The sequence below is a fragment of the Bacillus sp. FSL R5-0820 genome (genome assembly GCF_038593385.1).
Lineage (GTDB): Bacteria > Bacillota > Bacilli > Bacillales > Bacillaceae > Bacillus > Bacillus altitudinis.
Genome location: NZ_CP151991.1, coordinates 2662407 through 2719498, shown reverse-complemented (window position 1 = coordinate 2719498; position 57092 = coordinate 2662407). Strand labels below are relative to the sequence as shown.

Below are 57092 nucleotides of genomic sequence, written 5' to 3'. Positions count from 1 at the left end.
ATGAGATAGACAATGGCAAAAAGGATGAAAAGTGTACCGATAGATCCTGATGATGTGACGACTTCAGAGGTTTTGAGCATTCGATAAATCACCCATGGCTGACGGCCTGTACAGGCAAAGATCCAGCCAAATTCAATCGCCAAGAGACTAAGAGGCCCGCCAAATAAATAAAGGACAAGCAGCCATTTTGGATAATGTTCGCGTTTTAAAATTTTGCGGTAAAACAGTGCTAACACAGCAAAGAAAATGAGCAATGAGCCGATAATGACCATTCCGTTAAATAGTGTGTGAATAAATAAAGGCGGCCACTCGTCTCTAGGAAAATCATTTAACCCTTTAACCACAGTATCAAAGCTATTTCCTGCAAGAAAACTAAGCGCCCAAGGGATTTCGATTGCTCCTTTGATTTCTTGCGTATTGGCATCAGTAAAACCGCCAATGGCCAGAGGCGCATGCGATTGCGTTTCAAATAAACCTTCAGCACCCGCTAATTTTTCAGGCTGATATTCATACAGAAGCTGAGCTGATTCGTGACCGTTTAAGGCTGTGAGAAAAGAGAAAAGTCCGCCTACAATCAGTCCAAGAAAAAGGGCTTTTCGATGAAAGGTATAGAGCTTTTCGTTTTTTCTTGTTTTCAACATTTTAAATGCAGCGACAGAAGCAATGACAAAAGCGCCTGTTGTAAAAGCAGACAGTACTACATGTGTAGCAGTGACAACAAAACTTGGATTGAAAAAGGCCTTCCAAGGTTCGATATTCGTTATTTCTCCATTGACCATTTGAAAGCCAGCGGGTGTTCCTTCAAAAGCATGTACGTTTGTAATGAGAATCGCTGAAGCTGCTGCACCAATGACAACGAAAATAACGGTAATGATGCGCATGGCTGGTGATAAACGATCTGCTGCGTACACATAAATAGACATAAATAGTGCTTCAATAAAGAAAGCATAAATTTCTATTTGAAATGGCAGTGACATGACCTTTCCGATGACCTCCATAAAACCAGGCCATAGAAGGGCAAGCTGCGTACCAGCAATGGTACCGGTTGGAATGGCGACCCCTAACAGAACAGCCTGCGCTTTTGTCCATCGTTTGGCCATGATGGCATAATGCGGGTCCTTCGTTTTTTGAAAGATGAGTTCAGCTAACAAAATCATTAGCGGGATGCCTACGCCAAGCGAGGCATAAATAATATGGAAGCCCATTGTTGTGCCGAACAGACTTCTAGCTAAAACGAGATCAGTCAATTTTTTCTCCGCCTTTCTTATCGCATCTCTTTTTATGGTGTTTATTATTCTCCACCATTTTTAGATTATTCTTCCTGACTAAGAAAGCTTGTTTTTTGACAAGTTGTAAAAGAGGGAGTAGAATATAATTATAAAACGTAATCGTTACGTTTTAATGATGAAGGGAGTTTTGACATTGAAAAGAGATATTCATCCAACCTCACATGAAGTTGTATTTATGGACGTAAACAGCGGTTACCGCTTCTTAAGTAGATCAACAAAGACATCACATGAGACCGTAGAGTGGGAGGATGGGAAGACTTATCCTGTCATTAAAGTAGAGACAAGCTCTGATACGCATCCATTTTATACAGGACGCCAGAAATTCGGAGAAAAAGGCGGCAGAGCGGAGCAGTTTAAGAAAAAATATCAAATGTAAACAAAGAAACACACCTGATCATGGTGTGTTTTTTTGTGCAGTAAAAAACCCCGGCTGATCGCTCGAGGTTCATGAATTCATTCAACATTTAAAGCTGTTTTTAATGTGTTTAAATTTTGTTTCATTAAGCTGACATAGCTTTCGCCATTTTTAGCATCATCTTCTGTAATGGATTCTAGATTTTTCAGTGTAAGGCTTTTTGCCCCAATTTCACTGCGAATCGTATCTGATACTTTACTGCTGACGTTATTTTCAAAAATGACATACTTGATGTGATGCTTTTCTGCCTGTTGTACGATATTTTCAAGCTGTTTTTGGGAAGGCTCTTCAGAAGCAGAGAGTCCTAGTACACTGATTTGCTCAATGCCATAGCGCTTTTCCCAGTAGCCGTATGCTGCGTGAGAAACAAGAATTTCTTTATGTTTTGCTTTAGATAACGTTGTTTTGAATTCCTGATCTAACGATTGTAATTCTTTTTTTAGTGATTCATAGTTTTTTGTGTATTCGTCTTTATGATCTGGATCTAGTGAAACAAGTGTGTCTTTAATGTTTTTTGCCATTTGCTGTGCATAAACAGGATCTAGCCATGCATGGGGATCTTTATCTCCGTGGTCGTGTCCATCATGGTCATGATCTTCACCTTCATGATCGTGATCATGGTCCTCACCTTCTTCATGAGCATGTTCTTCTTGTGTTGATAATAGCTTGATGCCTTCGGCTGCTTTCACTGTTTTCACGCCTTGGTCTTTTAATGTAGAAGCCGTTTTATCAGCAAATGCTTCAGCGCCTGTTCCGCTGTAAATAAAGGCATCTCCTTCAGCCATTTCAACCATCGTTTTTGAACTTGGTTCAAAGCTGTGTGCATCTGCATTGGCAGGGTACACACTTTGAGCGTTCACGTGAGAGCCGCCAATTTTTTCAGTGAAATCTTGAATAGGGAAGATCGTCGTGTAAATGGTTAATTTCCCGTCTGCTTTTCCTTTTGAAGCATTTGTCCCCGCACTGCTTGAGCAAGCGGCAAGACCGACCGCTAATAAAGCAGCTGTTAAAATAAAAAAGATTTTTTTCATCTAAGAATGTCTCCTCTCAACCTATTAGATAGAAATGATTACGATTTAATGTCCTGAGTTATTGTATCGTAATAATTACGATTTGAAAAGAGGAAAATAAAAAATTTTCATCAGAAGATGTTTCCTCTAAAAAAATAGACGTCAAAACGTGACGAAATTTAAAACATTGTGCTATATTTATTTTTAAAAAAAGAAAAAGGAATGGACAAACTTATGAAACTTTTAGACGAAATCATCGAGTACAATCAACAATTTTGCGAAGAGAAGCGATATGAAGAGTTTACAACAACGAAGTTTCCACAGAAAAAAGCTGTCATTCTATCATGTATGGATACAAGACTTGTTGAACTGCTTCCGCGCGCCATGAACATGAAAAATGGCGATATTAAAATTGTCAAAAGTGCTGGCGCTCTCGTTTCTCACCCATTTGGAAGTATTATGCGAAGCATTTTAGTGGCTGTTTATGAATTGAATGCTGACGAAGTTTATGTGATCGGGCACCACGATTGCGGGATGAGTAAAATAGACAGCCAAACCCTATTAAATAAAGCCGTTGAGCGCGGTATTCCCGAAAAACGAATTGAAGTACTGGAATACTCAGGGATCGATTTTCAACAGTGGCTCAAAAGCTTTAGCTCAGTTGAAGATAGCGTGAAGGACAGTGTGTCTGTCGTTAAAAATCATCCGCTTCTTCCATCTGATGTGCCTGTGCATGGTCTAGTGATTGATCCTGGGACAGGTAAGCTTGACTTAGTTGTCAACGGTTATGAAGAAAAGTAAGTTATTTTTCCTTTTTAGGTGGGACGGGATCCATGCCTCCAGGATGCAGCGGGTGACATTTTAAAATTCGCTTGATTGTGAGCCAGCCGCCTTTTAAAGCGCCATGCGTTTTGATCGCCTCTAGCCCATAGTTTGAACAGGTGGGATAAAACCTGCAGCTCGGCGGTGTCAGAGGGGAAATGCATTTTTGATAAAAGCGAATGATGCCGATAAAAATTTGTTTCATAGAGGTTCCTCCTTGTCTGTCTTTTCACAGTATAAGAAAAAAGGACAAGGAAGGGAAGTTTTATAAACTAAACTGGTCGGAGCAATATGTTATAATATAGGAAATTGCAATTATAGGAGTGGTGATTAATGCCTTCAGTTGAAAGCTTTGAACTTGACCATAATGCTGTAAAAGCACCTTACGTTCGTCATTGCGGCGTTCATAAAGTGGGATCAGATGGGGAAGTGAACAAATTTGATATCCGTTTTTGTCAGCCGAACAAGCAGGCAATGAAACCTGATACGATTCATACATTAGAGCATTTACTTGCGTTTAATATTAGAACACACTCAGAGAAATACGATCATTTTGATATCATTGATATTTCTCCAATGGGTTGCCAGACTGGCTACTATTTAGTTGTCAGCGGTGCACCGACACCAAGAGAGATCGTTGAACTGCTTGATGCAACATTCAAAGATGCAGTGGAGGTAACAGAAATTCCTGCTGCAAATGAAGAGCAGTGCGGTCAAGCGAAGCTTCATGATCTTGAAGGAGCAAAACGTTTAATGCGTTTCTGGCTGTCTCAGGACCAAGAAGAGCTATTAAAAGTATTTGGATAATTAGCAAGATGATGATGAACCGGACATATTGAATGTCCGGTTTTTTACATGAAATGAAACGGGAGCTGTTAAAATAGGGGATATTTGTTAAAATGGACATGTCAGTAAAAAAGGGGGATACACGAATGCGGAAAATGGTAGGAATCATTTTGATGCTCGCATTACTTAGTGCATGTGGAAACTCGGCAGCGAGCAATGACAAGGGAGAAGTGCCTGAGTTATTAGAAGTCAAACTAACAGGGCCGGAGCAAGTGGAGAAAAATGAAAACGTTATCGTAAAAGCAGCTGTCACATATGGTGATACGCCTGTTGATGATGCAGATGATGTTGAATTTGAAGTGTGGAAAGATGGCGACAAGGATAACAGCAAGATGATTCAGCCAAAGAAAAAGGAGAAAGGTGTATATGAATTGCATACAGCCTTCAAAAAAGATGGCCTTTATATCATACAAGTCCATGTGACAGCTAAACAGCAGCATAATATGCCGAAGACAAACATCCATGTAGGTGATGTGAAAAAAGAGAGTTCATCTACTGAAGAAGAAGATACCTCACATCATTGAAAGCGGTTTTATTTTGGGTTAGGACGTTGGTTTGGTTCAGCATCCTGTGGTGAATCGACTTTATGCTTGTAATCATAAGCCTTTGATGTCGTCCACAGTGATAAAAAGACAACGATTGAGATAATGATAAAGCTGATAATCCCAAGTAACAGCATCTAACTCCCTCCTTATTTCCATATTAACATATATTTCATGCGGTCAAAATAGAAGAAAATGATGGCAGGTTTCAGTATAATAAAAAAAGGGTAATCCCATACTAAACGCAACTACATAAGGAGGAATCAACATGTCTGAAAAATTATTAAACGTCGTCAATAAACAAGTAGCAGATTGGACTGTGCTTTACGTAAAATTACATAACTATCACTGGTATGTAAAGGGAAAAGACTTCTTTACACTCCATGAAAAATTCGAGGAATTATATACAGAAACAGCCACTTATATCGATGATTTGGCTGAACGTATGCTCGCATTAAATGGACAACCTGTTGCGACAATGAAAGAGTGCTTAGAAATTTCTAGCATTCAAGAAGCGGAAGGCAATGAATCAGCCGAGCAAATGGTGAAAAATCTGTATGATGATTTCTCTAATATTGCAGAAGAACTTAAGCAAGGCATGGAGCTGGCTGCAGAAGTTGGCGATGAAACAACAGGTGATATGCTGCTTGCGATTCATCAATCCATTGAAAAACACAACTGGATGCTCAAAGCATACTTAGGATAAGCGAATGTGAAAGGAATGTCGATCATCAAACAGATCGGCATTCTTTTTTTGTGGATTTGTGACAGACAGCCCATTGAATTGATGGGGCTTTTAGCCGAAGAGAAAAGGGAAGGGAGGGGAGAAGATGTCCTCAATTGCAGGAATGATGAGTCAGCAAGTGGCGAGTATTCAAAAAACACTCAATATCAGTTTATTGAATTCACAGCTTGCCACGAACACAGCCCAAGCTATGGTGATGCTCGATCAAGTGCAGCAGCAGCCTCAAGCTGTTCAGCCCAAAGATTCAGACGCTACGTTTATTGATGTCAGAGTTTAACCAAGAAAGCCGCCGTCACAGGCGGCTCTTTTTATGCGCTTCACGAATTTTTTGAACAGCTAACCATGCCTTTATTTTTTGTCGTCCAAGCTATTCATCAAATGCGGCATATACTATTGAGGTAAGAAGTTCCACTATGAAAGGATGTTGATGCCAAGTGAGCAAGGATTTAGGCATCTTTTCGTTGTTTACAGTCAGTTTGTCGGCAATGGGCTTTCTGTTTGGTGGAGCAGGATATTTACTCATGATATTAGTGACACTAATGGCTATTGAATTAATTTGTTCAAGCCTAAGAGAATCTGTGACTGGACAACTTACGATGAAGCGTTTTTTGACCCGGCTTGTTCGAAAGGTTGTGACGATTTCTTTAATATCCATGGCACACTTCTTCGATGTCATGCTGAAGACTGGGGGGACAATTAAGGATTTAGCGCTCATCTTTTATATTATTTATGAATCGTACCAGATTGTCTCAACAGCCAAAGCTCTCGGAATTCCCATTCCACAGTTGTTTATTGATGTGTTAGACATGATGAAAAATAAATTGCGCAAAAAGCCGTAATTTCTTCATATCTGGTCATACTAAAGGAAAAAGGATGAATCAGATGGCGAGACACACATACTATGTATCCGTTCAAGACGGATCGATCTCACAGCACAGAGATGCGGCTGCTTGGCAATTTCAGATAGAAGCAGATGATGACCAAATCTTGCAGTTAAGAGAGTATTTTGATGAACAGTATATGACAGATTGGAAAGGTTTCTTTCGGGCGCATGTTCCATTTCTTGAATATCATTATGATAGTCCAAATGACGAAATGGATAGGAAAAGAAAAGAGATTTACTCGATGATTCATGATCTCGGTAACGAAGAGACAAAGAACTTTATTGAGACCAATGGACTGATGAATTGAAAAAGCATGTAGAGACATTCTACATGCTCAGCGTGTAGACAAACCCTCGCATTCTTTGTCAGTCCTGCGTGCCGGTGCTCACGAATGTCAAATTCGCTCCGCGCCAGTACTCGTCCTTCCTAAACTGCAAAGGTTTTCTATCACGCTGAAAAGAAGACAAAAGGCTAAAAGAAAGTTCATTTTAGCCTTTTGTCAACTATCTGAAAGCATGTAGAGACATTCTACATGCTTTTATTTTCGAGGCTGTAAGATACCCCCGATTAGATCACTGATTCCGCCTCTATTTTCCTGCTGTGAGTTGGTGATTTCGTGTGAGGTACTCTGACTCTGGGGTTTGTACCGGTTATCATCTATCCCGACCCGCATTCCAGATGTTCGTTCAGATGGCTGGATAATCACAATTTGGTCCTGTTCATGAAATTCAAACAAGTAGGATTCGCCCGATGTTTGTCCAATGAACGTTTTCCAGTTCACATCTAATTTGACTTTCGGTGCTTTGCCCGTCCAAGCGACAATAGCGTCAGGATCTACACGGCAAGGTGCTTTTAAAATCAGCGGGTTTCCATTTGTTTTGATGGCAACCTGCGCCCCGTGACCTTGATACGAGAGCTTTGAAGTAAATAGCCCTTTCTGTGATAAGATCCCAACGCCTACTGGTGTCACGCCATAGTGACATTCTTCAGTAAAGGCAAGTAAATCTTCACTTTCCACGCTAACATGTTGCCAAGGACCGTTCGGCTCAAGATTGATGACGGTCACATGCTCGCTAGAATCAGCCAAGTAGCAAGTGCCTTGTCCACTCACTTCCATCATCTCAAGGTTTTCACCTGTTAATTTTCTGCTAATATGATTAAATACTTGGCTGACCATATTTCCTTTATTCGTCCCAAGTAATCGTTTACGGTATTGAAATGTACCTTGATCGGCAATCATAGCGCCTTTTTTAGCAAAAAAGATCCCGTTGCCTTCTGCTTGTAAGGTCAGTTCTTCGATCGTGTTGAAATGAAATCCCATTTGTGCCAGCTCCTTTCCTTTGTCAAGATGTGAATCCGTAGATGCGGCATAGGTCGTTTAAATCAAGGGTCGTACCTTGTCCGGTAGCGGTGATTTTCCATTCGTTCTCAACTCTCGTTAGTTCAGCACAAATGATGGATGTACAAAATGAATAATCTTCTGTTAACTGAAAGGTACAAATCTCCTGTTGTGTGATTTGATCTGAAAGGCGCAAGTAGGCATTGGTCACCTGTCCAAAATGATGTGTCCGCTCGTGTGCATCATGTATCGTGGCTGTTACGACGATTTTCTGAATATCGGGTGAGACTCTGCTCAGTTGCATAATGATGATCTCATTGTCCCGATGGCCTCCGCCGACCTGATGATCACCTAGATGGCGAACAGCTCCATCTAAGCTTTGCTGCTGATGATAATAGATCAGGTGTTTTGGAGACAGAAGCTTGTCCTCTTCATTTAAGAGAAACACTTGCGTATCTAAATCAATTGGCTGACCAGATAAGTCCCAGCCAAGTCCGATATGAATTTGATCTATATTTGGATTGTCTTTTGTTAAATCTAACTTTTGTCCTTTCATGAGGTGTTTCTTCACTGCCTCAAGAGAAGCGTCTTCTTTCTCATGTTGCCTCATTGGCCATGCTTTGTTATTTTCTTGTTTTGATCCATTTGTGATGCTCATGCTGGTTTCCTCCTCGTCTGTGTAGGACAAACACTTATTGATTTACGTCGTCATGGGCAAAAGGTTTCATGATTAAAATGGGATGAGGATGGAGATGATAAAAAGGTTTTAGCAAGAATACTTATTTTACATACAGACGAGATAGAAGCACTCGTTTGTTTCACTTTTCATAAAAATTCTTCAGAGAAATGTGATCTGTGGTATGATGTTTTACAAGAAGCAAGGACAGGATATGAGGGATTTCACATGCATGTATTTAAAGACTATTATCATAATACGGTCAAGCTCTCTTTTGAAGAGCAGCCTTTTTCAAGTCATCCTAAGCATGTTTGGGCTATTTGCCGCTATCAAGGAAAATGGCTACTTACTGAACATGAGGATCGAGGCTACGAGTTTCCAGGAGGGAAAGTAGAGCCAAATGAAGAAGCAGATCAAGCCGCTATACGAGAGATTCACGAAGAGACGGGTGCTGTTGTTCGTGAATTAACGTATATTGGTCAATATCAGGTGCTTGGCAGAGAGAAAGTCATTGTCAAAAATATTTATTTCGCCGATATTGAAAGGCTCGTCAAGCAGGACACGTATTTTGAAACGAAAGGACCCGTTCTTTTCGCAGACTTACCAAGATCCATCGCAAAAAATAAAAATTTCAGTTTTATTATGAAAGATGATGTCTTGAGACAAAGTCTTGCTTATTTAGAAAAGAACGGTTTGATTCGTTAAAAAAAGCGCAGGGAAATGACCCTGTGCTTTTTATTTTTGCAGAAAACGGCGCTCCAGCCATTCAACAAGCTGATACATGATGGTGGCGAAGACGGCGATAATGAAAAGACTTAAGAACACGAGTGTAAAGTTGAAGACTTGAAAGCCATAGATGATCATATAGCCGAGTCCTTTTGAGGATACAAGGAATTCTCCCACAATGACCCCAACCCAAGAAAGACCAACATTGACCTTAATGGCAGAGATCATCGTTGGAATACTTGCTGGCAAAATGACCTCACGGAAGACCGTTCTTTTTTTTGCGCCAAAGGTTTTCATGACTTTTAAATAATTCTCATCGACTTCTTGAAAGGCTGTATAAATGACGATGGTGGTAATGATCACACTGATAATGGCACCCATCGCGACAATGCTGATCATGCCTGGTCCAAGGGCAACAATTAAAATGGGGGCGAGAGCGACTTTCGGCATCGCATTTAAAATAACCAAATAAGGATCAAGGACATTTGCAAGACGGGTGGACCACCATAAGGCGGCGGCTAATAAAATGCCGCAAAAAGTACCAAGTAGAAAGCCGAGCACTGTTTCAAATAGCGTAATGCTCATATGATTGATTAATGAACCATCTGATAATTTTTGTAAAAACAATTGGCAGACAGCAGATGGTGAACTGAAAATGAGCGGGTCAATCAGTCTGAAATGGCTCGCAAGCTCCCAAAGCGAAAAGAAACTGGCGAAAATGATCAACTGGTAGACTCGCGTCATGCGTTTTTCCATTCGAATTTTTTTTCGATAGGCTTCATGTAAAAGATCACTGTGTTTCAACTGTCTTCAGCTCCTTCCAAATCGTTTGAAAGAGCTCTTGGAAACTTGCTGTCTGTCTCGCTTCAAAAGGAGAGAGCGTCCTCAGATCATCTGGAACGGTAAACATTCGCTGGATAGAGCCTGGATGCTTTGAGAATAAGAAAATGCGATCACTCATCGCAATGGCTTCGCCGATGTCATGTGTGACAAGAACAGCCGTTTTTTGATAGTTTTTTAAAGTGTGAAAGACGAGGTCTTCTAATGTCAGTTTCGTCTGGTAATCTAGTGCTGAAAATGGCTCATCAAGCAGAAGCAGGCCGGGATCAACTGCAAGCGTTCGGGCGAGAGCCGCACGCTGCCTCATCCCGCCTGACAGCTCCTTCGGGTATTTTTCTTCGACATCATTGAGTCCAAGCTTTGGCAGTAAGCTAAGGGCAGCTGAGGTGGCTTCATGTGAATCTTGTTTTGCAATTTTTAACCCGAGAATGACATTTTCCTTGATCGTTTTCCATGGGAACAAATAATCTTGCTGGAGCATATAACCGATTTGATGCTCCTGTTGATTCGGTTCTTTTCCTTCGATTAAAATTCGACCTTCAGAGGGTGGCGTAATGCCTGCGATGATGGACAGCAAGGTTGTTTTCCCGCAGCCGCTGGGACCAATAAATGAGATGAATTCACCTTGAGTGATCTCCATATTGATGTGCTTGATGGCCGTGGTTTTTTCTTTTAAAGAGAAGTACGTGTGGGTCACATGGTCAATTTGAAGGAAAGACATGTGCTACCTCCTGTTCTATTTGTGATCTGTGACCTTCCTTGCAATGGATGAATCGACAAGTTGTTTGTACGGGATAAATTCCGGCAGTTCACCACTTGCCTTCATGATTTCCTGTAATTTGTTCCATTCCTCTTCATTTAGAAGGGGATCTGTTGCGTAGGAGTTCTGCTGCTTGTAGCGTTTAATGGCTGTTGATAAGACATCAAGGTCTGTATCAGGAAATTGAGATTGGATTGTCTTGGCAATCTCCTCTGGGCTCTTTGCTTTGACCCATTTTTGCGCTTTGTAAATGGCACGAGTAAAGGCTTCAGCTGTCTCTTTGTTTTCCTCTAAGTAACTCTTCTTTGCCATAAAGGTGGTATAAGGCACCTTGCCGGAAGCCTCACCAAAGGAGGCGGTAATGTACCCTTTGCCTTCTTTTTCAATTAAGGAAGCTGTCGGTTCGAATAACTGCACAAAATCGCCAGTTCCAGAGGAAAAAGCACCTGAAATGTTGGCAAAATCAATATTTTGAATCATGCGAAGATCCTGTTTCAAATCAATGCCTTCTTTTTTCAGGACATATTCACCGACCATTTGCGGCATGCCGCCTTTCCGTTGTCCGAGAAAGTCCTTTCCTTTCAATTGATCCCAAGAGAATTGATTGATTTTTTCCCTTGAAACAAGAAATGTACCGTCTGTTTGTGTCAGCTGTGCAAAGTTCATGACAGAGTCTTTCGTGTCTTGTGCTTCCACATAAATAGAAGATTCAGATCCGGTCAGAGCGATATCAGCGCCGCCGGATAAGAGAGCTGTCATTGTTTTATCGCCGCCCCAAGTGGTTTTTAATTCAACCTCTAAGCCTTCATCTTTGAAAAATCCTTCGGATAGGGCGACATAAAGCGGTGCATAAAAGACCGAATGGGTCACCTCGGCTACTTGTACGGTCTGCTCTTGGTCTTTTTTACAGGCGACAAATGGAATAAAGAGCAGGACAACGAATATGAATGCCAGTCTGACTTTAATGGAACGATTCAAGAGTAATTCGCCTCCTTTGTTCTAGATCACTAATTAAAGTATGTCAAAAGGGATTTTTGGTGAGTGCCTAGATGAAATAAGAAGCGCATTGTTTATTTATAGAACGTGTCTTTTTTTCTATACTAGAAGCATGAATGCTTTCTTGAATTTGGTAGAAATAAAGGAGCGGTTTCGTGTATAGATTGAGTTGGGTATTTGTTGGTTGGTATGTAGTGGGTCTTATTTTAATGGTCTTTTTTGAAGTGCCGGCATGGCTTCAGTTTGCGAATGGTATCTTTCTTGTGCTTTACGCCTGCTGCGTCATTGAGATTGGCCGAAATATTTACGGGGCATGGAGCTTTGTGATCGTAAGAGCAGCCATTGTGGGTGTGTTGACGTTTACGGTTGAATGGGTGGGGATCACAACTGATTTTCCATTTGGGGCCTATGATTATTATCCGACGCTTGGATTTCTTGTGGCGGGAGTGCCTTTGACGATCGCTTTTGCATGGGTTGGTGTGTTTTTAAATAGTCTTTTTTTATCAAGACAACAATCGAAGTGGAAACGAGCCGTCGAAACGGGTATATGGATTGTGCTGCTTGATCTCATATTAGATCCGGTAGCGGCTGAACGAAAGTTTTGGGTGTGGTATGACGGCGGAGGTTTCTTTGGTATCCCTTTTGAGAATTTTGTCAGCTGGGGTATCATTGGAGCAGGACTTTCATTTCTGTTCCCGCTCGTCTCCATTGATCAGCAGGCATTGCGCTGGAATGGGCGTATTTATCAGGCCATGGTGTTCTTCTTTGGTCTTTTAGCATTAAAGGGCGGGCTGGATGTCATTTTTTATTTAGCACTGATCATTGTCATCTTGTGTGAAGGAAGGGTTCGATTTGAAAGAAAGCGACAAAAACCGATCGTTTAGACGACTCTTTTATTTTTATCTTGAACGATATTTACTGAACAAACATTTTCGCTGTGTCATGATGAAAGGTATGGTTGATCCAAAGGAGAAGCATCCTGTTCTTTATCTTGCCAATCACAGTTCATGGTGGGATGGACTGATCATTTTTCTTTTAATAGAACAAATGTCTGAGCTGGATCATGCCATGATGATGGAAGAGAAGCAGTTGAAGCAATATGCTTTTTTTCAAAAACTTGGTGCATTTCCAGTTCATAAAGAGAAGCTGAAAAGTGTCAAGCAGGCATTAATGACTGCAAAGGAGAAGATGGAGGCTGGCGGGGGTGTGTGGCTCTTCCCGCAGGGGAAAATTATGCACCAAGACATAAGGCCGCTTGAACTGGAAGGCGGAGCTTCTTTTTTAGTCAGGCAATTTGAGCAGGTCGTCATCAAACCTGTGACGCTGCATTATACATTTAATCAATTTCAAAAACCGACGGTATCGGTTGAGTTTGGAGAAGATGTCCTAGTAGCTGGCGAATCACTTCGCAGTAAGGAAGTAACAAGTTTACTCGGAGACCTGCTTGAAACACAGTTAAACACACATCAAGCACAGGTTATTGCTGATCCAGATTTTTCAACAAACGAACAATTTAGGCAGGTGACAAGGACAAGCCGGTCAACTAGTGATGCGTTTGATTCCTTTAAAAAGTGGGTGAAAACATGGCGGTCTTCTTAATTGTCATCAGCGTTTTGCTGATCTGCCAATTGATGTTTACGATTTGGAATATGAAGCAATTTCCTGTACTCAAGCCGGCATCTCTTTCACCTGATGAACCCATTTCATTATCGATCCTCATTCCAGCGAGAAATGAAGAAAAACGGCTGGAAGCCTGCCTTCAGTCGATTGTTGATCAGCGTCTCCATCCGAAAGAGTTGATCGTGCTGGATGATCACTCGACAGATCAGACGAGAATGATTGCAGAGGGCTTCGCAGAGACATATCCATGGATTCGTGTGCAGTCAGGTCAAGTATTGAAGCGCGGCTGGCTTGGAAAATCATATGCTTGTTCCCAGCTTGCTGAGGCAGCATCTTCTGATTGGCTGTTATTTTTAGATGCAGATGTCCGCTTAAAACAAGGAGCTATTGAAGCGGTGTACAAGCAGTTATGCATACAAAAAACGGGCATGCTCTCAGGTTTCCCAGAGCAAAAAACGGGAACGCCTTTTGAGCATCTTGTCGTTCCTATGATGATGTTTACGATTGGCTGTCATCTGCCAGTGAAGTGGGTCAGAACATCTCAACATCCTGCTTTTGCCGCAGCACATGGCGGTTTTATTGCCATTGAAAAGAACTGTTATCAAGAAATAGGTGGTCATGAAGCGATCAAGGATTCTCTTGTGGATGATATGGCTTTGGCTAAACGAGTGAAAGCGAAGGGCTTTCCGTTCACACTGGCAAGTATTCATTCTTTTGTCTACATGAGAATGTATGAGAGTGGACAGGAAGTATGGGAAGGATATCGGAAAAATTTGTTCCCGGGAGTGAATCGAAACATTGCTTTGTTAAGCAGTGTCTTTTGTTTATACTCCGTCCTTTATGTAGTTCCTGTTATTTGCTTTATGATCGCACTGATTCATTTTGATGTGGTCAATCTCTGTTTAGCCCTTCTTTGCTACGGGCTGGGTGTATCCATTAAAGCGGTCATTGATATCGAAAATGGAAGAACATCTACGATGGCCTTTTTATTGCCTGTCAGTATCATAAGCCTGATGGCCATTGGTTTTGCTTCTATGAAAATTGGGCTGAAAAAAGAAGGCTATGAATGGAAAGGAAGAAGGTACGAATGAGAAAAGTGATCATTATTGGCGGCGGACTTGGCGGGTTATCGGCTGCGATTCGCTTACAGTCACGCGGTTTCCAGGTCACCATTTTAGAAAAAGAAGCTTCTTTAGGCGGGAAATTACAACGCCATCAAGCGTCTGGCTACTCTTTTGATTTAGGACCGAGTACCATTACAATGAAGGCGTATTTTGAAGAAGTATTTACCTCCTGTCATAGACGAATGGAGGATTATGTGACGTTTTATCCGATTTTCCCGCTTACTAAAAACGTTTTTTCAGATGGACATACGGTCGAGTTTACGCCAGATATTGAGCAAATGGAATCACAAATTGCAGTTTTTAGTCCAGAGGATGCAAAGCGATACCGGGCATTTTTACAGGAATCGAAGAAGCTTTTTCAAATGGCAGAGGATCAGTTTTTAAATCGTTTATTATTGACTTGGAAGGATAAAGCGGATGTCAAGCTAATGAAAGCCCTTCTTGCTGTCAAACCTTTTACATCCGTTCAGCGCTTGCTACGTCAATATTTTCGTCATCCTCATACATTGGCGATGTTTGGCCGGTATGCGACTTACATTGGCTCTTCGCCATACGAGGCACCTGCTATTTTTAATATGATGGCTTATTTAGAAGGAGAAAAAGGCATTTATGGTATTAAGGGCGGTACGTATCGTTTAGTTGAGGCATTTGAGACACTGGCAAAGGAATTGGGTGTCCAAATTCATCTCAATGAATCAGTCAAAAAGATTCATGTAAAGAATAAGCGAATCCAAGGAGTTGAAACGGATCAACAGTTATATGAGGCAGATCAAGTCATTGCGGGGGCAGATGCACTGACTATTTATCGCCAATTAATTGATGAAGAAGACCGCCCGAGCTTTGGAAATCAAAAGCTGGCAAACATTGAGCCATCGTTATCAGGTTTTGTTCTTTTGTTGGGCGTCCCTAAAGTCTATGAAAAACTGTCTCATCACAACGTGTTTTTTCCAGAGAATTACGAACAAGAATTCAAGGATATTTTTCAGAAAAAACAGCTTCCTCATGATCCGACGCTTTACATCTGTTATTCAGGTCATTCAGAGCCAGCTTTAAGCGGAGGACCAGGAAGAAGTAACTTGTTTGTATTAGCCAATGCGCCATATGTGACAAAAGAGCAAAATTGGGACATGCTAAAGGAGACATATGGTCAGCATATGAAAACAAAACTAAAGGAAAAGGGTCTCTTTGATCTTGACCAGCTTGTAGAATTTGAAGCGGTACAAACCCCGCTTGATTTGCAGCAAAAAACGGGAGCGTATCATGGGGCCATTTATGGCATGTCGTCAAACTCATTCAAGCAGGCGTTTTTTCGAATCAATAATCAATCAAAGGATATTGAAGGGCTTTGGTTTGTTGGCGGCACAAGTCATCCAGGCGGTGGCACTCCGATGGTGACAAAATCAGGACAGCTCGTCGCAGAGGCCATTATCAAGCATTTGACGTAACACCGAATGAAAAGGAGAGAATTCAAGTGATTGTGGAAAAGAGAAGGTTCCCGTCGCCACATCCGCATATTCACTTATATACAGTGACATATGAGGCCGATGGACTTCGAATGAAGGGGCTGCTCGCTGAACCGGCCGGAGAAGGTCTCTATGACGGTTTTTTATATTTACGCGGCGGCATTAAAAATGTGGGAATGGTTAGACCTGGCCGAATTGTGCAATTTGCTGCGCAAGGGTTTGTCGTCTTTGCGCCCTTCTACCGAGGGAATCAAGGAGGCGAAGGGAACGAGGATTTTGCCGGAGAAGATCGGAAAGATGCATTTGCTGCATTTCAGCTGTTGAAACATCATCAAAAGGTGAAGCAGGAGCGCATTCATATCTTTGGTTTTTCCCGCGGCGGAATTATGGGCATATGGACCGCTGTTGAAATGAAGCATGAGGCCGCTTCCTTTGTGACATGGGGAGGCGTAAGTGATATGAAGCTCACCTATCAAGAACGTGTGGATATGAGAAGAATGATGAAGCGTGTGATAGGAGGTCCTCCGCATAAGGTACCAGAAGCATATGAGGCTAGAACGCCTTTGAATGATGTGCACCAAATTGAAGCACCTGTCTTAATCATTCATGGGGAGCTGGATGAGAATGTATCCATTGAGCATGCGTATTTATTAGAAGATGCACTGCGTCAGCATGGCAAGTCTGTGGAAACATGGTATTTTCACGGATATCATCATTATTTCCCGCCACAGCATAACCGGGAGATTGTCAGACGGCTGACGACATGGATGCACAGCCGAAAAGGCGGAAATGTGGTAAAATAAACGGTAGAAAGAAATATAGAAAGTAGGGGGATTTTCATTATGGGAATGCCTGTTGAATTTAATACAATGATTGTCACAAAAGGAAAAGAGACAAGAATTGAAGAAAATGTGTTTGAGCTCATGAAGGAAGGGTACCGCATTTATCCATTAAATATTCCGCTTGAGGTGCGTAAAACGAAAGACGGAGAAAAAACAGGAACAGCACATGTTGAAAAGCTGGAGCTCACAGACAATATCACGAAGGTGACGTATCGTCTTGTGTCATTGCATTCAACGAACTAAAAAAGCTGAGGGATTCATTCCCTCAGCTTTTTCCTTTTGATTAGACGAGTGGTCCGCCTTTTGCTTCAATATCACTTGCTGCATGGCTGAATTTTTTGAAGTTCTTTTTAAATTCATTTGCAAGGAAGTGTGCTTTTTCTTTGTAAGCCTCTTGATCGTCCCATGTTTTAGCAGGCTGAAGCACTTCATCTGGCACTCCTGGAATATGAAGCGGGATGTGTAATCCGAAGATGTCGTCAGTGATCATTTCAGCGTTGTCAAGATCTCCTTCGATCGCTGCCTGCACCATTGCTCTTGTATGAGCAAGATTCATTCGTTTGCCCGTACCGTAGCCGCCGCCAGTCCAGCCTGTATTCACAAGGAATACTTTTGCGCCGTGCTCATCGATTTTTTTGCCAAGCATTTCAGCATAGACATGAGCAGGAAGTGGCAAGAATGGTGAACCAAAGCAAGTAGAGAACGTTGTTTCTGGTGACGTTACACCACGCTCAGTTCCAGCTAATTTACTTGTGTAACCACTCAAGAAGTGGTACATCGCCTGTTCTTTCGTTAAACGGCTGATTGGAGGTAAAACGCCGAATGCATCAGCTGTTAAAAAGACGATGGCAGATGGGTGACCTGCAATACTTGGTTTCACGATGTTATCAATCATTTCGATCGGGTAAGCCGCACGTGTATTTTCAGTAAAGAATGTGTCATCATAATCTGCTTCACGTGTTTCTTCATCAAGTACTACATTTTCAAGCACTGATCCGAAGCTGATGGCTTTGTAAATTTGTGGTTCTTTTTCTTCACTTAAGTTTACGCATTTTGCATAGCATCCGCCTTCAATATTGAAGACACCTGTGTTAGACCAACCGTGCTCATCGTCTCCAATCAGCTTGCGGCTTGCACTTGCAGAAAGCGTCGTTTTTCCAGTACCTGAAAGGCCGAAAAATAAAGCAACATCGCCTTCTTGACCGACGTTAGCAGAGCAGTGCATTGATAAAATATCTTGTTCAGGAAGCAGGTAGTTCATAACAGAGAAAATGGATTTTTTCATCTCTCCTGCATATTCTGTTCCACCGATCAGAATCGTCCGTTTTTCAAAAGAAACGATAATAAACGTTTCAGAGTTTGTGCCATCTGTTTCAGGATCTGCTTTAAAGTGAGGTGCAGATAAGATGGTGAAAGGTTTTTCGTTTGATGATGGTGTTGATCCATCAGGTCTGATGAATAGCTGCTTTGCAAAGAGATTGTGCCAAGCGAATTCATTTACAACTGTAATTGGCATACGGTATTTTTCGTCAGCACCGGCAAAACCATCAAAGACAAATAGTTCATCACGTTCTTTTAAGTATGACACAACCTTTGTATATAAACGATCAAATGCCTCTTTCGAGATCGGCTGATTGACTTGACCCCAATCAATTTTATGTTCAGAGTTTTCTTCTTTTACGATGAATTTATCTTTAGGCGAACGTCCAGTGTAGGCACCCGTTGTGGCGCGGACAGCACCAGTTGAAGTTAAAACGCCTTCATTACGTGCCAGAATCTTTTCAACAAGTTTCGGAACAGATAAATTTTGGTGCGTATTTTCTAATGAGAGCAATGACTGCAAATCTTCTTTTAAATCCACTGAGTTCATAAAAAAACCCTTCCTTTACCGTTGAATTTGTTTGTTTTGATTAGTATAACACATTGATAATAATAGTCTATACTATTTAAATATTTTTGTGTGTGTTTTTTCATTTCTGCTATGAAAATATGCTTTTTGGTGATGCTAATGATGAGGTGAAAAAAAGGGGAGATAATTCCTATGAACCATTGACATGACGCAAGGGTTTAAGATAAGATATCTTATTGAACGGATACTCTTATCCCGAGTTGGTGGAGGGACAGGCCCGATGAAGCCCAGCAACCGGTTTCTTATGAAAAAGGCATGAACATGCTGAGAAACCAAGGTGCTAACCTGATGCAAGGTACAAGAACACCTTGAGCGATAAGAGTGAAAGGCATGCGATCTCAGACCCTTTCCTCGCAATGAAGGAAATGGTTTTTTTATTTTTGGGATATCATATGAACAAATTGCCAATAACATCTCTAATATAAACATGTTGAAATATAAGAGGGAACGAGTTCCGTATCATATTGGAGGCCTCATCTTGGGATGATGTGGTCTTGTACAGGAGGAAATAGCCATTATGAGTCAAAATCGTCGTTTATTTACTTCAGAATCAGTGACCGAAGGACATCCAGATAAAATCTGTGATCAAATTTCAGACAGCATTTTGGATGAAATTTTAAAGAAAGATCCAAATGCACGTGTTGCCTGTGAAACTTCTGTAACAACCGGTCTCGTATTAGTAAGCGGTGAGATTACAACGTCTACTTATGTCGACATTCCAAAGACGGTGCGTGACACGATTAAGGAAATTGGCTACACACGTGCGAAATATGGTTTTGATGCGGAAACATGTGCGGTTCTTACATCAATTGATGAACAGTCTGCTGATATTGCGCAAGGTGTAGACAAAGCGCTTGAAGCACGTGAAGGAACAATGACTGAAGAAGAAATTGATGCGATCGGTGCAGGTGACCAAGGTCTTATGTTTGGTTTTGCAAACAACGAAACTGAAGAGCTTATGCCACTGCCGATTTCTCTTGCACATAAATTATCTCGCCGTTTAACAGAAGTACGCAAGAATGAAACACTTGCATACCTTCGTCCAGACGGAAAAACTCAAGTAACAGTTGAATATGATGAACAAAACAAACCAGTTCGTATTGATACGGTGGTTATTTCTACACAACATGCACCAGAAGTGACGCTTGAACAAATTCAAAGCGACTTAAAAGAGCATGTCATCCGCCCTGTCGTTCCAAGTGAACTGATCGATGAAGAAACAAAATACTTCATCAACCCAACAGGCCGCTTTGTCATCGGTGGACCTCAAGGGGATGCTGGTTTAACTGGACGTAAAATCATCGTTGACACTTATGGCGGGTATGCTCGTCACGGTGGCGGTGCTTTCTCTGGTAAGGATGCAACGAAGGTTGACCGTTCTGCAGCATATGCGGCTCGCTATGTAGCGAAAAACATCGTAGCAGCTGGTCTTGCAGATTCATGTGAAGTACAGCTTGCTTATGCAATTGGTGTTGCACAGCCTGTCTCCATTTCAATTGATACATTTGGAACAGGAAAAGCCTCTGAAGAGAAATTAATTGAAGTGGTACGTGCAAACTTTGATCTTCGTCCAGCCGGCATTATTAAAATGCTTGACTTACGTCGTCCGATCTATAAACAAACCGCTGCATACGGACACTTTGGCCGTCATGACTTGGATCTTCCATGGGAAAAAACGGATAAAGCCGACACGCTTCGCAAGGAAGCATTAGGACAATAACAACATACAAAACCGCTTATTTTAAGCGGTTTTCCTTTTGATTAAAAAAAATTCTACAAAAAGCGTAAAAATGTGAAACAAAATTGGACAAAATACTGTCTAATTATAGGTCTACTTTTAAGAAATAACATAACGTGGAGGCAATAATATGTGTGGGTTTGTTGGTGTATTTAATCACCGTCCATTGTCCGAAACTACTGAGCAGGAAGAGTTAATTAAGCAAATGAATCGTCTCATCGTTCATCGAGGTCCGGATGATGAGGGGTACTTTCATGATGAGCATGTAGGATTTGGATTTAGACGTTTAAGTATTATAGATGTTGAACACGGAAAGCAGCCGCTTTCTTATGAAGATGAAAAATATTGGATTATTTTTAACGGAGAAATTTATAACTATGTGGAGCTGAAAGAAGAGCTTGTGAAAAAAGGCTATACGTTCAGCACAGATTCTGATACGGAAGTCCTTCTTGCCACATATCGCCACTATAAAGAAGAAGCGGCATCGAAGCTTCGCGGCATGTTTGCCTTTTTAATTTGGGATAAAGAAGCGCAGTTATTATATGGCGCAAGAGATCCTTTCGGGATTAAACCGCTCTATTTTACACAAATGGATGACCAAGTGTACTTTGCTTCTGAACGCAAAAGCTTAATGGCTGTGAATGAGAACATCTTATTTGATGAGACTGCTTTGCAGCAGTACATGTCTTTTCAGTTCGTTCCTGAGCCAAATACACTTGATCAAAAAGTGCACAAAGTTGAGCCAGGTCATCAGTTTACACTGCGTCCAGGCCAAGACATTGCATTTAAGACTTACTGGAAAGTTCAATTCAAACCTGAGCAAACACAAGAGCAGAAATTAATAGAAGAAGTACGTGATGCTATCTATGATTCTGTAAAAGTCCACATGAGAAGTGATGTGCCTGTTGGTTCATTCTTATCAGGCGGGATCGATTCTTCTTTCATCGTGTCGGTCGCAAAGGAATTTCACCCTGAACTGAAGACATTCTCTGTTGGTTTCCAGCAGGATGGATTCAGTGAAGTGGATGTAGCAAAAGAAACAGCTGATAAGCTGGGATTGCAAAACTTTAGTGCTGTGATTTCTCCTGAGGAATATATGAATGAGCTTCCGAAGATCGTCTGGCATTTAGATGATCCTTTGGCTGATCCAGCGGCGATTCCATTGTATTTCGTGGCAAAAGAAGCGAAAAAACAAGTCACAGTTGTTCTTTCAGGTGAGGGAGCAGACGAGCTGTTCGGTGGATATAATATTTACCGTGAGCCGCTGTCTCTAAAGCCTTTTGAATCTGTACCATCCATGCTGAAAAAGCTTCTTCTTCGTCTGGCTCGTTTAATGCCAGAAGGAATGAAAGGGAAGAGCTTTATCGTTCGCGGCTGTACGCCATTAGAGGAACGTTATATCGGCAATGCAAAAATCTTTGAAGAGCCAGTGAAGAAAAACCTCTTAAAGCAGTATGATCCGAACATCACGTATCGTGACGTGACGAAAACATACTTCGAGGAAAGCGCAGGCTACAGTGATATTAACAAAATGCAATATGTTGATATCCATACGTGGATGCGCGGGGATATCCTGCTTAAAGCAGATAAGATGACAATGGCGAATTCTCTTGAGCTTCGTGTTCCATTCCTTGATAAGGTCGTATTTGAAGCAGCTTCTAAAATTCCAGAAGAGCTGAAAACGAAAGACGGCACAACGAAATATTTATTGCGTAAAGCAGCAGAAGGCATTGTGCCGGACCATGTGTTAAACCGTAAAAAACTAGGTTTCCCTGTTCCAATTCGTCATTGGCTGAAAAATGAGATGAACGCTTGGGCGAAAGATATCATTAAAAACAGTCAAACAGATGAATACATTAACAAGGCATATGTTCTTGATTTATTAAATGATCATTGTGCTGGAAAAGCAGATCATAGCCGTAAGATTTGGACTGTCCTGATCTTTATGATCTGGCATAGCATCTATGTAGAGCGCAGCATTGATCCAGAGCAGTTGAATCACCAGCCGAAAGAAGTTATTTTTAGCTAATGAAAAAGGTTTTCAGCACAAAGCTGAAAACCTTTTTTGTCATGATAGAAAGTGGTGGAAAAGGGTAAAATAACAAGCGGTACACAGTTATTGCTTAATATCCTGAAAAAAACATGATAAAGTGAAGATACATGTATGATGTTAACGCGATAAAAGGGAACGATAGTATTGTCCTTTTTCTACATATTCTCTGCGGATACGATCCATGTCTTGGATATCTTCATCTGTTAACTGGCGAACGACTTTGGCTGGACGGCCAAAAGCGAGTGAACCTTTTGGGATGACTTTTCCTTGCGGGACAAGGCTGCCTGCACCAATAAAGGCTCCTTCGCCAATTTCCGCACCATCGAGAATGATGGATCCCATGCCAATGAGGGCATTTTTTCGAATGATAGAGCTATGTAATGTGACTTGGTGTCCAATGGTAGCACCATCTTCAATAAGAAGTGTTTTTCCAGGACTTTGATGCAGACAGGATAAGTCTTGAATGTTGACGTTTTTTCCAATTCTTACAGGAGCTACATCGCCTCTAATGACCGTTTGGAACCAAACGCTTGAATATTCTCCAATTGTGACATCACCTGTAATGGTGGCGTTTTCTGCAACAAAGACCGATTCATGAATCTCAGGTGTAAACTGATGATATGGATAAATCACTTTTTCGACTTCCTTTCTTAATACAACATTTGTGAGGTGTTTACTTTGTGGACTTGGCATGCTGAAAGACCGGTTGGTACAATTGTCATTGTACATGGTGCTAGTGAATATCATGGCCGATATAAATGGCTGATCGAAATGTGGCGAAATGCAGGCTATCACGTCGTCATGGGTGACCTGCCTGGGCAAGGGACATCGACACGTGCGAGAGGCCACATTCGTTCTTTTCAAGAATACATTGATACAGTCGATGAATGGATTGAACATGCGAAGTCGTTCAGACTTCCGACATTTTTACTTGGACATAGTATGGGGGGACTGATTTCGATTGAATGGTTCAAGCAGTATACCCATACGAAGATTGATGGCCTTATTTTATCATCACCTTGTTTAGGTCTGCAATTTAAACCGAAGAAGCTGATGGATTTTGCGTCAAAAGGGCTAAATGTGCTGGCACCGTCTTTTAAAGTCGAATCTGGGCTGTCGATCGAACTTGCCACACGGAATCAAGATGTGATTGAGGCAGATTCGAATGATTCGCTTTATGTGACGAAGGTGTCGGTTCGCTGGTATCGAGAACTGGTCAAAAATATCGATGCGGCGATGCAGCCTACGAATGTTTTTCGGTCGATTCCACTCCTGCTCATGCAGGCAGGTGATGACAAGATTGTAGATAAAACAAGAGTGATGAAATGGTTCAATGGCATTGAATCAACCAATAAATCATACCGTGAATGGGAAGGGCTTTATCATGAAATTTTTAATGAGCCCGAGCGAGAAGATGTGTTTAAGGCGGCAAGAGCCTTTACTGATCAATATATTTGATTGTGAGCTTAAGTTGGGGGTGGATTGATTTGTCAGTACCAGAACGTCCTTTTGCACTGATGACGAAGGTGTATAAAGATATTTTTCCGCTAGTTCATCAGGAGCTAAAAAAGTGGCGGGCTCATGCAGAAATGATTGAAAATGAAGAACTGAGAACGCAGGCACTAGCGAGCATATCCAGTAAAACCTTTCACTGTGAAGGCGGGGGAATTTTATCTCTTCTTGCAGGTGAAGCGAAGGAAACGTGTATTGAATTCATTGTGGCGTACCAAACGATTAGCGATTACTTAGATAACTTGTGTGACCGCAGTACATCACTTGATCCAAAGGATTTTCATATGCTGCATCAAGCGATGAGAGATGCACTCGATATTCATGCGGAGCTTAAGCCGTACTATCAATTCCGTGATGATCAAGAGGATCATGGATATCTGCATGCGCTTGTTAGGACATGCCAAAATGTGTTATCACGTCTAGCGCATTATCCGATCATTCAGCCCTATTTACATACGCTGTGTGATTATTATAGTGATTTACAAGTACATAAGCATGTGGTTCCTCATGAGCGTGAACCTCGATTAGAGTCATGGTTCCGCCAGTATGAAAAGGATTTACCGAAGATGGAGTGGTATGAGTTTTCCGCATGTGCAGGATCAACGCTGGGCATTTTCTGTCTTGTGGCTTATGCACTGCAGCCTGATTTTACAGAGAAGCAGGCGAAGCAAATTTACGAAAGTTATTTCCCTTATATCCAAGGTCTGCACATCTTACTGGACTATTTAATCGACCAAGAAGAGGACAGGCTGGAAGGCGATTTGAATTTTTGCTCGTACTACAACTCTCATCATGAGATGATGGATAGACTACAGCATTTTATTGAAAAAGCGGATGAACAGCTGAAAGGCATTCCACACGAGAACTTTCACAAACTAATCAATAGAGGGTTACTTGCGGTCTATTTGTCTGATGAAAAAGTGACAGCCCAAAAAGAGATGAACAAGCTGGCAAAGCGGTTGATCAAATCAAGCGGGAAAACATCGTTCTTTTTCTATATCAATGGCAGAGCCTATCGCACCTATCAGAAAATGCCTTGGATGAAATCTTCATAAAGGATAAAGTAAGCTCATCAGCTTGTAGAAAACAAAATGGTTTTCTACAAGCTTTTTTGTTTTGAACGGTTTTGCTTGGGCGATGTACCCTTTTTAAGGCGAACCATGATCAGACGTATCCTCTTTTTTCATTACAATCCTCTTATTTGCTGCCGATAATATTCTTAGTGTACGAAAAATAGGAGAAAAGTATGGATTGAATGAATCGTATCTACTCCTTATGACGTATATTTGTTGAAAAACTTAAAAAAGGGGAAGGTCGAATATGTCATTTTTTAAAAAGTTTGCAGCAAGTGTAGGAATCGGTGCAGCAAAAGTGGATACAATTTTGGAGAAAGATGCGTATGAACCGGGAGAAGAAGTAAAGGGAACAGTCCATGTGAAGGGCGGAAAAGTGCCTCAAGATATCCGCTATATTGATTTAAAGTTGAAAACATGGTACACCATTGTAAAAGATGATGAAGAGCAACGAAAACACACAACCATCCATTCTGTCCGAGTGACTGAATCATTCACGATTCAGCCTGGGGAAGCTCAGCAGTTTACATTCTCGTTTCACCTTCCTCTTGATACACCAATGACTGTAGGTAAAGTAGAGCTTGCTGTTGTGACAGACCTTGATATTCAAGGTGGTATTGATAAATTTGATCATGACCGCATTTTTGTAAACGCACACCCTTGGGTGAATCGTGTGCTTGAAGCTGTTGGAAACTTAGGCTTTCACCTTCATGAAGCAGACTGCGAAGAAGCACCTTATTTTAGGCGCCGCCTTCCCTTTGTTCAAGAATTTGAGTTCATACCGACTTCCGACTATTATCGTCAAATGCTTGATGAGTTAGAGGTGATTTTCTTCATTGATGAAGAGGGGTTAGATATCATTTTTGAAGTCGACCGTAGAGCAAGAGGGCTGCGTGGCTGGCTGGAAGAAATGTATAATGACGGAGAACAGCTTGTACGTGTCCGCTTTACTCAATCAGAGCTTGCAGATGTAGAAGAGCTGGAAGTAGTACTTGAAGAAATCATTGACCAATACGCTTATTAAATAAAAAAACTCAAATCCATTAAGAGGATTTGAGTTTTTTTTCGATGGCTACCACGAAGGGCGGATCGTTTTGAATATTCATGTATTGATAAGAGATCACCTGTACTTCTTCCTGATGGAGTGTTTTGCAATAATCAAGAAGGATGTCCTTCTCTTTTTTTCCTTCGGGATGACCGTGGTAAATCACAAGAACGATCAGACCTCCAGGCTTAAGCCAATCAATGAGCTGTTTGATCGCTTCAATGGTTGTATGGGCCTGAGTTGTGACGGTTTTATCGCCTCCTGGTAAGTACCCAAGATTGAACACTGCACCAGATATGTGACCATAAGCTTCGGCTGGCAGATGCTCAGCAAGTTGTTCATGTCCGTCATGGATAAGGTGAACGTAAGGGTAGTGCTCACCAAGTCTTTTGCTTGTTTGCTCGATGGCTTCCTTCTGTACATCGAATGCGAAAACTTGTCCATCCTTCCCGACAAGGTCAGCTAAATAGCGTGTATCATGGCCATTTCCCATCGTTGCATCAATGACAATATCGCCTTTTTGGCAAGCACGTTCTAACAGCTCTTTACTAAAAGGGAGCATCCGTTTTAAAATCATTTTGCCGCTTCTTCCAATCTGACGAAGCGTTTGCCTTGGTAGCTGTTACGTCTTTCAAGCTCAGCATTTATGGCATTGAGCACTTCCCATTTATTCACACTCCACATTGGACCTACCATTAATTCAATGGGACCATCGCCTGTAATACGATGAATAATCATTTCTGGCGGCAGGATCTCTAGCTGGTCACAGACAAGCTGAACATATTCCTCTTGGCTGAGAAATTCTAGTTTGCCTTTCTCATATTGCTTCACCATCGGTGTTCCTTTTAACAGGTGAAGCAGATGAATTTTAATTCCTTGTACATCTAAATCAGCGACAGCTTTTGCTGTTTCCATCATCATATCTCGGTTTTCAAGAGGAAGACCGTTGATGATATGTGAACAGACTCGAATGCCATGTTTTCGCAGTTTTTCTACACCTTCTACGTAGCATTCATAATCATGAGCACGGTTGATGAGCATCGCTGTCCGCTCATGTACAGTTTGTAGACCAAGTTCAACCCATAGATACGTCCGTTCGTTTAACTCAGCTAAATATTCCACCACGTCATCTGGCAGACAATCAGGTCTTGTGGCAATCGATAAACCAACCACTCCATCCAGATTCATAACGGTTTCGTATTTTTCTTTTAAAACAGGCAGCGGCGCATGTGTATTTGTGTAAGCTTGGAAATACGCCATGTATTTTCCATCTTTCCATTTTGTATGCATCCGGTCCTTGATTTCATTAAATTGAGTGATGAGATCATCCGCCCGGTTTCCTGCAAAATCACCAGATCCTGCTGCGCTGCAAAATGTGCAGCCTCCATGTGCGACAGTACCATCACGGTTTGGACAATCAAAGCCGCCGTCTAATGCGACTTTAAATACTTTATGACCAAAGTGCTCACGCAAATGATAATTCCATGTGTGATAACGTTTTTCGCTGTTTGAATATAAAAAAGGGTTATGCTGATCCAAGTCAGTAACCTCCTTGCATAATAATAGGCATCCTTAAAGTTTAACAAAAATCACGAAAGAGGACAATTGAATCTGTCCAACATTTTCTTTAGTGAAAAAGCTTTACGTGGGCAAAATAGGCGAGAACGATGATGAAATGGAGGAATGGCAAGATGGCAACAAGAAAATCAATCGATGAATTTGTCCAAAAAAGCACTGAGACTCTCGAATTTGCAAGCGAACAGTTTGATTTGAGCTCTCGCCAAGAACATTATAACGAAGAAGAATTTTCAAAAGCGCAGCTCATGCTAGAGGACGCAGTGAATGAATTAGAAAAGTTAAAAGATGTCGCCAATGATCAGCAAAGAGAACGTTTAGACAGAACGCGTGTACAAATTCAAAGTCTTCAAAATCAAATGATTTTGGGTATTTCATACGAGAACGAATGATGAACAGATCCTTCTTTTAAGGGTCTGTTTTATTTTTTGGCTGTTTTCGCAAAGATTGTTGTTTTTGGATATATATTTGTAATAGGTTTTTATTCTGTTAAAGTATGTTATATATAGAAATTGCAAATATCTTCAAGGGGGTAGAAGAAATGTGGGAGACTCTTCCTAATTGGTTTTGGGCATTATATTACTTGTTTTTCTTAACAACATTAGGAACCGCAATATTCAGTGTCGTGAAAAATAAACATAGGGGATTGTCCATTCTAACCATTGTATTTACTGTTACAATTCCGATGATTAGCCTGATAAATAGCATTGGTAGAGTAGAAGGAATGAATGAATTTGAACACTTATTTAGTCAATTGCGACAGGGTGCAGTTTGGTCTATCTTTACAGTTATAGGCTATATATTTTTATTAGTATGGTGGGTGCTAATCCTGTTCAAAAGCAAGGCCAAAAACAAAGTAATAGTATCTAATTAAAACATTGTAGAGACCTCAATATTCGGGGTCTTTTATTATGCACTTTGACACGCTAAAACAAGCATTTGCTCTACTCGTTTTTCAAATGCTACATTCTTTTCCTTATCAAGCCATCGGAACCAGCAGAGGTAGTTTTCCAAATATTGTGTTGCAACTCCTTAAAACGCTCCATCCACTTTTTAAGGCGATTATGAAAGTTATGAACGTGTTGAACACCCTAAACCAGAAGCAAACCTGGCTTCCGAAAGCTTTTAAGTAGCTTCGTAATTTTATCTGGTTCGTCTGCCTATTTTTTTCTAGAGTCCCTTGACTTTTCAATCAAGTGTCTATATTGTATTAAGTGTACTACATCAACTAATACACTATAGACACTTAAACGTGAAGAAAGGTGTTAACCATGAAAAAAGAAAAAAAACCAATCAATTTAAAGTGGATGGTGCTGGCTGTTGCGTTAGCATGTACATTTTTTTTCGTTCTCGTTTTCATTGGTTTTGAAGTTCAAAAAGATTTTATTCCAAATTCGGTCCCTTTAATGCAAGGACATGATCAAGCGATAGGACTGCAAAAGCATGAATGAGAAAAGAGGGAGCCATCATGATTCAAATAGATCCAAGAAGCGCTGCACCAATATATGAACAAATCATTGAGCAGTTAAAAATTTTGTGCTTAAAAGGCGTGATGAAACCAGGTGACAAACTGCCTTCTGTGAGAGAGCTTGCCACCATTATTATTGCGAATCCAAACACCGTCAGCAAAGCGTATAAAGAGCTTGAACGGGAAGGAATTATTGAAACATTAAGAGGCCGTGGAACGTATGTGACAGAAGGTGCACAGTTAAAGCTGAATGAAGGGAAGGTGTTAGAGATGAAGGAGCAATTAAGGCAACTCATTATTGAAGCTCATTATGCCGGTATTGATATTCATCAACTCAAAGAGTGGCTGGAGGAGATCGGCTCAAGTCTAAAAGGAGGAAAACAAGTTGATTGAGGTCAGAAATGTATCAAAGAAATTAAATGGACGCGAAGTACTCAGCAACGTTTCCTTCAAGATAGGCGAAGGAGAGATCTTTGGTCTGCTTGGCCGGAATGGCTCTGGTAAAACAACACTTCTTCGCTTGATTCAGCAAATCCTTCTTCCGGATGAAGGAGAGATTTATTTTAAAGATGTACTCGTAAAAGACCACCCGTTAGTGAAACAAAATATTGTGTATATGCCAGTCGTAAATCCCTACTTTGACCGGTACAATTATGGACAGCTTGTGAAGCTGTTAAAACAACTGTATCCAAAGTTTGACGTGACATATGCCAATGAGCTTGTGAACCGGTATGAGATTCCGGAAAAAGTGAAATACCGTGAATTGTCGACAGGTTTAAAGAAACAGCTGTCTCTCATTTTAAGTTTTGCCATCAAACCAGCAGTCATTTTGTTAGATGAGCCGACAGACGGGATTGATGCAGTCACAAGAAATGACGTTCTTCAGCTGATGATTGACGAGGTGGCAGAACGACAAACAACGATTTTAATTACATCTCACCGTTTAGAGGATATTGAGCGTATGTGTAACCGAATCGGGTTTTTGGAAGGAAATCAGCTCACAAGTGTTATGGATTTAGACGAATTAAAGAATGACTACGTTAAAATCCAGATGGCATTTGAAGAGGATATGAACTTAAGTATTAGAAAAAAAGGCGTTGCCATCTTAGATCAAGCGGGTGTGTTCTATACAGCACTTGTACTCAAAACAGATGAAGAAGCAAAAGAGTATTTGAAATCGCTTGAACCAAAAGTCTGGCATGAACTGCCTGTAAATTTAGAAGAAGTATTCATTGCGAAGTTTGGAGGGAAACGCAGATGGTAAAGCGGCAATTGTTATATAAGGAATGGAAGCAGTCTGAGCTGACATTCATTTTAGTGATGCTTGTTGCGATCTTTGCGACGCCATTATCCCTCTTAATGGAGTACTCAACCTTTCAAGATTGTTTGAATAACCGAGACTGTCTAATGGATACAACAACATTCACTTATATTTTTAAGACGGACGCATTTCTCTCACTTTCATGGGTCATGGGAATATTTTTTGCTGTGATTCAGCTAGGATTTGAAAGAAATAAAGGGCAGATGGACTTTACCGTATCCTTGCCGTTTAGTAGAAGTTCCATCTTTCACACAAAGTTTTTCTTAGGTGCTGGAATTATTGCAAGTGTTCATGCTGTTTCATACCTTCTCATTTATTTATTAAAATTAGGTCTTGGGCCAATAGAGACACCTGGATTTAACAGTCTTTATGTTTCTGCACTGTTGTCAGCCTTGATGATCTATAGTTTGTTTTTTGCAGCAGGTGCTTTAACAGGGAGTGCTATTTCTCAAGCAATCGTTGGATTTAGTACAGCTATTTTACCTTACTTAGTGATTGGTTTACCAATCCTTCATTTAACTTTTATCTTTAAAACAAGCGGGATGTGGCTGGATAAAATCTTTAATTTCTTGATCACGCCCATTTCCCCCATTACTTATATTACAGCTAACCGTTTTTATCAGGAATATCCGCTTTGGTTCAATGGTGAAGAATACATCGTTCCAATTGTCATGATGTTGCTATTTTACCTTATTGGCTTGTTTAGCTTTATTAAACATCCAATTGAACGAAATGGCCGATTCTTCCTTTATTCAATAATGGATCGCCCAATTCAAATTATGGTGATCGTGTTTGGCGTCTTAGGGTTTGGCTGGGTTGGTTTCTCCTCAGATTCCTTAATTGGATATTTTGTTGGCATGTTCATCGGTGGAGCTGTAGGTGCACTGACGAGTTATTTCTTAATCTATCGAAAAAGATAAACAGAGAGCAGGGGAGTAGAGATGATTCAAATTCAATCGTTAGATCATGTGTTTAAAATTGGGAAAAAGGGCAGGGAGAACGAAATTCCTGTGCTCAAAGACATTGACTTGTCTATTAATAGAGGCGATATTGCATGTATCGTCGGACGAAGCGGTTCGGGGAAATCGACTTTACTGAATCTAATATCGGGATATATTACGCCAACAAGCGGACAAATTATCGTTGATGGCACCAATGTGACCGGCTTTAATGAAAAAGAATGGGCAGACTTTCGGTTAGATCATTTTGGCTTTATCTTTCAAAGCTTTCAATTGATCGGGAGTTTAACAACATATGAGAACGTTGAACTTCCGCTCACTTTAAAAGGTGTGAAGCCGTCTGAGCGAAAAGTGAAAGTAAAGGAAATGCTGAAACGAGTTGGTCTTGAACATCACGCAGGACATTATCCTAATGAACTATCAGGTGGACAGCAGCAGCGTGTGAGTATTGCAAGAGCCTTGATCCTTAATCCGTCTATTATTTTAGCGGATGAACCAACAGGCAGTCTGGATTCAGAAACTGAAGGAGAAATTCTAGCCTTTATCCAGCAGCTTAATCGTGAAAAAGGAATTACATTTGTCATCATTACACATGACGATGAAGTCGCTTCAATCGCAGACACAACGTTCCAGCTTCATGATGGTGTATTAAAGAAAGGGGATCAGTCCATTGAAATTTAGAGATCAGGTCAAATTCATCAGAAGAAATATGAAGAAAAATAGATTGCGTGTGTTTATGACCATACTTGCAACGACAATGGCATGCTCTTTCTTAATCGTTCTAGCGTCAGTTGGTTTTGGTCTGCAAAAATCGGCTCAAGATGAAATCATGAAACAACAAATTATCACAGAAATTAAAGTGTTAGGCAAAGAAAAAGGTGACGTCAAGGTTGACGATTTAAAGAAATATGATCATGCGAAATCTGTCGTTGCAAGAACGGCAATCATTCCATCGGTTCACGTCGAGCTCGATAATCGCTCAAGTGATACGCAGGCTGTACTGACAGATATGAAAGAAGAAAAAGAGGCAGGCCTTGAACTAGACCGTGGAAAAGTCCCAACATCGGCGAATGAAATTGTAGTTGGGTATCATATGGCAGAACAACTTTGGACGGAAAAAGAACGAAAAGACTATGAAAAAGAAATGAATCAGACATCAAATGGTGAAGATACACCGGAAGAGCCAAAAGGCTATACGAAGGAAATTTTAAACAAAGTCATTCAAATCAAGGTGCCAAAACTGAATGAAGAAAATGAAGTGGTGAAAGAAAAGACGTTCGATTTCCGTGTCGTCGGTGTATTGAAGAAACCGAATTTGGAGTGGCAGCAGGATCATAAAATTCTTATTCCGAATGCTTATGAAAAAGAATTTAGTCAAGTGCTCGATCTGTCTCCTGATGCAGGAAATGTCGAAAAAATGACGTCTGTCTATGCTGATAAGTTCGACAATGTCGGTGCGCTCACAGATAAGCTGACAGATGACGGCTATCAAGTCATCTCTGTGACGAATCAGCTTGAAGGAATGGATATGTTCTTTACAGTCTTTAAAATTGGACTCATCTTTGTTGGATGTATTGCGGTCATTATTTCGGCGATCGGCATTTTCAATACGATGACAATGGCTGTAACAGAGCGGACACAAGAGATTGGGATCATGAAAGCCATCGGTGCGAATCCTTCTATTATTAAGCGAATGTTCCTCATGGAAAGTGCTTATATTGGGGTGATTGGATCGATCATCGGGATCATCATCTCGTACATCGTTAGTTTTGCAGTGAATTTAATCATTCCAGCAATTTTGTCTTCCATGTCTGAAGGGGGATCAAGTGATCAATTCTCGATCACCTTCTCCTATATTCCGCTAAGCCTTGTGGTCACAGCAACAGTGATTAGTGCAGGAGTTGCCATTATTTCTGGACTCAACCCAGCACGTAAGGCGACAAAAACGAATGTATTAACAGCATTAAGAAGAGAAATTTAAAGAAGAACCTCCTGTACCTATAGTGGGCTGACAGGAGGTTTTTTTATCGTCAAAAGATGTCTATTGCTTTGGTGCCCGGTACCCTGCACGCTCAGCTTCTTCTACGGAGCAGAACATTTTGGTCACGTTTTTTGTCCGTGAGTAGTATCTGCTGCTCGGTGTGTGATAGATGCCGTTGACACTTCCTTTAATATTACAGGCGGCAGATTCTTTTTTTGTTTCTTTTTGTGACTCATGACCGCTAGTATTGGCCCCATCATCTTTAGGAGCAGATCGCTGGGCCGATGACGTGGTGTCTTTGTTTACTTTCTGGTGTTCTTTTTTGAGTGTTTCGTTTGTCGAGGTTAGCTTGTCTATTTTCTCTTCAAGCTCATGGATGGTTTTTTCTTGCTGTTTGACTGTCTTCTTTTCGGAGGTGATGGTTTCTAATTTCTTGGATAGCTTTTCTTTTTCTTTGGTCACGTCTTCTAAAGAGGCCGTCAGCGTTTCTTTGTCTTCCTTTAGACGAGAAAGGTCAGATGCTAATTGTTTTTGCTCTTTCAGCAGCTGTTCAGAAGATGGATCTGCTTGTGCTTTCGGAGCACCTGTGCCGGCAAACGGTAATGACATAATAGAAAAAACAAGACCAATGGTCAAAAAAGGATAGAAGAGTTTTTTTGAAAAGATTTGTTGATTTTGGTGTTTAAGTAATAAGAAATTGACGGCATATCCTATGGCGAAACAAATACATAAAAGACCTATGATGAGTAACATCATCATCTGGCAGCCCCCCTATATCGCTATTTATACCTATCATACCTCATTTTTCCATTTTGGGGAGCGGTTCAATTAAAAAAACCCTGTTTATACAGGGTTTTCAGCTAATGGCAATCCTTTGATTGCTTCTTTTACTGTTAAGTAAGTGATCGTATTCTGGAAGTCTGTATCTAAGTCTTTCATTTTCATCGCAAGCTGTGGTTTGATCCCAGTGATGATGAGTTCAGTTCCAGTTAAGTTCAGCAGGTGATGCAGTTTGAAAATTCGCGCTGCAACGGAATCATCGACATCGATTAAACCAGAAAGATCGACAATTAAATAATCATCCTTTGAATCTTCTAATATACAAGTTAACTTCGCGACGATGGCATCAAAGCGTTCTTCTGATAATTTTCCGATGAGTGGAAGAGCGGAAACACCATTTTTGATTGGGACAATTGGCGTCGACAGAGAGGTGACTTCCTGTAAGGAATCTTCTAGGAGTTGTTCATATTCTTTCTGCTTTGTAATGTCCTTTTGAAAGCCAATAAAAAATGTTTTGTCATCTTGTTCAATGTATAGAGGATCTATATTGAGTTCATTCCAAAAAAAAGTACCGTCTTTTTTATAATTTTTGAGCTGTGTGGTAATAGGTGTTTTGTTTTGAATTCCGTGACGTATTAAGGCAAGTTGCTCTTGATTTGTGTCTTTTCCTTGGAGGAATCGACAATTACGTCCAAGAATCTCATCTGGTTTATATCCAGTCATTTGTGTAAAGCCATGATTCACATAAACGATAGGGTTATCCTCTAAAGAAGGGTCTGTAATGACAACACCAATCCGCGCATGATCCAGCGCTTTTTTTATGAGTTCAAGCTGTTTTTGCAAGCCGAAGATGTTCGAGCTGACCATATTACCCTCCTTTGCTGCTGCTATCAGACATTTAAGATGGTTTTTTTAAAACCAAATGAATTCTTTTTAAACGTAACATAACATATGTTCTGTTTCAATGATTGCAATCGCTTTGTTAAATTTGTCATCATAGTTTGTCCTCCATTAGAATAGAGTAAGTAAGGAGACTTTTCATTAGAAAAAGAAGGGATCATTTGATGATAATTCATAAAATGACAAAAATAGTTAATATGGATTAGGTGAAAATGATTCCAATGCATCAAGATTGTTTTTGGGTCATTCACATATAATGGAAGAAACAAGCTTTTTTTCTTCGTTAGAGAGAATAGACCTTTTACATGGATTATGACGGAACAGCAGAATGGCATTACAGGGGGCTGGACAGCCTGAAGTCGCTTTACTATTCTAAGGGCTTTAGGAAGGTGATGAAAATGCTGCAACAAGTCATTATTGCTTGCGCCATTGGAGGGGTCATGGGCATTCTCGGTCACGTAAAGAAAAAAGGCAGGCTAGAGAAGCCCAGAATGACAAAGAAGTTTATTTATCTAGGGTTTATTGAAGATTGGCTCGTTGGGATGATTGCTGCTACACTGCTTGTCTTATCCTCAAATCCCGAATCTAGTCTGCACTTGATCATCTTATCCATTATTTCAGGTTACGGAGGAGAAGCAGTTCTGCGAAGCTTCGATTTTGTGAGAGAAGAACGTTCACAGGATGCAGGCTCCAACCGTCATAACCGATCTCCACACGAATAATATCCTCACTTTACCCTAGTCTAGGGTACATTCCCATTGTATACAAACCTGCTTGCACTTATGATCATAATTCTATAAAATACTACTTAGATGACGGTTACGATAAGAACAGTGAAGAGGAGTAGTAGGAAAGCAGTATTTGTCTTTAGAGAATTGACGGCTGGTGAAAGTCAATCAAATCTGCTTCTGAACTCGCCTCAGAGTTGCAGTTGCGTTAAAGCTTCTGTCGCATGTCTGCGTTAAAGATATTAAGTGAGCGTATGAACAGTTCATGACGCTAACAAGGGTGGTACCGCGGGAACCAAAAAATCTCTCGTCCCTTTCCAGGGATGAGGGTTTTTTGTTGATTTTAGAAAAATCTGAATTCTTGCAGTGGTCATCTGAGCAGATAAAGCCGTACATATTAAAGGAGGTTTTCACATTGAGTTTTCAGCATCGGGAAATTGAAAAGAAGTGGCAGGATTATTGGCTGACACATAAAACATTCGCCACATCTGACTCGGAAGATAAACCAAAGTTTTATGCGCTAGATATGTTTCCTTATCCATCAGGAGCAGGGCTTCATGTAGGGCATCCTGAAGGATACACAGCAACGGATATTTTATCACGTATGAAACGTATGCAAGGATACGATGTTCTTCATCCAATGGGATGGGACGCATTTGGTCTTCCAGCGGAACAATATGCGCTGGATACAGGAAATGATCCAGCTGCATTTACAGAAGAGAACATTAATAATTTCCGCCGTCAAATTCAATCATTAGGCTTCTCGTATGATTGGGATCGAGAAATTAACACGACAGATCCGAATTATTATAAATGGACACAGTGGATTTTCTTGAAATTGTACGAAAAAGGATTGGCGTATATTGATGAAGTACCTGTAAACTGGTGCCCAGCACTTGGTACAGTCCTTGCAAATGAAGAAGTCATTGATGGGAAAAGTGAGCGCGGAGGGCATCCTGTTGAAAGACGTCCAATGAAGCAATGGATGCTAAAAATTACAGCATATGCGGACAGGCTATTAGAAGATTTAGAAGACATTGATTGGCCTGAAAGCATCAAAGACATGCAGCGCAACTGGATTGGACGTTCTGAAGGTGCACATGTTCACTTCGAAGTAGAAGGACATGACGAACAGTTTACTGTGTTTACAACACGTCCTGATACACTATTTGGTGCAACATATGCCGTTCTTGCACCAGAGCATACACTAGTTGAAAAAATTACAACAGCTGCTCAAAAAGAAGCAGTTGAAGCATATATCAAAGAAATTCAATCTAAGAGTGACTTAGAGCGAACAGATCTTGCTAAAACGAAAACGGGCATTTTCACAGGTGCTTATGCCATCAATCCATTGAATGGGGAAAAGATGCCGATCTGGATTGCAGATTATGTGTTAGCCACATATGGCACTGGAGCGATTATGGCAGTTCCTGCTCATGATGAGCGTGATTATGAATTCGCCAAAACATTCGATCTTCCCATCAAAGAGGTTGTCGAAGGTGGAGACATTGACAAAGAAGCCTACACAGGTGATGGAAAGCACATCAACTCTGATTTCTTAAACGGCTTAGGGAAAGAAGAAGCAATTGAAAAAGCGATTGCATGGCTGGAAGAACATCAAAAAGGTGAAAAGAAAGTCACTTATCGTTTAAGAGACTGGCTGTTCAGCCGTCAGCGTTACTGGGGAGAGCCAATTCCAATTATTCATTGGGAGGACGGAACATCTTCAGCTGTTTCAGAGGAAGAGCTTCCACTGATTTTGCCTAAGACGACGGAGATTAAGCCAAGCGGAACAGGTGAATCACCTTTAGCCAATATTAAAGACTGGGTTGAGGTTGTAGATCCTGTAACAGGTAAGAAAGGCCGCCGTGAAACGAATACGATGCCACAATGGGCAGGTAGCTGCTGGTACTTCTTACGTTATATTGATCCACATAACACAGAAGAACTTGCATCGCCTGAAAAGCTGAAGAAATGGCTTCCGGTTGATGTGTATATTGGTGGAGCAGAACATGCTGTGCTTCATCTGCTATATGCACGATTCTGGCATAAATTCTTGTATGATATTGGTGTTGTTCCAACAAAAGAACCGTTCATGAAATTGTTCAACCAAGGAATGATTCTTGGTGAAAATAATGAAAAAATGAGTAAATCAAAAGGGAATGTTGTCAACCCAGATGATATCGTAGAATCTCATGGTGCAGATACATTAAGACTGTATGAAATGTTCATGGGGCCTTTAGATGCGTCAATTGCTTGGTCTGAAACAGGTCTTGATGGTGCTCGTCGTTTCCTAGATCGTGTATGGCGTCTGTTTACAAATGAAGATGGCTCCATCAGTGATAAAGTGACAGAGCAATCTGGCGGGCCATTAGAGCGAAGCTACCATGAAACCGTCATGAAGGTAACAGATCATTATGAAGGCTTACGTTTCAATACTGGGATTTCACAATTAATGGTGTTCATCAACGATGCATACAAGGCTGACACACTGCCGAAAGAATATGCAGAAGGCTTTGTGAAACTTCTTTCTCCAATTGCACCGCATGTAGCGGAAGAGCTTTGGAATAAACTTGGTCATGAAGGGTCTATTTCTTATGAAGCATGGCCGCAATATGATGAGTCAAAACTTGTCGATGATGAAGTGGAAATTGTCGTACAGTTAAATGGAAAAGTGAAAGCAAAATTAACGGTTCCTGCTGATGCAACAAAAGAGCAGCTAGAAGAGCTTGCGAAAAATGATGCACGGATAAAAGAACAGCTTGAAGGGAAAACAATCCGTAAAGTGATTGCGGTTCCTGGAAAACTTGTCAATATTGTCGCAAACTAATGAACGCACCCATCGGTATCCAGCCGATGGGTGTTGTTTATTTCCCGGGACATAATTTTGTCGAAAACAAGGTAATTCCTCCATCAATCTCGTATTTAACAAGTTGATCAAGAAAATGAGGAGTGACGTCAATGGAAAAGGAAAGCAAACGTGAACAACTGCTCAGTTTATTAGGGGAAATGCCGGAGCGCCATCGTGTAGAGGCGTATACGTTAAAGATTGAGGAACGTGAATCGTACTTAGTAGAAACACTCATTCTCTCTATTCATGGGGTGGAGGAAGTTCCGGCTTATTTTGTGAAGCCGAAAGATACAGTGAAAAAAAGGCCTGTTGTCTTGTTCCAGCATTCTCATGGTGGGAATTATATGGATGGGAAAGAAGAGTTATTGAAGGGGGCTCATTATTTGCAAGCGCCTTCATACGCAAAAGAATTCACTTCAAAAGGCTATAGTGTGTTGGCGATTGATCATGCGGGATTTGGTGAAAGAAGGGGCAGAACTGAAAGTGAAATTTTCAAAGAAATGCTGTTAACAGGAAAAGTGATGTGGGGCATGATGCTGTATGAGAGCATGTGTGCAATTGATTATTTGCTGTCCCGCTCTGATGTGCTTCCAGAGCGTTTAGCTGTTTTTGGGATGTCAATGGGCGGCCTTCTTTCATGGTGGACGGCAGCACTTGATGAGAGGGTCAGTGTGTGTGTGGATCTTTGCGCACAGGTTGATCATCACACATTGATTGAAACGAATCATTTAGATAGACACGGTTTTTACTATTATGTACCGAGCTTAGCTAAGCACTTTACAGCAGCTGACATCCAAGAAATGATTTTCCCAAGACCGCATTTAAGCTTAGTTGGAAAGCATGATCAGCTTACACCTGCTGAAGGTGTTGGACGAATTCAACAGACATTAAGTCAAGCCTATCAAGCTGCTTCCTTAAAGGAACGTTATCAGCTTATAGGTCTACATGCAGGTCATTTTGAAACGGCTGCTATGCGCCACGAGGCTACACGTTTTTTGAAAAAGTGGCTGTAATCAATAGACGGCATGGACATACTACTCCGATAGAAGATGAAGGAGGAAACAGATGAAAAAAATCACCATGATTGGCGGATGTGGTGTCATCGGACGTTTATTAACTAAAGAGCTCTCTTCGGAGTATGACCTGACCATCATTGATCAAACAAGATGTGTAGAAGAAGTCGTTTTTGCAAATGCGGCAATTGAAGAGGAGTTGTTTCAAGCCATTCCAAGAGATACAGATGTGATCATTCATCTTTTAAACATAGACATGACGCATGATGTGATGAATGAAAAGGAGTTTGCAAAAATGAATGATGTGTTTTGGAAAAGCACGTATGATATGTTTCGTTCAGCGGCCCGGTTAAGCATTCCAAAAGTCATTTTTGCAAGCAGTAATCATGTGACAGATCGATATGAAAAAGATGGTCACTCCTTACTAGGGCGAGAAATTACGACTGATGATGTACCAGCAACGAAAAATGTGTATGGCATTTTAAAATTTGCTTCCGAACAGCTTGGGCGTTTGTTTCACGATCAAACAGGTATGTCTGTCATCAATTTGAGAATTGGAACCGTCGTGACAGATGAGATGGAAGGATTGCACACCAAAAAAAGAACGAAACGAACGCTTCTTTCACATGAAGACCTTTTCGGCATGATCAAGGCTGCCATCGAAACGGACGTTCCATTCGGGACTTATTATGCCGTATCAGAAAACGAAGGAAAACCTTGGTCTACTGAGAAAACGAAGCAGGAGTTAGGCTACAGGCCAGAAGTCAATACGGCAGAAATTCTGAAAGAAAACGATCAGGCATAGGGCATAATCATGACATTAGCTCATGATCTTTTTCTTTTCATTGATGAGGCTAAAAGCACGAATGGCATGATCATCTCTGTGGTCTGTCATGATGATTATAGACGCTTTCTTCCCCCGTTTGTTACATTTTAATCACGATATCGTCAAAGGCTGCAGCTTATGTTCAGACGAAATGATAACGCTTACAAAGAAAGGGCGTGATGAACATAGATCGTTCTATTAAAGGCCGATTGTTCAATGTATTTAATTACTCTTTTCTACTCATGTTCGCATTAATATGTGTGCTCCCGTTCATCCATGTCATTGCCGCCTCTTTTGCGACAGTAGAAGAGGTCATCTCAAAGAAGTTTATTTTGTTTCCAACGACGTTTTCTCTAGAGGCCTATCGCTATATCTTTTCTACAGATATTGTGTATCGCAGCCTGATTGTATCCATTCTTGTGACACTCGTTGGAACAGCGGTCAGCATGTTTTTATCCTCACTCATGGCGTATGGGCTGTCTCGTCAAGAGCTAAAGGGCCGAAGAACCCTCATGTTTCTCGTTGTCTTCACGATGCTGTTTAGCGGAGGGATGATTCCGACGTTTATTGTCGTGAAAACACTAGGGCTGCTTGATACTTACTGGTCACTCATTCTGCCAGTGGCCATCAATGCATTCAATTTGATCATTTTGAAAAACTTCTTTCAAAACATTCCGGCAAGCCTTGAAGAATCAGCGAAGATGGACGGCTGTAACGACTTAGGGATCTTCTTTAAAATTGTACTGCCACTTTCTTTGCCAGCTATTGCGACGATTTCACTTTTTTATGCCGTGACGTATTGGAATACGTACATGACAGCCATTTTATATTTAAACGATTCAGTGAAATGGCCGATTCAGGTCCTGTTAAGACAAATCGTCATTGTATCAAGCGGTATGCAGGGAGATATGTCAGATATGGGCTCATCAACACCGCCGCCAGACCAAACCATTAAAATGGCGGTCATCGTCGTGGCGACCATTCCCGTTCTGCTTGTCTATCCATTTATTCAAAAGCATTTCAACAAAGGGGCATTACTAGGTTCTGTAAAGGGTTAAAAAGATGGAATAACGGAGGGATCTTATGGGGAGAAAGAAATTATGGCTGATTGCCTTTGTTTTGTTATTTGCCGCAAGCGGTATTCTGTCAGCTTGTTCAAGTAAAGGAGCAAGCTCATCAGATGAAAAGGTTGATTTAGACAAAAAGGTGAAACTGACATGGATGGCGATTTTGTATCATCAGCAGCCGCCAAAAGATTCAGTGTTAGAAGAGATTGAGAAGCTCACAAATACAGAGCTTGATATTACGTGGGTGCCTGATGCGGTGAAAGAAGACCGTTTAAATTCAGCACTTGCCGCAGGGAACCTCCCACAAATTGTGACGATTCAAGACATTAAGAATTCATCTGCTATCAATGCGTTTAGATCAGGCATGTTCTGGGAAATCGGTCCATACTTAAAGGATTATCCAAATTTAAGTAAGATGAACGAACTGATTAATAAAAATGCCTCTATCGATGGGAAGCTTTATGGCATTTATAGAGAGAGACCACTTTCAAGACAAGGGATTGTCATTCGAAAGGATTGGCTTGAAAATTTAAATTTGGATACACCAAAAACGCTGGATGACCTTTATGAAGTAGCCAAGGCATTTACTGAAAAAGATCCGAACAAAAATGGCAAGGACGATACAATTGGTTTTACAGACCGTAACGATTTGATTTACGGTGCATTTAAAACGCTTGGTTCTTATGAAGGAATGCCAACAGATTGGAAAGAAGAAAACGGCAAATTTACGCCAGACTTTATGACGGATGAGTATATGAATACAATGAAATATATGAAAAAGCTGCGTGACAACGGCTATATAAACAAAGACTTCCCAGTCACAAGCAAAACGCAACAGCAAGAATTGTTCTCACAAGGAAAAGCGGGTATCTATGTTGGAAATATGGTAGATGCAGTGAACTTAAGAGATGATGCAACAGATAAAAACATGGAAGTGGATATTATCAACCGAATCAAAGGCCCAGATGGCAAAGAACGTGTATGGGCATCAGGCGGCCATAATGGCATCTTCGCCTTCCCGAAAACAAGCGTCAAATCAGAAGCAGAGTTAAAGAGAATTTTGGCTTTCTTTGACCGAATTGCAGAAGAAGACGTGTATGGTCTCATGACATACGGGATTGATGGAAAGCATTATAACAAACAAGATGGAAATACATTTGTGAGGGAAGAAAGCCAAGTGAAAAGCTGGCAGACAGATGTACAGCCGCTTGTCAGCCTCGTAGGGATTGATAAACGTTACTTGAAAAATAAAGGCGATGCAGTTCGTACAAAATATGAAGAGCTGGAAGAAGACAATAAAAACATCATTGTCGCTAACCCTGCTGAAAGCCTGTATTCAGAAACAGCATCAGAGCGAGGAAATGAATTGAAGAAAATCATCGATGATGCGACCTATAAGTTCATTCTTGGTGATATCAACGAAGAACAATTTAAGAAAGATGTAGAGAAGTGGAAATCAAATGGTGGAAATAAAATCATAGAAGAATATGAAGCTTCCTTTAAAAAATCAAAATGATGAACATGAAGACCCCCGCTTAGTAAAAAGCGGGGGTGTTTTCATTAAAAATCGAAGTTGTCTGGATCAGGACCAATTCGTTTATTTTCATTTAAGTCAGAAAGGCGCTTCATATCCTCATCAGATAGGACAAAATCAAAAATATCGGCATTTTCTTTTAAACGATGGGCTTTCGTTGATTTAGGAATCGTAATGACGCCTTTTTGCACATCCCAGCGCAAAATAATTTGAGCAGGTGTTTTGCTGTATGTGCCCGCAAGCTCCGTGATCAGCGGGTGGTGCAGCAGCTCTCCCTGCATAAGTGGTGACCAGGCTTCCATTTGGATGCCATGTGTTTTCAAATACGTAAACAGCGTTTCCTGCGTGAGTTTTGGATGAAACTCGACTTGATTAATTGCTGGAATGATGTCCGCATCTTTCAATAATTCGTCTAGATGATGCGGCTGAAAGTTACTCACACCGATGGCTCTGACTTTTCCTTCACTGTATAGCGTTTCAAGCGCGCGCCATGCTTCCTTGTATTTCCCTTCAACTGGCCAGTGAATTAAATACAGATCAAGATAATCAAGCTGAAGTTTTTTCAGGCTGTCTTCGTATGCTTTTAGTGTCGCTTCATATCCTAAATCGGCATTCCACACTTTGGATGTCACAAAGATGTCTTCGCGGCGAAGGCCTGTTTCTGCTAGACCAAGTTGTATGCCTCGTCCAACACCTTCTTCATTGCCGTAAATAGAAGCTGTATCAATACTGCGATATCCTAATTGAATGGCTGTTTTAACAGCTTCAATTAATTCCGTTCCCTCTTCAACCTGAAAGACCCCAAGACCAAATCCTGGCATGCGGACGCCGTTGTTTAATGTTTTTTTACTTTGTAAATCATTCATATGAAAGACTCCTTTAAATGGTTTGTTTGTTTTCTTTTTGTTCGATTTGATGACTCACCATCGTGAGTATGGCCGCCATGAGCACCATGATGCCGCCAACCCAGCCGGTATGCACAAGCCCAAGGGTATCTGTCACGATGCCGCCTAAAAATGAACCAATGGCGATACCTGCATTAAAGGCAGCGATATTCAGAGCGGAAGCGACATCGACAGCTCCGGGTGTATACCTTTCCGCAAAATCAACGACGGCAACTTGAAGGCCGGGTACGTTCATGAAAGCAAAAAGTCCCATCAGCATTACAGTTCCAATCCCGAGTGCCATAAATCCAGCAGTAAAGCTAAGGATAAACAAGATGAGACTTTGAATGATAAACATATAAATCAGTGCTTTCATTGGCTGTTTATTCGCTGCTTTTCCGCCAATGACATTCCCAGCGGCGATGGTAATCCCGTATAACAGCAGGATCAAGGCAACTGTTCCAGGCGCAAGGCCTGTCACATGCTGTAAGAGAGGGGATAAATAGGTGAAGACGACAAAGGTTCCTCCATACCCTGTAGCAGTAATGACAAATAAAAGCAAAATTCTTTTCGTCTTTAATAAGGCCGCTTGATCCTTAAACGTTGTTTTCACGCCCTGTTTCAATTGAGACGGAACAAGGAAATAGTTAGAAATCAGTGCGATTAGGCCAATCATGACAATCACACCAAATGACGTACGCCAGCCGAGCTCATGACCAAGAAACGTACCGAATGGCACACCGGTCACAGTAGCGACTGTTAAACCAGTGAACATAAAGGCAATAGCGCTTGCCCGCTTTTCTTTCACCACAAGGCTTGCGGCAATGGTCGAGCCAATCGACATAAATACGCCATGTGATAGGGCTGAAATCACTCGTCCGATTAAGAGCACAGAAAAAGTTGGGGCAATCGTGGCGAGTGTATTTCCGATCAAAAAGACGAGCATAATGAGCAAAAGCAATGTCTTTTTTTTCATCGTTGACGTAAGTGAGGTTAGAATTGGCGCGCCAAAGGTAACACCGAGCGCATATAAAGAAACGGTCCAGCCGGCCTGGCTGACACTCACGCCAAAGTCTTCTGAGATCATCGGCAGAAGACCTACAGAGATAAATTCAGTTGTACCTATAGCAAATGCACTAATCGCTAGTGCGAGAAGGGCAAAGTGATTTTGTTTGTTTTGCATCGTGATTCACATCCTTCTTTCATGACATTTTAATAGACGAAGCCGATCGGCAAGAGTTATTATCTAACATAGATGACAGAAAAAAAAGTACGTACTTTTTTGTAATATAGGTACTAAAAAGTGCCTGTACAGCATCAAAAGGAGTGAAGCGACGTTGGAAAAGAAGAAATATAATATCTCTGTGGAGGCAACGCTTGAAGTGATCGGCGGGAAATGGAAGTGTGTCATTTTATGTCATTTAACACATGGGAAAAAGCGGACGAGTGAACTGAAGCGCCTCATGCCAAATATCACGCAAAAAATGCTCACACAGCAGCTGCGAGAGCTTGAAAATGACGGCGTGATTAACCGCATTGTATATGAACAAGTGCCGCCTAAAGTGGAGTATGAATTAAGTGAATACGGACAGTCACTTGAGCGAATTTTGAATGCGCTATGTGATTGGGGGGCAGCCCATATTGAACGAGTGTATGGCGAGCCGCTTTCAGTGCTGGAAGACAGTATTCTAAATGAACAGTTTAAATAAAAAAGTCCCGCTTCTTGTGAGAGCGGGACTTTGCTTTATGTGCCTTTTTTCTGATCACGGTATTTTCCAGGCGTCGTGCCTTCCAGCTTTTTAAAGGAGCGGATGAAATTTTGCGGATTTTTGTATTTTAGCTTTTCCGAAATTTCTTTCACCGACATATCCGTCTCCACCAACCAGTTTTTGGCGACATGATGTCTGTAAGACGAGAGATATTCACTAAAGGAGATATCCATTTCTTTTCTAAAAATACTACTTAAATAATTTGGATTGTAGTGCAGGCGTGTAGCGATTTCGTCCAATGTCAGATCTGAGTCAAATTCTTGATGAATGATATGAATGATTTTCTCTGAGATATTTTTATATTGAGAGTCTTCACGCGCGCCGAGCTGATCAATGATGGGTCGAATGATCTCATGTTTCAGCCACGCTTCTGTATCTTCAAACGTTTTAAACTCAAAGATCGTATCATAGAGCATTTTATTATCTTCGACTTCAAACAATTCAATGCCTAGCAAATGCATCAGCTCGATGAGATTGTTTAAAAAACGAGCGAGAGCAATCTGGTACTCATGTGGTCCAGCATTTTTAGAAAAAATGGATTGCAGAAGCACATGTAAATAGTGATCTGCCTTGCCTTGATCGCCTGCTTTAATGGCATCGAATAAATCATGTTGCAGCTGTTTTGGGAAGTGAGTTTTAAACGTCTTTCCTTGCTGAATGTGTTCGTATAAAAGAATGGATTTTTTCTCTGCTTTGAGCCTGTATTTTAAGGCTTCTTTTCCCTCAATATAAGCATGTTTGGCCATAGAGAGCTCTTTAAATGAGCGACTGATCCCAATGCTGATCGACAAGCCCAGCTCTTCCTCAATCCGCTGCTGAATTGTTTCGGCTAATTGATTTAAATATTCAGTAAATTCCTCTTCTGACTTCGATTGATTGAGAACAATCGTCGTTTGATGCTGATTGACAACGGTCGGCTGAAGATGCTCCTCTAGCGGAATAATCTGCTCAATCAGTCCATTTATCGCAAATAAAAGCAAGTCTGCATCCTTTTTTTCATACGGCGTTCCTTTTAGTGTATCGATTTGGGTCACAAGCATGGATAAATGGGACCAGTCACGAGGAAAGCCTAGACTTTGAAATCGGTTGTGAATCTCTTCTTCCGTCAGCTTGCCAAGCAGCAGCCGCACCATAAAGTATTGTTGTAAGTGTGTCACTTGCTGCTCAATCCGTTCCTCTAGATCATTGTTTTGATCTTTCATTTGTTTAATGCTCGATTCGATGAGCTCAAATTCATTTTGGAAAGGCTGTTTATGCAAAAACGACTCATTACGTGCAAAGGATTCGTATAATAAGCGAATCGGTTTATAAAAGTGTCTAGAGCCAAACCATGAAAATAATAATGAAAGCGCTAACAAAATAAAGCAAATAATAAAGGTGATCCACCCGATTGATTTCGTTTGTTGCTTTAGTTCGGGAATGGAGACAAAGGATAAGTATGTCCATTCGTTATAATCTGATTTTTGAAACGTAACTTGATAGTTTAGTTCATCGATTTTCATATCAAATTGTCCGGATCGTTCTTCAAGTGACAGGACATGTTTGACGAAATCTTGATTTTTTAACGAGTCACCAATTTGTTCTTTTCGATTATGTAGCAGCACTTTTCCGTTTGTATCAATGACAAACATACTATCAGATTGTGAGAAGTCAGGCATGTTGTCAGCAATCACGCAGCTTGGAATGCTGGCGACGGCGATCCCCTTCTTTTGGACACTATTCATCGGAAGCTGTTTGATTAAATTCACATTGTATTTGCAAAAGGATGTCTTTCCTTCTTTTGTTGAGACAAGTGGATTATTTTCTTCAAGTGCCCAGCTGGAATGACTCGGAATATTGAGGTAAGAGGTTAACGCTTTCTCTTGATCCCCGTTTGAGACATGATAAAGACCAGAATTGTTCATATACCAATCTTCCATTTTACTAACAAGTGTAATATTGGAGAGATCGGTGTCGAAGGTTTGCAGGTAATTCAGTTCTTGCTGGACTTGATTATAAAGTTGGAATTGGTCTGGATTTAAAGGTTCTGCCAGTGTTTGAAGGAGAGGCGGCGAACTGACATAGTGAGTGAGAGAATGATCTACTGTCTTTAGAATATGCTCAATATTGGATTGCGTTTGTTTGACGCTGTCCAGCTTTTCATTTGAAATATTTTCGAGTGCAGTTTTTTGCGAATGCTGATAAGAAAAAATACCGACAATAATAACAGGAATCGTACTAAGCACGAAAAAAAACGTCACCAGCTTGTAATAAAATTTATACTGCTTTCTTTTCATAAAACCCCCCATTTCAAACGAAACAATCTTTTCCCCTTAGTTTATTAATCCAAAAATCTGGTAGGTTTGTCAATAATCATTTTCTGAGATTAGGATCATTTTCTTATGTTTTATGTAACGTTTTGAGTAGCTTCCCCTGAGTAAATATGATCTGATGATATGATTGTAGACGGATTTTTCATCCTTAAGATACAGTTAACACATGCATCAGCATGAGGGGAGGCTTTATCTGTGAAAACACAGGATGTCACTGCCAAGGGTGTGCCTGCGGCAGCTTTGAAAAAAGAAAAGAGAAAGCGCTTACTTAATCAATTGCTTAGTCAAAAATTTCTGTATTTAATGATTTTGCCAGGGCTCATTTATTTTCTTGTCTTTAAATATGTCCCTATGTGGGGGCTGATCATTGCCTTTCAAGATTACCAGCCGTTTCTCGGAATTCTTGGCAGTGAGTGGGTTGGCTTCAAACACTTTATTCGATTATTTACAGAACCAACATTTTTCATCTTATTAAAAAATACGCTCATTTTATTTGCCATGAATGTCGTGATTTTCTTTCCCATTCCGATCTTATTAGCCCTTCTTTTAAACGAGGTCAGATTGGCACTGTTTAAGAAATTTGTTCAGACAATGATTTATATTCCTCACTTCATGTCATGGGTGATTGTCGTGTCCTTATCTTTTGTTTTGTTAACGGTAGATGGCGGGTTAATCAATGAATTGATTGCTTTCTTCGGAGGAGAAAAGATTAACTTCCTTCTTAGTCAAGAATGGTTTAGACCCATGTACATTTTGCAGGTAATCTGGAGAGAAGCGGGTTGGTCAACCATTATTTATCTTGCAGCGATTACAGCAGTAGATCCGCAGCTATACGAAGCAGCAAAAATGGATGGAGCCGGCAGACTCAGACAAATGTGGCATATCACCCTTCCTGCGATTAAAAGTGTCATTGTTGTACTGCTCATTTTAAAAATCGGTGATACGTTAGAGCTTGGATTTGAACATGTCTATTTATTACTCAATGCGACCAACAGGGAAGTTGCAGAGATTTTTGATACGTATGTGTATACAGCTGGTCTGAAGCAAGGACAATTCAGCTATAGTACCGCTGTTGGTTTATTTAAAGCAGCCGTTGGACTTATTTTGGTCATGATGGCGAACCGTTTAGCGAAGAAGTTTGGAGAAGAAGGGATTTATTAAAAGGGGAGATGAAGACCAATGACATTATCGATTGAAAAGGGATCACCGCTTGAGCATGCAGAGAAATTAGCACAAACAATAATGAAAGCGTATACACCGATTGAACTTCCGCCAGCTGGAAGGTGGCACTATCATCAAGGGGTTTTCCTTTGCGGAGTGATGAAGCTTTACGAAGCAACAGAAAACGAGGCGTACTTTGATTATGTGAAAAATTATGCAGACTCACTCATTGATGACCATGGGAATCTGTTATTCCGAAGAGACGAGCTTGATGCCATTCAAGCAGGGCTCATTTTATTCCCGCTGATTGAAAGAACGGGAGAGAAGCGGTATGTGAAGGCAGCAGAAAAGCTTCGGGGGCTTTACCTGACGCTGAATCGCACGTCTGAGGGCGGATTTTGGCATAAAGACAATTATGCCTATCAAATGTGGCTAGATGGTCTTTATATGGGTGGGCCTTTTGCTTTAAAGTATGCCCAGTTGACAGGAGAATCGGAGCTGGTGGACATGGTCATCCATCAAGAGCATCTCATGAGAAAGCATACCAAAGATGAAAAAACGGGCCTTTACTATCACGCATGGGATGAACGGAAAGTGATGCCATGGGCTGATCAACAGACGGGCTGTTCCCCAGAATTTTGGGCAAGATCCTTTGGCTGGTATGTCCTTGCGTTAGCCGATATGATCGAAGATTTACCAGAAGGACATGAAGGACGAAAAGTGTGGAAGGACACGCTGACAGATATGCTGGAAAGTGTGGCAAAATATCAGGACGACGAAACGGGTCTATGGCATCAGATCCTTGATAAAGGAAGTCATAGTGACAATTGGCTTGAAAGCTCAGGGTCATGTCTATTCATATATGCGATGGCAAAAGCCATGAATGAAGGATACGTCAGTCTTCGATATGTTGATCACGTGGTCAAAGCGTATCAAGGGTTGATTCAGTATAAAACGGAGGAAAAAGACAACGGCGATTTTACGGTGAACGATATTTGTATTGGGACATCTGCGGGATTTTATGATTATTACGTTGGCAGAGAGCGGAGCACGAATGATTTGCATGGAGCAGGCGCTTTTATTATGGCGTTAACTGAACTAGAAAAGCTGTCTGTGTTTCAAAAGGTATGAGGCGGCATCAAAGGGCTGCGGCATGGCTCCTCAGCTTCATCGCTGCCTTTTATTTGTCCGCCTGTCAGGGAAAGACAGAGGGAATTGATGTCCTTATTTTTTCTGACATGTCAAAAGCAATGAAAGACCAATTAGTGGAGAAAGCTTTTCAACCAAATCAGGAGACATACGACGTTCACATCTTCCCTGCAATTCCTGAAAAACTTCTTGTTGAAATTACTGCAAAAGAGGGGGACGTGATGTTTGTCCCGGAAGAAATGTTTAGAACATATGATGATCCTGAAAGCTTTCAGCTGCTTGAAGAGATGCGGGTAGATGGCGAAGGGGCAGGACCATATACGGTAGAAGATGAAAAGACGGGAAATACAGTCGATTATGCGGTCCAAATCAAGAAAGGAACAAAGCAGCTAAATGGCTATACCTTTCGATTACATCGAGATATGGTCGCCTTCATTCCTGTGTATGCGGAGAAATCTAAAGAGGCACTGTCTCTCATGAAGCAGCTTCGTGAAAACCAATAGAAAAAGGGGTGGGGGAATGTGAAAAGGGTCGCCGTTTGCGGGCTCAGTCACCGTGCTTTCAATATGTTTATCAAACCGCTCACCGAGGATTTCAATGAGCATTACAGGATTACAGGGCTCCTAGATGTAGATGAGAAGCGGTATACACTTTGTCAGGAGCGTTTTCCATCACTAAGGGGCGTCTCATTTTTTCATGAGGATGCATTTGGTCAGATGGTGAAGGAAGCAAGACCAGATATCGTCATTGTGGCGGGGCGAGATGATACACATGTCACATATATCCTGCAGGCACTGGATCATGATCTGGATGTCATAACGGAAAAGCCGATGGTCACAACAGCAAAAGACGCCAAACAGGTGATGGAAAAAGAGGCAGAAAGCAAAGGAAAGGTCACCGTCACCTTTAATTATCGCTACAATCCATTCCATCGAAAGATAAAAGAGCTCATTTTAGATGGAAAGATTGGGAGGGTCACGTCTGTTGAGTTAAGCTGGCTCATTGATACGTATCACGGAGCCAGTTATTTTAAAAGGTGGAACCGCTCGCGTCAATATTCAGGCGGTCTGTCTATTCATAAATCGACCCATCACTTTGACTTGGTCAACTGGTGGATTGATCAAAAGCCGAAGCAAGTATTTGCCTATGGCGCACTGAATTATTATGGGGATGAAAGTCCTTGGAATCCTTTGCAGGGTGAAGAGAATCGATATTGTGGAACCTGTCATGTAAGAGATACCTGTCATTATGAAGCAAGGTGGAATCCGCGGGTAGAGCGCACAAAGGTGGAGGATGACCATATTGAATCAGGTGAGCAGCAGTCAAAGCAATACTCAAATTATCGCCCGGATGCCTGTATTTTTGATCAAGAAATTGATATTGAGGATACATATGTGGCGTCAGTGGCTTATGATCAGGGGGCTTTGTTAAGTTACTCGATTCAATTTTCAGCGCCATATGAAGGCTACCGGCTTGCGATTAACGGGACGAAGGGACGGATTGAAACAAATGAGTTTCATGTGCCATCGAGAATCCCATTTCAATTCCCTGAACAGACAATTGCATACTACCCGATGTTTGGTGGAAAAGAAACGATTGAAGTTGTGAAGCAATCAGGTGGTCATGGAGGCGGAGATCCGCTATTATTAGCAGATTTATTTTTAGGAAAAGATCCGCTCATTCCTTATGACATTTCGGCAGGAGCAGAGGCGGGTGCTTATTCCATTGCGCTTGGCGAAGGCATGTGGCGCTCAGTTGCAGAAAAACGCCCGATTGAAATAGAAGAATTGTTTCAAAAAGAGACGGTGTAACGAGAAAGAGAGGAGGGACGAGAGATGGATCATGATGGATCAATGAGCAGAATGCTGCGCATGTGTGAGTGGGTGATGAGACTTGCCTATACGAATTTGTTATGGCTTTTGTTCACTTTACTTGGGCTTGGAATCTTTGGCTTCATGCCTGCAACAACAGCGTTATTTTCTGTGATGAGAAAGTGGATACAAGGGCATGAGCAAGTCAGCGTCTTTCAAACCTTTTGGAAAGTATACCGCGAAGAATTTGTACGCTCTAATGTCATTGGAGTGGTGCTGGTCATCATCGGGACAATTATTTATGTAGACCTTGCTTATATTTATCCAACGAGCTGGTTTTTACACGTGCTTCGCTTTTCGATCTATATCTTTGGTTTCCTGTTTATTGTCAGCTTGTTTTATATTTTTCCGCTGCTGGCTCATTATGATTGGAAAAAGCGTCTTTATTTGAAATTTTCCCTTCTGCTTGGCATCTCGTATTTGCAATATACGCTCTCTATGCTCGTTTTCTCGGCTATTCTCTTTATCCTATTTGCTTATTTGCCAGGGATCGTGCCGTTTTTTAGCATCAGCATTCTCGCATATGGCCACATGTGGCTGGCCTATCAAGTGTTTAAAAAGATAGAGTTTGAAAGCGAGCAGCCGGCAGTTGATGTGAAGAAACGATTCCCGTCTTTCCTTCAATCCAAGCGGGTGAATACGCAGTGATGTGTATGATTTGCTATAATGGTGTCACCGTGAATAAAAGGAGAGATGAGAGTCGTGTCAGTAAAAGAAATTTCAATAGAAGAATTAAAGCAAAAGCTAGAGCAAGAAGAAGCCATTCAACTCGTCGATGTGCGTGAGGATGAAGAGGTAGCAGAAGGCATGATTCCAGAGGCAGTCCATATTCGAATGGGCGATATTCCTGAGAAGCTGGATGCGTTTGATAAGACGCAAGAGTATTATATTATTTGCCGTTCTGGTAAACGCAGTGAGAATGTCTGCTATTTCTTAGAAGACCAAGGCTATCAAGCAACCAATGTCGTTGGCGGCATGCTTGCATGGACAGGAGAAACAAAACCGAAGCAGTAAAAAGAAGTCCTTTCATCGACAAGATGGAAGGCTTTTTTTGTTCATATGTCCGTCTCTATTTGCATAAAAATAGAGTAGCAAGAGAAGGGAGAGTGGCATGTGTGCTGAAGGTAGCTGTATTTGATGAAGAACACGAGAAAGATTTGCAAAGCGAAATCAATCTTTTTTTAAAAGGAATGGACGACGACCAAATTATTGACATTAAATACAATGTGGCGGTGATCTGTGAGCAAGGAGGAGAGCAACTCTACTGTTTTTCAGCGCTCATTTTATATAAAAAATAAAAGGACCTGCTGAAGGGTCCTTTTGCCATGATCAACTAGCGTCAATATGTAAACGATGCTTTTTGCAGTGAACGCATTGAAAGAGGTAGCCTTGCAAGTCTCCTCCGTTCACGAGCCATTGTTTCAAGTTCTCTTTTGTGAAATGTCCACCACTGCAAATCTCTTCAATATCCTCTGAGAGTTCTTCCTCTAAATGCTCAATTTCTTTCCAACCAACATACTGCACAATCGCACAAAAATCCCCGCAATGGCTTAACCAATATTCCTGCTGCCATCCGCGGTAACCCGGCGTTCTGTAGATCAGTTCATCTATATATTCCTCATGATCGACGTCATCACAACTCACATCGTCTTGAAACATTCCATTATATGTTTGAGCAGCTGATCCATCTTTAATGCACCAAGGACAAATGCCAGAAACGTCTTCAACAGAATAAAAAGGACCATGATATGCATAATCTCGTTCTTTCTCACAAACGGGGCATATCGTCTGCTCTTTTTTAATCACATGTAATGAAACTGGGTCTGGGTTGTACTTGAACGTAGGTAACGTCATATAAACCTCCATTATGTAGAAAAGTGATGATTCAACACTATTTTATCGGAATACGCGATGTCATGACAATCTTCAATTATTTCAACGAGAAAAAAAGCCGTTCGGATGAGGAACGACTTTTCTCTTGTGATGATTATGCTTTTTTTACTCTTGGACTTCTTGGTTTATTGTACTTATTTGCTTGTTTAATCGCTCTTCGTTCTTCATTTAATGATTTGTACAGGGATACAATCATTAAAATGATGACAACAGAGAACGGTAAAGCAGCGAGTTTGGCTGTGTTTTGCAAGGCCTGAAGACCGCCTGAAAATAAGAGCACTGCCGCTACTGCTGACTGGATAATACCCCAGCTGATCTTTACACTATTCGCTGGATTTAATGATCCATAGGTTGTCTGCATTCCGAGAACGAATGTAGCTGAGTCTGCTGATGTGATAAAGAATACCGCAATTAAAATCAGTGCCAGAATGGATGTAATCATGGCGAGTGGGTATTCATTTAAAACACCAAACAGCATCGTTTCAGTAGACATGTTTGCAACATCGACGATATTGTTCTGTTGTAAGTCCATTGCAGATACACCAAAGATCGAGAACCAAAGGAACACGAGGATGGAAGGAGCCACTAAGACACCAATTAAAAATTCTCGAATGGTTCTCCCGCGTGAAACCCTTGCAATAAAAATACCGACAAATGGCGACCAAGAGATCCACCATGCCCAATAGAAGATGGTCCATCCATTAATCCATTCTCTCTTTTCTGGATCATTTGGTGATAATCTAAAGCTCATTTGTACAATATTTGATAAGTATTGTCCGATTGAATCAGTAAATGAATTTAAAATATACACAGTTGGTCCAACAATGAGTAAAAAGATCATGAGTAATGCAGCAAGAATCATGTTTGTGTTACTTAAATATTTAATCCCTTTACCAATACCGCTCCAAGCAGAGAGGAGGAACAGGACCGTGACGATTGCAATAATAATGAGCTGAGTTAGGAAGTTATTTGGGATTCCAAATAAATAGTTTAATCCGCCATTAATTTGTGCGGCACCCAGTCCTAAACTAGTAGCTACACCGACCACCGTTGCAAATACTGCGATGCAATCAATGGTTTTTCCAATCCATCCATGAATTCTGTTTCCGAATACTGGGTATAAGGTGGAACTGATTAATCCAGGTGCATCTTTTCTAAATTTAAAGTATGCAATGCAAAGGGCGACAATTGCATAAATGGCCCATGCATGAAGTCCCCAGTGGAAAAAGGTATAACGAAGGGAATCACGGAAGGCTTGTGCATTTTCCGTCTCGCCTGTTGGGGATTGAATGGCAAAGTGACTGATCGGTTCAGCGGCTCCGTAAAAAACAAGCCCAATGCCCATTCCAGCACTAAACAGCATGGCGAACCAAGAAAAAAGACCAAATTCAGGCTCTTCACCTGGCTTTCCTAACGTAATTTTTCCGATAGGGCTAAAGATAAAGAATAGACAAAAGCCGACTAGCAGCGATACGACTAATAAATAATACCAGCCAAAGTCATTTGTAATGTATGTTTGAATTTGATCTGTCACATTTTGCAGCGTATCTGGAGAAAGGGCTCCCCATAGAACGGCAATAAATGTGATAGCAATCACAATCCAAAATACACTTGATACGTTTTTCACACCATCTCACTCTCCTGTTGTTCTACACGTTTAAGCAGAGAATTTAATTTAATATCCCCTGTCTCAACTATTTTCAAACAAAAAGAGGCGAGTTTCTCACTCGACCTCTATTTTACCGTAACATGTTTTCCTTCCATTTATCAACCATCGATATGTGAAGATGACTTTTCTTCAATTCGTTTGCGCAGACGGTAGACATATTCTTTTAAACAAACAGCGAAAATCGTAAACGCTAAAACAATGGCGACTTTTAACGGGGTAATGGACAGCTTCATAAAGAAAGCGGCTGTCAAACTAATGACAACTGCAAGGACAATCGGAAGTGCGCGTCTAATCATTGGAATCTCTCCTTTACTTCTAGTGCGGCATTCATGCCCGCTAATCTGCCTGTCACAAGTGCTGACGTAATATTGTAACCGCCTGTGTAACCGTGAATATCTAAAATTTCTCCACAGAAATAAAGACCGTTCATTTTTTTGGATGCCATTTTCTTCGGTTCAATTTCTTTGACAGAAACGCCGCCTCCTGTAACAAAGGCTTTATCTAAAGAAAGCGTCCCATTTGCATGGACGATGAAATGTTTACAATCATGAGCAAAAGCGCGCAGTTTATCTTTAGCAAGACCAGAAAATGTCTCCTGCGGATCAATGCCATTTCGTTCTAAAAGGAACAATAAATAGCGCTCTTGCATCCAAGATTTCAGGACATTTTTAATGGCTTTTTTTGGTTCATCTTTTAGATCGCGATGAAGCTTTTGGAATAGCTCCTCGTCATTGAGCTTTGGGTATAAGTCAATTTGAAGACGGACGGCCGGTTGCTTTTTCAGTTCCTTCACAACAAATCCGCTGCATCTCAGAACGGCAGGACCTGATAAGCCAAAGTGTGTAAAGATCATATCCATGACATGAGTGACGACGGGTTTTCCTTTTTTATTTAAAACACTCACGGCCACACTTCTTAATGAAAGACCTTGAAGCACTTTGTCCTTAATAAAACGCTCGTCTGACGTGACGGGTACTTCTGTTGGGAAGAGCTCTGTAATGGTATGACCAGCGGCTTCTGCCCATGCATAGCCATCGCCAGTAGAGCCTGTATGCGGCACACTTTTCCCGCCAACAGCAATGACAACGGCATGACTTGAAATTTTTTCATCA

Annotated in this window: 64 protein-coding genes, 1 pseudogene, 1 riboswitch and 1 other annotated feature (2 of these 67 cut by a window edge); of the genes and pseudogenes, 42 read left to right on the top strand and 23 right to left on the bottom strand. The window is 41.1% G+C overall.

Features of this window, described 5'->3' with window-relative positions; genetic code table 11:
• Positions 1 to 1247 carry the 5' portion of a cytochrome ubiquinol oxidase subunit I gene (locus NST15_RS14020; RefSeq protein WP_035391038.1) on the bottom strand. Its footprint begins 85 nt before the window's first position, so only the first 1247 of its 1332 coding nucleotides appear in the window; its start codon is at positions 1245 to 1247; its stop codon lies beyond the left edge, outside the window.
• A 175-nt stretch (positions 1248 to 1422) separates the two neighbouring features.
• Here NST15_RS14020 and NST15_RS14015 point away from each other — a divergent pair, with 175 nt between their 5' ends.
• Complete coding sequence (locus NST15_RS14015) at positions 1423 to 1665, top strand: type B 50S ribosomal protein L31 (RefSeq protein ID WP_017358374.1); 243 nt, start codon at positions 1423 to 1425, stop codon at positions 1663 to 1665.
• Between the two features lie 77 nt (positions 1666 to 1742).
• On the opposite strand, the gene NST15_RS14010 is transcribed toward NST15_RS14015, so the two are convergent.
• Entirely contained in the window at positions 1743 to 2735 is a 993-nt protein-coding gene (locus NST15_RS14010) for a zinc ABC transporter substrate-binding protein (RefSeq protein ID WP_025207846.1), read from the bottom strand.
• Positions 2736 to 2948: 213 nt separating this feature from the next.
• Between NST15_RS14010 and NST15_RS14005 the strand changes: the two genes are divergently transcribed.
• A complete protein-coding gene (locus NST15_RS14005) occupies positions 2949 to 3515 on the top strand; it encodes a carbonic anhydrase (protein WP_019743673.1) in 567 nt (188 codons plus the stop codon).
• Between the two features lies 1 nt (position 3516).
• On the opposite strand, the gene yidD is transcribed toward NST15_RS14005, so the two are convergent.
• Positions 3517 to 3741: a membrane protein insertion efficiency factor YidD gene (gene yidD / locus NST15_RS14000; RefSeq protein WP_008342933.1), complete on the bottom strand. Its 225-nt coding sequence runs from the start codon at positions 3739 to 3741 to the stop codon at positions 3517 to 3519.
• Between the two features lie 128 nt (positions 3742 to 3869).
• On the opposite strand from yidD, the gene NST15_RS13995 reads away from it, so the two are divergent.
• Entirely contained in the window at positions 3870 to 4343 is a 474-nt protein-coding gene (locus NST15_RS13995) for an S-ribosylhomocysteine lyase (protein WP_008342935.1), read from the top strand.
• Between the two features lie 125 nt (positions 4344 to 4468).
• Positions 4469 to 4906 (top strand): FixH family protein, encoded by a 438-nt coding sequence (locus tag NST15_RS13990; RefSeq protein WP_058213940.1) that lies wholly within the window; start codon positions 4469 to 4471, stop codon positions 4904 to 4906.
• Between the two features lie 8 nt (positions 4907 to 4914).
• Here the strand turns inward: NST15_RS13990 and ytzI are convergent, their stop codons facing one another.
• The gene (gene ytzI, locus NST15_RS13985) at positions 4915 to 5061 is read right to left on the bottom strand and encodes a YtzI protein (RefSeq protein ID WP_017358370.1); all 147 of its coding nucleotides are present in this window, start codon (positions 5059 to 5061) and stop codon (positions 4915 to 4917) included.
• A 131-nt stretch (positions 5062 to 5192) separates the two neighbouring features.
• On the opposite strand from ytzI, the gene NST15_RS13980 reads away from it, so the two are divergent.
• The 4 genes from NST15_RS13980 to NST15_RS13965 all read left to right on the top strand — a co-directional run bounded on the left by NST15_RS13980 (position 5193) and on the right by NST15_RS13965 (position 6860).
• The gene (locus tag NST15_RS13980; RefSeq protein ID WP_025207844.1) at positions 5193 to 5630 is read left to right on the top strand and encodes a Dps family protein; all 438 of its coding nucleotides are present in this window, start codon (positions 5193 to 5195) and stop codon (positions 5628 to 5630) included.
• 124 nt (positions 5631 to 5754) lie between these two features.
• Positions 5755 to 5946, top strand: a complete 192-nt coding sequence (locus tag NST15_RS13975) for a hypothetical protein (protein WP_008342942.1) — start codon at positions 5755 to 5757, stop codon at positions 5944 to 5946.
• Positions 5947 to 6103: 157 nt separating this feature from the next.
• A complete protein-coding gene (locus NST15_RS13970) occupies positions 6104 to 6508 on the top strand; it encodes a phage holin family protein (RefSeq protein ID WP_224563997.1) in 405 nt (134 codons plus the stop codon).
• 43 nt (positions 6509 to 6551) lie between these two features.
• The gene (locus tag NST15_RS13965) at positions 6552 to 6860 is read left to right on the top strand and encodes a hypothetical protein (protein ID WP_008342945.1); all 309 of its coding nucleotides are present in this window, start codon (positions 6552 to 6554) and stop codon (positions 6858 to 6860) included.
• Between the two features lie 231 nt (positions 6861 to 7091).
• On the opposite strand, the gene NST15_RS13960 is transcribed toward NST15_RS13965, so the two are convergent.
• Together NST15_RS13960 and NST15_RS13955 are read right to left on the bottom strand one after the other, a co-directional pair.
• Positions 7092 to 7874, bottom strand: a complete 783-nt coding sequence (locus NST15_RS13960; RefSeq protein WP_008342947.1) for an AIM24 family protein — start codon at positions 7872 to 7874, stop codon at positions 7092 to 7094.
• Positions 7875 to 7896: 22 nt separating this feature from the next.
• A complete protein-coding gene (locus NST15_RS13955) occupies positions 7897 to 8550 on the bottom strand; it encodes a TerD family protein (RefSeq protein ID WP_081298164.1) in 654 nt (217 codons plus the stop codon).
• A gap of 246 nt (positions 8551 to 8796) precedes the next feature.
• Between NST15_RS13955 and ytkD the strand changes: the two genes are divergently transcribed.
• Positions 8797 to 9273 carry an RNA deprotection pyrophosphohydrolase gene (ytkD, locus tag NST15_RS13950; protein WP_008342951.1) on the top strand — a complete coding sequence of 159 codons (477 nt, stop codon included), beginning with the start codon at positions 8797 to 8799 and terminating at the stop codon, positions 9271 to 9273.
• Positions 9274 to 9303: 30 nt separating this feature from the next.
• On the opposite strand, the gene NST15_RS13945 is transcribed toward ytkD, so the two are convergent.
• From NST15_RS13945 to NST15_RS13935, 3 genes are read right to left on the bottom strand one after another with little or no spacing between them, the layout of a single operon-like run.
• Entirely contained in the window at positions 9304 to 10098 is a 795-nt protein-coding gene (locus tag NST15_RS13945) for an ABC transporter permease (protein ID WP_048003419.1), read from the bottom strand.
• The gene (locus NST15_RS13940) at positions 10085 to 10855 is read right to left on the bottom strand and encodes an ABC transporter ATP-binding protein (protein ID WP_007501922.1); all 771 of its coding nucleotides are present in this window, start codon (positions 10853 to 10855) and stop codon (positions 10085 to 10087) included. The genes NST15_RS13945 and NST15_RS13940 overlap by 14 nt, the downstream gene beginning before the upstream one ends.
• Before the next feature lie 15 nt (positions 10856 to 10870).
• Positions 10871 to 11872 carry an ABC transporter substrate-binding protein gene (locus tag NST15_RS13935; RefSeq protein WP_007501920.1) on the bottom strand — a complete coding sequence of 334 codons (1002 nt, stop codon included), beginning with the start codon at positions 11870 to 11872 and terminating at the stop codon, positions 10871 to 10873.
• Positions 11873 to 12045: 173 nt separating this feature from the next.
• Between NST15_RS13935 and NST15_RS13930 the strand changes: the two genes are divergently transcribed.
• Genes NST15_RS13930 through NST15_RS13905 form a run of 6 tightly spaced genes read left to right on the top strand, consistent with a single transcriptional unit; the run spans position 12046 to position 17182 of the window.
• Positions 12046 to 12774, top strand: coding sequence for a carotenoid biosynthesis protein (locus NST15_RS13930; protein ID WP_017358367.1), 729 nt, complete (start codon positions 12046 to 12048; stop codon positions 12772 to 12774).
• Complete coding sequence (locus NST15_RS13925; RefSeq protein ID WP_058213937.1) at positions 12743 to 13489, top strand: lysophospholipid acyltransferase family protein; 747 nt, start codon at positions 12743 to 12745, stop codon at positions 13487 to 13489. The genes NST15_RS13930 and NST15_RS13925 overlap by 32 nt, the downstream gene beginning before the upstream one ends.
• Entirely contained in the window at positions 13474 to 14601 is a 1128-nt protein-coding gene (locus NST15_RS13920) for a glycosyltransferase (protein WP_035702124.1), read from the top strand. The genes NST15_RS13925 and NST15_RS13920 overlap by 16 nt, the downstream gene beginning before the upstream one ends.
• Complete coding sequence (gene crtI / locus NST15_RS13915; RefSeq protein WP_342498601.1) at positions 14598 to 16079, top strand: phytoene desaturase family protein; 1482 nt, start codon at positions 14598 to 14600, stop codon at positions 16077 to 16079. The genes NST15_RS13920 and crtI overlap by 4 nt, the downstream gene beginning before the upstream one ends.
• A 26-nt stretch (positions 16080 to 16105) precedes the next feature.
• Entirely contained in the window at positions 16106 to 16900 is a 795-nt protein-coding gene (locus tag NST15_RS13910) for a prolyl oligopeptidase family serine peptidase (RefSeq protein ID WP_035702120.1), read from the top strand.
• A gap of 39 nt (positions 16901 to 16939) precedes the next feature.
• Complete coding sequence (locus NST15_RS13905) at positions 16940 to 17182, top strand: DUF2584 domain-containing protein (protein WP_017358362.1); 243 nt, start codon at positions 16940 to 16942, stop codon at positions 17180 to 17182.
• Between the two features lie 40 nt (positions 17183 to 17222).
• On the opposite strand, the gene pckA is transcribed toward NST15_RS13905, so the two are convergent.
• On the bottom strand, positions 17223 to 18809 hold the full coding sequence (gene pckA / locus NST15_RS13900; RefSeq protein WP_019743681.1) for a phosphoenolpyruvate carboxykinase (ATP): 1587 nt from the start codon (positions 18807 to 18809) through the stop codon (positions 17223 to 17225).
• Between the two features lie 226 nt (positions 18810 to 19035).
• Positions 19036 to 19170, top strand: a riboswitch (SAM riboswitch).
• Positions 19171 to 19365: 195 nt separating this feature from the next.
• Here pckA and metK point away from each other — a divergent pair.
• Positions 19366 to 20568, top strand: a complete 1203-nt coding sequence (gene metK / locus NST15_RS13895) for a methionine adenosyltransferase (protein ID WP_007501907.1) — start codon at positions 19366 to 19368, stop codon at positions 20566 to 20568.
• A gap of 148 nt (positions 20569 to 20716) precedes the next feature.
• Positions 20717 to 22615, top strand: a complete 1899-nt coding sequence (gene asnB / locus NST15_RS13890) for an asparagine synthase (glutamine-hydrolyzing) (RefSeq protein WP_017367900.1) — start codon at positions 20717 to 20719, stop codon at positions 22613 to 22615.
• A gap of 141 nt (positions 22616 to 22756) precedes the next feature.
• Here the strand turns inward: asnB and NST15_RS13885 are convergent, their stop codons facing one another.
• Complete coding sequence (locus NST15_RS13885) at positions 22757 to 23272, bottom strand: gamma carbonic anhydrase family protein (RefSeq protein ID WP_008342977.1); 516 nt, start codon at positions 23270 to 23272, stop codon at positions 22757 to 22759.
• Between the two features lie 45 nt (positions 23273 to 23317).
• Between NST15_RS13885 and NST15_RS13880 the strand changes: the two genes are divergently transcribed.
• From NST15_RS13880 to NST15_RS13870, 3 genes are all read left to right on the top strand, one after another.
• Positions 23318 to 24097: an alpha/beta hydrolase gene (locus tag NST15_RS13880; RefSeq protein WP_019743683.1), complete on the top strand. Its 780-nt coding sequence runs from the start codon at positions 23318 to 23320 to the stop codon at positions 24095 to 24097.
• Between the two features lie 29 nt (positions 24098 to 24126).
• On the top strand, positions 24127 to 25206 hold the full coding sequence (locus tag NST15_RS13875; protein WP_019743684.1) for a tetraprenyl-beta-curcumene synthase family protein: 1080 nt from the start codon (positions 24127 to 24129) through the stop codon (positions 25204 to 25206).
• Between the two features lie 265 nt (positions 25207 to 25471).
• Positions 25472 to 26248, top strand: coding sequence for a sporulation protein (locus NST15_RS13870; RefSeq protein WP_342498600.1), 777 nt, complete (start codon positions 25472 to 25474; stop codon positions 26246 to 26248).
• Between the two features lie 19 nt (positions 26249 to 26267).
• On the opposite strand, the gene NST15_RS13865 is transcribed toward NST15_RS13870, so the two are convergent.
• Together NST15_RS13865 and NST15_RS13860 are read right to left on the bottom strand one after the other, a co-directional pair.
• Entirely contained in the window at positions 26268 to 26846 is a 579-nt protein-coding gene (locus tag NST15_RS13865; protein ID WP_202734271.1) for a class I SAM-dependent methyltransferase, read from the bottom strand.
• On the bottom strand, positions 26843 to 27808 hold the full coding sequence (locus NST15_RS13860) for a TIGR01212 family radical SAM protein (RefSeq protein WP_017358356.1): 966 nt from the start codon (positions 27806 to 27808) through the stop codon (positions 26843 to 26845). The genes NST15_RS13865 and NST15_RS13860 overlap by 4 nt, the downstream gene beginning before the upstream one ends.
• 152 nt (positions 27809 to 27960) lie before the next feature.
• On the opposite strand from NST15_RS13860, the gene NST15_RS13855 reads away from it, so the two are divergent.
• Together NST15_RS13855 and NST15_RS13850 are read left to right on the top strand one after the other, a co-directional pair.
• Positions 27961 to 28236, top strand: coding sequence for a YtzC family protein (locus tag NST15_RS13855; RefSeq protein WP_019743687.1), 276 nt, complete (start codon positions 27961 to 27963; stop codon positions 28234 to 28236).
• A gap of 149 nt (positions 28237 to 28385) precedes the next feature.
• Positions 28386 to 28718, top strand: coding sequence for a hypothetical protein (locus tag NST15_RS13850; protein WP_019743688.1), 333 nt, complete (start codon positions 28386 to 28388; stop codon positions 28716 to 28718).
• Positions 28719 to 28753: 35 nt separating this feature from the next.
• On the opposite strand, the pseudogene NST15_RS13845 reads toward NST15_RS13850, so the two are convergent.
• Positions 28754 to 28932, bottom strand: a pseudogene (locus tag NST15_RS13845) (IS1595 family transposase); the annotation flags it as partial.
• 183 nt (positions 28933 to 29115) lie between these two features.
• Here NST15_RS13845 and NST15_RS13840 point away from each other — a divergent pair.
• From NST15_RS13840 to NST15_RS13815, 6 genes are read left to right on the top strand one after another with little or no spacing between them, the layout of a single operon-like run.
• Positions 29116 to 29295 carry a hypothetical protein gene (locus NST15_RS13840; RefSeq protein WP_008342991.1) on the top strand — a complete coding sequence of 60 codons (180 nt, stop codon included), beginning with the start codon at positions 29116 to 29118 and terminating at the stop codon, positions 29293 to 29295.
• 17 nt (positions 29296 to 29312) lie between these two features.
• A complete protein-coding gene (locus tag NST15_RS13835; RefSeq protein WP_019743690.1) occupies positions 29313 to 29705 on the top strand; it encodes a GntR family transcriptional regulator in 393 nt (130 codons plus the stop codon).
• On the top strand, positions 29698 to 30576 hold the full coding sequence (locus tag NST15_RS13830; protein ID WP_007501894.1) for an ABC transporter ATP-binding protein: 879 nt from the start codon (positions 29698 to 29700) through the stop codon (positions 30574 to 30576). Before NST15_RS13835 ends, NST15_RS13830 begins: the two co-directional genes overlap by 8 nt.
• Positions 30570 to 31553: an ABC transporter ATP-binding protein gene (locus tag NST15_RS13825; RefSeq protein WP_342498599.1), complete on the top strand. Its 984-nt coding sequence runs from the start codon at positions 30570 to 30572 to the stop codon at positions 31551 to 31553. The genes NST15_RS13830 and NST15_RS13825 overlap by 7 nt, the downstream gene beginning before the upstream one ends.
• A gap of 21 nt (positions 31554 to 31574) precedes the next feature.
• Positions 31575 to 32273, top strand: coding sequence for an ABC transporter ATP-binding protein (locus tag NST15_RS13820; protein ID WP_019743693.1), 699 nt, complete (start codon positions 31575 to 31577; stop codon positions 32271 to 32273).
• Positions 32263 to 33573, top strand: a complete 1311-nt coding sequence (locus NST15_RS13815) for an ABC transporter permease (protein WP_019743694.1) — start codon at positions 32263 to 32265, stop codon at positions 33571 to 33573. The genes NST15_RS13820 and NST15_RS13815 overlap by 11 nt, the downstream gene beginning before the upstream one ends.
• A 60-nt stretch (positions 33574 to 33633) precedes the next feature.
• On the opposite strand, the gene NST15_RS13810 is transcribed toward NST15_RS13815, so the two are convergent.
• On the bottom strand, positions 33634 to 34332 hold the full coding sequence (locus NST15_RS13810) for a hypothetical protein (RefSeq protein ID WP_035702104.1): 699 nt from the start codon (positions 34330 to 34332) through the stop codon (positions 33634 to 33636).
• 84 nt (positions 34333 to 34416) lie between these two features.
• A complete protein-coding gene (locus NST15_RS13805) occupies positions 34417 to 35220 on the bottom strand; it encodes an STAS domain-containing protein (RefSeq protein WP_007501884.1) in 804 nt (267 codons plus the stop codon).
• A gap of 425 nt (positions 35221 to 35645) precedes the next feature.
• Here NST15_RS13805 and NST15_RS13800 point away from each other — a divergent pair, with 425 nt between their 5' ends.
• From NST15_RS13800 to NST15_RS13775, 6 genes are all read left to right on the top strand, one after another.
• Entirely contained in the window at positions 35646 to 35975 is a 330-nt protein-coding gene (locus NST15_RS13800; protein WP_008343006.1) for a DUF4257 domain-containing protein, read from the top strand.
• Positions 35976 to 36077: 102 nt separating this feature from the next.
• Positions 36078 to 36299 (top strand) — a binding site (T-box leader).
• A 97-nt stretch (positions 36300 to 36396) separates the two neighbouring features.
• The gene (gene leuS / locus NST15_RS13795; RefSeq protein WP_048001444.1) at positions 36397 to 38811 is read left to right on the top strand and encodes a leucine--tRNA ligase; all 2415 of its coding nucleotides are present in this window, start codon (positions 36397 to 36399) and stop codon (positions 38809 to 38811) included.
• 131 nt (positions 38812 to 38942) lie between these two features.
• Entirely contained in the window at positions 38943 to 39845 is a 903-nt protein-coding gene (locus NST15_RS13790) for an alpha/beta fold hydrolase (protein WP_048001443.1), read from the top strand.
• 52 nt (positions 39846 to 39897) lie between these two features.
• Positions 39898 to 40650, top strand: coding sequence for an NAD(P)-dependent oxidoreductase (locus tag NST15_RS13785; RefSeq protein WP_342498598.1), 753 nt, complete (start codon positions 39898 to 39900; stop codon positions 40648 to 40650).
• 218 nt (positions 40651 to 40868) lie between these two features.
• Positions 40869 to 41729, top strand: coding sequence for a carbohydrate ABC transporter permease (locus NST15_RS13780; RefSeq protein WP_098680761.1), 861 nt, complete (start codon positions 40869 to 40871; stop codon positions 41727 to 41729).
• A 25-nt stretch (positions 41730 to 41754) separates the two neighbouring features.
• Positions 41755 to 43254 carry an extracellular solute-binding protein gene (locus NST15_RS13775; protein ID WP_008343015.1) on the top strand — a complete coding sequence of 500 codons (1500 nt, stop codon included), beginning with the start codon at positions 41755 to 41757 and terminating at the stop codon, positions 43252 to 43254.
• 44 nt (positions 43255 to 43298) lie between these two features.
• Here NST15_RS13775 and NST15_RS13770 read toward each other — a convergent pair whose 3' ends face one another.
• Both NST15_RS13770 and NST15_RS13765 read right to left on the bottom strand, forming a co-directional pair.
• Complete coding sequence (locus tag NST15_RS13770; RefSeq protein ID WP_342498597.1) at positions 43299 to 44138, bottom strand: aldo/keto reductase; 840 nt, start codon at positions 44136 to 44138, stop codon at positions 43299 to 43301.
• A 13-nt stretch (positions 44139 to 44151) separates the two neighbouring features.
• A complete protein-coding gene (locus NST15_RS13765) occupies positions 44152 to 45345 on the bottom strand; it encodes an MFS transporter (protein ID WP_342499059.1) in 1194 nt (397 codons plus the stop codon).
• Between the two features lie 148 nt (positions 45346 to 45493).
• Between NST15_RS13765 and NST15_RS13760 the strand changes: the two genes are divergently transcribed.
• The gene (locus tag NST15_RS13760) at positions 45494 to 45865 is read left to right on the top strand and encodes a helix-turn-helix domain-containing protein (protein ID WP_008343017.1); all 372 of its coding nucleotides are present in this window, start codon (positions 45494 to 45496) and stop codon (positions 45863 to 45865) included.
• Between the two features lie 35 nt (positions 45866 to 45900).
• Here the strand turns inward: NST15_RS13760 and NST15_RS13755 are convergent, their stop codons facing one another.
• Positions 45901 to 48201 carry a helix-turn-helix domain-containing protein gene (locus tag NST15_RS13755; RefSeq protein WP_008343018.1) on the bottom strand — a complete coding sequence of 767 codons (2301 nt, stop codon included), beginning with the start codon at positions 48199 to 48201 and terminating at the stop codon, positions 45901 to 45903.
• 231 nt (positions 48202 to 48432) lie between these two features.
• Between NST15_RS13755 and NST15_RS13750 the strand changes: the two genes are divergently transcribed.
• From NST15_RS13750 to NST15_RS13720, 7 genes are all read left to right on the top strand, one after another.
• Positions 48433 to 49398, top strand: a complete 966-nt coding sequence (locus NST15_RS13750) for a sugar ABC transporter permease (protein WP_046344262.1) — start codon at positions 48433 to 48435, stop codon at positions 49396 to 49398.
• A gap of 18 nt (positions 49399 to 49416) precedes the next feature.
• Complete coding sequence (locus tag NST15_RS13745; RefSeq protein WP_342498596.1) at positions 49417 to 50529, top strand: glycoside hydrolase family 105 protein; 1113 nt, start codon at positions 49417 to 49419, stop codon at positions 50527 to 50529.
• Entirely contained in the window at positions 50526 to 51050 is a 525-nt protein-coding gene (locus NST15_RS13740) for a lipoprotein YteS (RefSeq protein WP_342498595.1), read from the top strand. Before NST15_RS13745 ends, NST15_RS13740 begins: the two co-directional genes overlap by 4 nt.
• A gap of 18 nt (positions 51051 to 51068) precedes the next feature.
• Positions 51069 to 52358, top strand: coding sequence for a Gfo/Idh/MocA family oxidoreductase (locus NST15_RS13735; RefSeq protein ID WP_045034175.1), 1290 nt, complete (start codon positions 51069 to 51071; stop codon positions 52356 to 52358).
• A 24-nt stretch (positions 52359 to 52382) separates the two neighbouring features.
• Entirely contained in the window at positions 52383 to 53066 is a 684-nt protein-coding gene (locus NST15_RS13730; protein WP_144684172.1) for a YesL family protein, read from the top strand.
• 54 nt (positions 53067 to 53120) lie between these two features.
• Positions 53121 to 53432, top strand: coding sequence for a rhodanese-like domain-containing protein (locus NST15_RS13725; RefSeq protein WP_052321000.1), 312 nt, complete (start codon positions 53121 to 53123; stop codon positions 53430 to 53432).
• Between the two features lie 101 nt (positions 53433 to 53533).
• Positions 53534 to 53716, top strand: coding sequence for a sporulation protein Cse60 (locus NST15_RS13720; RefSeq protein ID WP_003217582.1), 183 nt, complete (start codon positions 53534 to 53536; stop codon positions 53714 to 53716).
• A gap of 31 nt (positions 53717 to 53747) precedes the next feature.
• Here the strand turns inward: NST15_RS13720 and NST15_RS13715 are convergent, their stop codons facing one another.
• The 4 genes from NST15_RS13715 to NST15_RS13700 all read right to left on the bottom strand — a co-directional run.
• Entirely contained in the window at positions 53748 to 54272 is a 525-nt protein-coding gene (locus tag NST15_RS13715) for a CbrC family protein (RefSeq protein WP_342498594.1), read from the bottom strand.
• 133 nt (positions 54273 to 54405) lie between these two features.
• Entirely contained in the window at positions 54406 to 55938 is a 1533-nt protein-coding gene (locus NST15_RS13710; RefSeq protein ID WP_039964140.1) for a BCCT family transporter, read from the bottom strand.
• Positions 55939 to 56078: 140 nt separating this feature from the next.
• On the bottom strand, positions 56079 to 56276 hold the full coding sequence (locus NST15_RS13705; protein ID WP_019743705.1) for a hypothetical protein: 198 nt from the start codon (positions 56274 to 56276) through the stop codon (positions 56079 to 56081).
• Positions 56273 to 57092 carry the 3' portion of an NAD(P)/FAD-dependent oxidoreductase gene (locus NST15_RS13700; RefSeq protein ID WP_255234025.1) on the bottom strand. 452 nt of this gene lie beyond the right edge of the window, so the window shows 820 of its 1272 coding nt (coding positions 453-1272); its start codon lies beyond the right edge, outside the window; its stop codon occupies positions 56273 to 56275. Before NST15_RS13700 ends, NST15_RS13705 begins: the two co-directional genes overlap by 4 nt.

What these genes read in the sequence shown, in the direction of transcription:
- NST15_RS14010 (WP_025207846.1), bottom strand. Translation starts at nt 2,735, where the DNA reads ATGAAAAAAATCTTTTTTATTTTAACAGCTGCTTTATTAGCGGTCGGT.
- NST15_RS14005 (WP_019743673.1), top strand. Translation starts at nt 2,949, where the DNA reads ATGAAACTTTTAGACGAAATCATCGAGTACAATCAACAATTTTGCGAA.
- yidD (WP_008342933.1), bottom strand. Translation starts at nt 3,741, where the DNA reads ATGAAACAAATTTTTATCGGCATCATTCGCTTTTATCAAAAATGCATT.
- NST15_RS13995 (WP_008342935.1), top strand. Translation starts at nt 3,870, where the DNA reads ATGCCTTCAGTTGAAAGCTTTGAACTTGACCATAATGCTGTAAAAGCA.
- NST15_RS13990 (WP_058213940.1), top strand. Translation starts at nt 4,469, where the DNA reads ATGCGGAAAATGGTAGGAATCATTTTGATGCTCGCATTACTTAGTGCA.
- ytzI (WP_017358370.1), bottom strand. Translation starts at nt 5,061, where the DNA reads ATGCTGTTACTTGGGATTATCAGCTTTATCATTATCTCAATCGTTGTC.
- NST15_RS13980 (WP_025207844.1), top strand. Translation starts at nt 5,193, where the DNA reads ATGTCTGAAAAATTATTAAACGTCGTCAATAAACAAGTAGCAGATTGG.
- NST15_RS13975 (WP_008342942.1), top strand. Translation starts at nt 5,755, where the DNA reads ATGTCCTCAATTGCAGGAATGATGAGTCAGCAAGTGGCGAGTATTCAA.
- NST15_RS13965 (WP_008342945.1), top strand. Translation starts at nt 6,552, where the DNA reads ATGGCGAGACACACATACTATGTATCCGTTCAAGACGGATCGATCTCA.
- NST15_RS13960 (WP_008342947.1), bottom strand. Translation starts at nt 7,874, where the DNA reads ATGGGATTTCATTTCAACACGATCGAAGAACTGACCTTACAAGCAGAA.
- NST15_RS13955 (WP_081298164.1), bottom strand. Translation starts at nt 8,550, where the DNA reads ATGAGCATCACAAATGGATCAAAACAAGAAAATAACAAAGCATGGCCA.
- ytkD (WP_008342951.1), top strand. Translation starts at nt 8,797, where the DNA reads ATGCATGTATTTAAAGACTATTATCATAATACGGTCAAGCTCTCTTTT.
- NST15_RS13940 (WP_007501922.1), bottom strand. Translation starts at nt 10,855, where the DNA reads ATGTCTTTCCTTCAAATTGACCATGTGACCCACACGTACTTCTCTTTA.
- NST15_RS13920 (WP_035702124.1), top strand. Translation starts at nt 13,474, where the DNA reads ATGGCGGTCTTCTTAATTGTCATCAGCGTTTTGCTGATCTGCCAATTG.
- crtI (WP_342498601.1), top strand. Translation starts at nt 14,598, where the DNA reads ATGAGAAAAGTGATCATTATTGGCGGCGGACTTGGCGGGTTATCGGCT.
- NST15_RS13905 (WP_017358362.1), top strand. Translation starts at nt 16,940, where the DNA reads ATGGGAATGCCTGTTGAATTTAATACAATGATTGTCACAAAAGGAAAA.
- pckA (WP_019743681.1), bottom strand. Translation starts at nt 18,809, where the DNA reads ATGAACTCAGTGGATTTAAAAGAAGATTTGCAGTCATTGCTCTCATTA.
- metK (WP_007501907.1), top strand. Translation starts at nt 19,366, where the DNA reads ATGAGTCAAAATCGTCGTTTATTTACTTCAGAATCAGTGACCGAAGGA.
- asnB (WP_017367900.1), top strand. Translation starts at nt 20,717, where the DNA reads ATGTGTGGGTTTGTTGGTGTATTTAATCACCGTCCATTGTCCGAAACT.
- NST15_RS13870 (WP_342498600.1), top strand. Translation starts at nt 25,472, where the DNA reads ATGTCATTTTTTAAAAAGTTTGCAGCAAGTGTAGGAATCGGTGCAGCA.
- NST15_RS13865 (WP_202734271.1), bottom strand. Translation starts at nt 26,846, where the DNA reads ATGATTTTAAAACGGATGCTCCCTTTTAGTAAAGAGCTGTTAGAACGT.
- NST15_RS13855 (WP_019743687.1), top strand. Translation starts at nt 27,961, where the DNA reads ATGGCAACAAGAAAATCAATCGATGAATTTGTCCAAAAAAGCACTGAG.
- NST15_RS13850 (WP_019743688.1), top strand. Translation starts at nt 28,386, where the DNA reads ATGTGGGAGACTCTTCCTAATTGGTTTTGGGCATTATATTACTTGTTT.
- NST15_RS13840 (WP_008342991.1), top strand. Translation starts at nt 29,116, where the DNA reads ATGAAAAAAGAAAAAAAACCAATCAATTTAAAGTGGATGGTGCTGGCT.
- NST15_RS13835 (WP_019743690.1), top strand. Translation starts at nt 29,313, where the DNA reads ATGATTCAAATAGATCCAAGAAGCGCTGCACCAATATATGAACAAATC.
- NST15_RS13825 (WP_342498599.1), top strand. Translation starts at nt 30,570, where the DNA reads ATGGTAAAGCGGCAATTGTTATATAAGGAATGGAAGCAGTCTGAGCTG.
- NST15_RS13820 (WP_019743693.1), top strand. Translation starts at nt 31,575, where the DNA reads ATGATTCAAATTCAATCGTTAGATCATGTGTTTAAAATTGGGAAAAAG.
- NST15_RS13810 (WP_035702104.1), bottom strand. Translation starts at nt 34,332, where the DNA reads ATGATGATGTTACTCATCATAGGTCTTTTATGTATTTGTTTCGCCATA.
- NST15_RS13805 (WP_007501884.1), bottom strand. Translation starts at nt 35,220, where the DNA reads ATGGTCAGCTCGAACATCTTCGGCTTGCAAAAACAGCTTGAACTCATA.
- NST15_RS13800 (WP_008343006.1), top strand. Translation starts at nt 35,646, where the DNA reads ATGAAAATGCTGCAACAAGTCATTATTGCTTGCGCCATTGGAGGGGTC.
- NST15_RS13790 (WP_048001443.1), top strand. Translation starts at nt 38,943, where the DNA reads ATGGAAAAGGAAAGCAAACGTGAACAACTGCTCAGTTTATTAGGGGAA.
- NST15_RS13785 (WP_342498598.1), top strand. Translation starts at nt 39,898, where the DNA reads ATGAAAAAAATCACCATGATTGGCGGATGTGGTGTCATCGGACGTTTA.
- NST15_RS13775 (WP_008343015.1), top strand. Translation starts at nt 41,755, where the DNA reads ATGGGGAGAAAGAAATTATGGCTGATTGCCTTTGTTTTGTTATTTGCC.
- NST15_RS13770 (WP_342498597.1), bottom strand. Translation starts at nt 44,138, where the DNA reads ATGAATGATTTACAAAGTAAAAAAACATTAAACAACGGCGTCCGCATG.
- NST15_RS13755 (WP_008343018.1), bottom strand. Translation starts at nt 48,201, where the DNA reads ATGAAAAGAAAGCAGTATAAATTTTATTACAAGCTGGTGACGTTTTTT.
- NST15_RS13745 (WP_342498596.1), top strand. Translation starts at nt 49,417, where the DNA reads ATGACATTATCGATTGAAAAGGGATCACCGCTTGAGCATGCAGAGAAA.
- NST15_RS13740 (WP_342498595.1), top strand. Translation starts at nt 50,526, where the DNA reads ATGAGGCGGCATCAAAGGGCTGCGGCATGGCTCCTCAGCTTCATCGCT.
- NST15_RS13730 (WP_144684172.1), top strand. Translation starts at nt 52,383, where the DNA reads ATGGATCATGATGGATCAATGAGCAGAATGCTGCGCATGTGTGAGTGG.
- NST15_RS13715 (WP_342498594.1), bottom strand. Translation starts at nt 54,272, where the DNA reads ATGACGTTACCTACGTTCAAGTACAACCCAGACCCAGTTTCATTACAT.
- NST15_RS13705 (WP_019743705.1), bottom strand. Translation starts at nt 56,276, where the DNA reads ATGATTAGACGCGCACTTCCGATTGTCCTTGCAGTTGTCATTAGTTTG.